Source organism: Aeromonas sp. sif2416, from assembly GCF_019218665.1.
Classification (GTDB): Bacteria; Pseudomonadota; Gammaproteobacteria; order Enterobacterales; family Aeromonadaceae; genus Aeromonas; species Aeromonas encheleia.
In genome coordinates, this window is sequence record NZ_JAHUXC010000007.1 from 171442 (window position 1) to 216850 (window position 45409).

42 protein-coding genes and 1 pseudogene (1 of these 43 cut by a window edge) are annotated in these 45409 nt (G+C 56.8%); 7 read left to right on the forward strand and 36 right to left on the reverse strand.

Annotation, left to right across the window (positions count from 1 at the left end; translation table 11 throughout):
* Positions 1-205 carry the 5' portion of a fructose-6-phosphate aldolase gene (gene fsa / locus KW821_RS14625; protein ID WP_218291955.1) on the reverse strand. 446 nt of this gene lie to the left of the window's left edge, so 205 of the gene's 651 nt are visible here — the first part of the coding sequence; it begins with the start codon at positions 203-205; its stop codon lies beyond the left edge, outside the window.
* A 127-nt stretch (positions 206-332) separates the two neighbouring features.
* Here fsa and KW821_RS14630 point away from each other — a divergent pair, with 127 nt between their 5' ends.
* From KW821_RS14630 to KW821_RS14650, 5 genes are all read left to right on the forward strand, one after another.
* Positions 333-1217 (forward strand): glycyl-radical enzyme activating protein, encoded by an 885-nt coding sequence (locus tag KW821_RS14630; protein ID WP_218291956.1) that lies wholly within the window; start codon positions 333-335, stop codon positions 1215-1217.
* A gap of 4 nt (positions 1218-1221) precedes the next feature.
* Positions 1222-3684, forward strand: coding sequence for a formate C-acetyltransferase/glycerol dehydratase family glycyl radical enzyme (locus tag KW821_RS14635; protein WP_218291957.1), 2463 nt, complete (start codon positions 1222-1224; stop codon positions 3682-3684).
* A 389-nt stretch (positions 3685-4073) separates the two neighbouring features.
* Positions 4074-4820: a DNA-binding transcriptional regulator YciT gene (locus tag KW821_RS14640; protein ID WP_218291958.1), complete on the forward strand. Its 747-nt coding sequence runs from the start codon at positions 4074-4076 to the stop codon at positions 4818-4820.
* 118 nt (positions 4821-4938) lie between these two features.
* Positions 4939-5832, forward strand: coding sequence for an EamA family transporter (locus tag KW821_RS14645; protein ID WP_218291959.1), 894 nt, complete (start codon positions 4939-4941; stop codon positions 5830-5832).
* 114 nt (positions 5833-5946) lie between these two features.
* Entirely contained in the window at positions 5947-7797 is a 1851-nt protein-coding gene (locus tag KW821_RS14650; RefSeq protein WP_218291960.1) for an extracellular solute-binding protein, read from the forward strand.
* A 69-nt stretch (positions 7798-7866) separates the two neighbouring features.
* Here the strand turns inward: KW821_RS14650 and KW821_RS14655 are convergent, their stop codons facing one another.
* On the reverse strand, positions 7867-8259 hold the full coding sequence (locus KW821_RS14655) for a DUF2750 domain-containing protein (protein WP_042654911.1): 393 nt from the start codon (positions 8257-8259) through the stop codon (positions 7867-7869).
* Between the two features lie 91 nt (positions 8260-8350).
* On the reverse strand, positions 8351-8908 hold the full coding sequence (locus KW821_RS14660; protein WP_218291961.1) for a hypothetical protein: 558 nt from the start codon (positions 8906-8908) through the stop codon (positions 8351-8353).
* 244 nt (positions 8909-9152) lie between these two features.
* Here KW821_RS14660 and KW821_RS14665 point away from each other — a divergent pair, with 244 nt between their 5' ends.
* Complete coding sequence (locus KW821_RS14665) at positions 9153-9401, forward strand: TIGR02647 family protein (RefSeq protein ID WP_042654913.1); 249 nt, start codon at positions 9153-9155, stop codon at positions 9399-9401.
* On the opposite strand, the gene KW821_RS14670 is transcribed toward KW821_RS14665, so the two are convergent.
* From KW821_RS14670 to KW821_RS14700, 7 genes are all read right to left on the reverse strand, one after another.
* Entirely contained in the window at positions 9388-9693 is a 306-nt protein-coding gene (locus tag KW821_RS14670; protein ID WP_218291962.1) for a hypothetical protein, read from the reverse strand. The two genes, KW821_RS14665 and KW821_RS14670, sit on opposite strands and share 14 nt — an antisense overlap.
* Positions 9694-9788: 95 nt before the next feature.
* Positions 9789-9998 carry a cold-shock protein gene (locus KW821_RS14675; protein ID WP_005331438.1) on the reverse strand — a complete coding sequence of 70 codons (210 nt, stop codon included), beginning with the start codon at positions 9996-9998 and terminating at the stop codon, positions 9789-9791.
* A 206-nt stretch (positions 9999-10204) separates the two neighbouring features.
* Positions 10205-11305, reverse strand: a complete 1101-nt coding sequence (locus KW821_RS14680) for a dihydrolipoamide acetyltransferase family protein (RefSeq protein WP_218291963.1) — start codon at positions 11303-11305, stop codon at positions 10205-10207.
* Positions 11302-12285, reverse strand: a complete 984-nt coding sequence (locus KW821_RS14685; RefSeq protein WP_218291964.1) for an alpha-ketoacid dehydrogenase subunit beta — start codon at positions 12283-12285, stop codon at positions 11302-11304. The genes KW821_RS14680 and KW821_RS14685 overlap by 4 nt, the downstream gene beginning before the upstream one ends.
* Positions 12278-13375, reverse strand: coding sequence for a pyruvate dehydrogenase (acetyl-transferring) E1 component subunit alpha (pdhA, locus tag KW821_RS14690; protein WP_218291965.1), 1098 nt, complete (start codon positions 13373-13375; stop codon positions 12278-12280). The genes KW821_RS14685 and pdhA overlap by 8 nt, the downstream gene beginning before the upstream one ends.
* Before the next feature lie 271 nt (positions 13376-13646).
* On the reverse strand, positions 13647-14660 hold the full coding sequence (gene astE, locus KW821_RS14695) for a succinylglutamate desuccinylase (RefSeq protein ID WP_218291966.1): 1014 nt from the start codon (positions 14658-14660) through the stop codon (positions 13647-13649).
* A 275-nt stretch (positions 14661-14935) separates the two neighbouring features.
* Positions 14936-15145 (reverse strand): DUF1127 domain-containing protein, encoded by a 210-nt coding sequence (locus KW821_RS14700; protein ID WP_042654918.1) that lies wholly within the window; start codon positions 15143-15145, stop codon positions 14936-14938.
* A gap of 523 nt (positions 15146-15668) precedes the next feature.
* On the opposite strand from KW821_RS14700, the gene KW821_RS14705 reads away from it, so the two are divergent.
* Entirely contained in the window at positions 15669-16562 is an 894-nt protein-coding gene (locus tag KW821_RS14705) for a DNA replication terminus site-binding protein (RefSeq protein ID WP_218291967.1), read from the forward strand.
* 132 nt (positions 16563-16694) lie between these two features.
* On the opposite strand, the gene KW821_RS14710 is transcribed toward KW821_RS14705, so the two are convergent.
* From KW821_RS14710 to rfbB, 26 genes and pseudogenes are all read right to left on the reverse strand, one after another.
* Positions 16695-20537 (reverse strand): DEAD/DEAH box helicase, encoded by a 3843-nt coding sequence (locus tag KW821_RS14710; RefSeq protein WP_218291968.1) that lies wholly within the window; start codon positions 20535-20537, stop codon positions 16695-16697.
* A 220-nt stretch (positions 20538-20757) separates the two neighbouring features.
* Positions 20758-21411, reverse strand: a complete 654-nt coding sequence (locus KW821_RS14715) for a YceH family protein (RefSeq protein ID WP_218291969.1) — start codon at positions 21409-21411, stop codon at positions 20758-20760.
* Positions 21412-21707: 296 nt separating this feature from the next.
* The gene (locus KW821_RS14720; protein WP_218291970.1) at positions 21708-22160 is read right to left on the reverse strand and encodes a glycine zipper 2TM domain-containing protein; all 453 of its coding nucleotides are present in this window, start codon (positions 22158-22160) and stop codon (positions 21708-21710) included.
* A gap of 179 nt (positions 22161-22339) precedes the next feature.
* On the reverse strand, positions 22340-24058 hold the full coding sequence (locus KW821_RS14725) for a PglL family O-oligosaccharyltransferase (RefSeq protein WP_256353486.1): 1719 nt from the start codon (positions 24056-24058) through the stop codon (positions 22340-22342).
* 97 nt (positions 24059-24155) lie between these two features.
* Complete coding sequence (locus KW821_RS14730) at positions 24156-25226, reverse strand: LPS O-antigen chain length determinant protein WzzB (RefSeq protein ID WP_218291971.1); 1071 nt, start codon at positions 25224-25226, stop codon at positions 24156-24158.
* Between the two features lie 8 nt (positions 25227-25234).
* Positions 25235-25777 (reverse strand): dTDP-4-dehydrorhamnose 3,5-epimerase, encoded by a 543-nt coding sequence (gene rfbC, locus KW821_RS14735; protein ID WP_218291972.1) that lies wholly within the window; start codon positions 25775-25777, stop codon positions 25235-25237.
* Between the two features lie 52 nt (positions 25778-25829).
* Positions 25830-26735, reverse strand: a complete 906-nt coding sequence (gene rfbA, locus KW821_RS14740; protein WP_218291973.1) for a glucose-1-phosphate thymidylyltransferase RfbA — start codon at positions 26733-26735, stop codon at positions 25830-25832.
* Between the two features lie 39 nt (positions 26736-26774).
* Positions 26775-27692 carry a dTDP-4-dehydrorhamnose reductase gene (gene rfbD, locus KW821_RS14745; RefSeq protein WP_218291974.1) on the reverse strand — a complete coding sequence of 306 codons (918 nt, stop codon included), beginning with the start codon at positions 27690-27692 and terminating at the stop codon, positions 26775-26777.
* A gap of 6 nt (positions 27693-27698) precedes the next feature.
* On the reverse strand, positions 27699-28976 hold the full coding sequence (locus KW821_RS14750) for a sugar transferase (RefSeq protein ID WP_256353487.1): 1278 nt from the start codon (positions 28974-28976) through the stop codon (positions 27699-27701).
* A complete protein-coding gene (locus KW821_RS14755; protein WP_218291975.1) occupies positions 28969-29745 on the reverse strand; it encodes a glycosyltransferase family 2 protein in 777 nt (258 codons plus the stop codon). Before KW821_RS14755 ends, KW821_RS14750 begins: the two co-directional genes overlap by 8 nt.
* 3 nt (positions 29746-29748) lie before the next feature.
* The gene (locus KW821_RS14760; RefSeq protein ID WP_218291976.1) at positions 29749-31014 is read right to left on the reverse strand and encodes an NAD(P)/FAD-dependent oxidoreductase; all 1266 of its coding nucleotides are present in this window, start codon (positions 31012-31014) and stop codon (positions 29749-29751) included.
* The gene (locus KW821_RS14765) at positions 31011-31799 is read right to left on the reverse strand and encodes a glycosyltransferase (protein ID WP_218291977.1); all 789 of its coding nucleotides are present in this window, start codon (positions 31797-31799) and stop codon (positions 31011-31013) included. Before KW821_RS14765 ends, KW821_RS14760 begins: the two co-directional genes overlap by 4 nt.
* A 1-nt stretch (position 31800) precedes the next feature.
* Positions 31801-32826, reverse strand: coding sequence for a hypothetical protein (locus KW821_RS14770; protein ID WP_218291978.1), 1026 nt, complete (start codon positions 32824-32826; stop codon positions 31801-31803).
* A 115-nt stretch (positions 32827-32941) separates the two neighbouring features.
* On the reverse strand, positions 32942-34105 hold the full coding sequence (locus KW821_RS14775; protein ID WP_218291979.1) for an oligosaccharide flippase family protein: 1164 nt from the start codon (positions 34103-34105) through the stop codon (positions 32942-32944).
* A gap of 51 nt (positions 34106-34156) precedes the next feature.
* Positions 34157-35200 carry an alpha-2,8-polysialyltransferase family protein gene (locus KW821_RS14780; protein WP_218291980.1) on the reverse strand — a complete coding sequence of 348 codons (1044 nt, stop codon included), beginning with the start codon at positions 35198-35200 and terminating at the stop codon, positions 34157-34159.
* Positions 35201-35202: 2 nt separating this feature from the next.
* Positions 35203-35892, reverse strand: a complete 690-nt coding sequence (locus KW821_RS14785; protein WP_218291981.1) for a cytidylyltransferase domain-containing protein — start codon at positions 35890-35892, stop codon at positions 35203-35205.
* Positions 35892-36944: a nucleotidyltransferase family protein gene (locus tag KW821_RS14790; protein ID WP_218291982.1), complete on the reverse strand. Its 1053-nt coding sequence runs from the start codon at positions 36942-36944 to the stop codon at positions 35892-35894. Before KW821_RS14790 ends, KW821_RS14785 begins: the two co-directional genes overlap by 1 nt.
* 12 nt (positions 36945-36956) lie before the next feature.
* The gene (locus KW821_RS14795) at positions 36957-37613 is read right to left on the reverse strand and encodes an acetyltransferase (RefSeq protein WP_371317612.1); all 657 of its coding nucleotides are present in this window, start codon (positions 37611-37613) and stop codon (positions 36957-36959) included.
* Entirely contained in the window at positions 37594-38667 is a 1074-nt protein-coding gene (gene neuB / locus KW821_RS14800; RefSeq protein WP_218291984.1) for an N-acetylneuraminate synthase, read from the reverse strand. Before neuB ends, KW821_RS14795 begins: the two co-directional genes overlap by 20 nt.
* Positions 38664-39341, reverse strand: coding sequence for a PIG-L deacetylase family protein (locus KW821_RS14805; RefSeq protein ID WP_218291985.1), 678 nt, complete (start codon positions 39339-39341; stop codon positions 38664-38666). Before KW821_RS14805 ends, neuB begins: the two co-directional genes overlap by 4 nt.
* Positions 39328-40482, reverse strand: a complete 1155-nt coding sequence (gene neuC, locus KW821_RS14810; protein WP_218291986.1) for a UDP-N-acetylglucosamine 2-epimerase — start codon at positions 40480-40482, stop codon at positions 39328-39330. Before neuC ends, KW821_RS14805 begins: the two co-directional genes overlap by 14 nt.
* Positions 40482-41306 carry a GNAT family N-acetyltransferase gene (locus KW821_RS14815; RefSeq protein WP_218291987.1) on the reverse strand — a complete coding sequence of 275 codons (825 nt, stop codon included), beginning with the start codon at positions 41304-41306 and terminating at the stop codon, positions 40482-40484. Before KW821_RS14815 ends, neuC begins: the two co-directional genes overlap by 1 nt.
* A 23-nt stretch (positions 41307-41329) precedes the next feature.
* The gene (locus KW821_RS14820) at positions 41330-41737 is read right to left on the reverse strand and encodes a MaoC family dehydratase (RefSeq protein WP_218291988.1); all 408 of its coding nucleotides are present in this window, start codon (positions 41735-41737) and stop codon (positions 41330-41332) included.
* Positions 41738-41771: 34 nt separating this feature from the next.
* Positions 41772-42914 (reverse strand): LegC family aminotransferase, encoded by a 1143-nt coding sequence (locus KW821_RS14825; RefSeq protein WP_218291989.1) that lies wholly within the window; start codon positions 42912-42914, stop codon positions 41772-41774.
* A gap of 9 nt (positions 42915-42923) precedes the next feature.
* Entirely contained in the window at positions 42924-44117 is a 1194-nt protein-coding gene (locus tag KW821_RS14830; protein ID WP_218291990.1) for a UDP-N-acetylglucosamine 4,6-dehydratase, read from the reverse strand.
* A gap of 83 nt (positions 44118-44200) precedes the next feature.
* Positions 44201-45205: pseudogene (gene rfbB / locus KW821_RS14835) on the reverse strand (dTDP-glucose 4,6-dehydratase); the annotation flags it as partial.
* Positions 45206-45409: the final 204 nt, after the last annotated feature.

Consider the following 45409-nt stretch of genomic DNA (forward strand, 5'->3'; position numbering starts at 1 on the left):
CCATCTCGGTCTCGCTCTTGGCCATCACCTGGGCAAACAGCCGCGCCTTGGGCCCCAGCACCTCGCGCAAGGCCGGCAGCAACTCTCTTAACGGCAAGCCCCCGGCGGCGGTGATGGACGGGTTGGTGGTGACGCCGGCCAGCGGCAGTATCCTGGACCAGCGACGCACCGCCGCCACATCGGCGGTATCGAGATAAAGCTCCATATCTGACTCCTCTACAGGCTGTTCAAACTGTCACCATTCTAGCGAAGTTGCGCCCTTCATTTAGTTGATCAAAATCAAAACAACTTACGAATGAATGTTGTTATTACACCAATCAAAAGGAGGTGGTATGATTTTCGGCCTGCAACGTTACTCGACCCACGATGGTCCCGGCATCCGAACCCTGGTATTCCTCAAGGGCTGTTCCCTGGCCTGTCGCTGGTGCCAGAACCCGGAGAGCCGCTCCCCCACACCGGATCTGCTGTTCGATCCAAGGCTCTGCCTCGCGGGGTGCGATCTCTGCCAGCGCGCCTGCCCGTCGGCCATCCGCCGCCAGGACGAGGCCCTCTGCATCGATCGCCGCCGGCTCGGCAGGGACGAGCTGGCATCCTTGCGGACATGCTGCCCGAGCGAGGCGCTCAGGGTGTGCGGCCAGGAACAGAGCCTGGATGATCTGATGAGCGACATACTGCGAGACCGCCCCTTCTTCGAGCGCAGCGGCGGTGGCGTGACGCTGTCCGGGGGCGAACCCTTCATGCAACCCGAACTCGCTCGCGATCTCTTGCGAGCCTGCAAGGCAGAGGGGCTGCACACCGCGGTGGAGAGCTGCTTGCATGTGCCCTGGCGGCAGATTGAACCTAGCCTCCCCCATCTCGATCTGGTGCTGGCCGATCTCAAACACCTCGACCAGGCGCGCTTCTTCGAATGGACCCGCGGCAAGGTGGCGCTGGTGCTGGACAACCTCAGGCGCCTCGCCAAGCGCGGCATCCCGCTGCAGATCCGGGTGCCCCTCATTCCGGGCTTCAATGCCGACAGCGACAGCATCGCGGCCATAGTCGACACCGCCGCCAGCCTGGCGACCGTCCGGGAGATCCACTTCCTGCCCATGGGCAAATATGCCCTGCTGGACCAGCCCTACCTGGCGCCGGACAAGCCCCTCGATGACCCCGATCTGCTCCACTTTGCCCACGCCTACGCCCAACGTCAGGGGCTGACCCCTGTCACCCGAGGATAAGATCATGACCCAGCTCGACCTGAATACCCTCAGCCCCCGGATCCGCGCCCACAAGGAGAGCCTGATCCACATAGTCCAGCCGCCGGTCTGCACCGAGCGCGCCCGCCACTACACGCAAGCCTATCAGGCGCACCTGGCCCGGCCGCTGCCGGTGCGCCGCGCCCTGGCCCGGCCGCTGCCGGTGCGCCGCGCCCTGGCACTGGCTCACCACCTCAAGGAGCGCAGCATCTGGATCAAGCACGACGAGCTGATCGTCGGTAACCAGGCGAGTCAGGTGCGCGGCGCCCCGCTCTTCCCCGAGTACACGGTGGGCTGGATTGAGAAGGAGATAGACGAGCTGGCGGACAGGCCCGGCGCCGGCTTTGCGGTGAGCGAGGCCGACAAGGCGACCATTCACGCCCTCACCCCCTTCTGGCGCGGCCAGACGGTGCAGGATCGCTGCCTCGGCATCTTCACCGACGAGCAGAAGGCGCTGCTGGAGAGCGGCATCATCAAGGCCGAGGGCAACATGACCTCGGGGGATGCCCACCTCGCGGTCAACTTCGAGGAGTTGCTCGCCAAGGGGCTGGCCGGGGTCAAGGCGCGGGTGGCCGAGCGGCGCACCCGGCTCGATCTCGCCGACTGGGCGGATCTGCGGCGCGAGCAGTTCCTGCAGGCGGTGGCCATCACGCTCGATGCGGTGAGCGATCAGATAGAGCGCTACGCCACCCTGGCCCGCGAGATGGCCGGGAGTGAATCCCGTACAGAGCGTCGCAACGAGTTGCTGGCCATGGCCGCCAACTGCGAGCGCATCGCCCACCAGCCGCCGGAAACCTTCTGGCAGGCGCTGCAGCTCTGCTACTTCATCCAGCTCATCTTGCAGATCGAGTCCAACGGCCACTCCGTCTCCTTCGGCCGGATGGATCAGTACCTCTATCCCTGGTATCGCCGCGAGGTTGAGCTGTCAGAGACCCTGCCCCGCGAGCGTGCCATCGAGCTGCTGCAAGGGTGCTGGCTGAAATTGCTGGAGGTGAACAAGATCCGCTCCGGCACCCACTCCAAGGCCTCCGCCGGCAGCCCGCTCTACCAGAACGTCACCATAGGCGGCCAGAACTGGCGCGATGGCCAGGCCCATGACGCGGTCAACGGTCTGTCCTATGCCATCCTCGAGTCCTGCGGCCAGCTGCGCTCGACCCAGCCCAACCTCTCGGTGCGCTACCATGCCGGCATGAGCGAGGCGTTCCTCGACGCCTGCATCCAGGTGATCCGCTGCGGCTTCGGCATGCCGGCCTTCAACAACGACGAGGTTGTCATCCCCGAGTTCATCAAGCTCGGAGTGAGCGTGGAGGATGCCCACCACTACGCCGCCATCGGCTGCATCGAGACAGCGGTGCCCGGCAAGTGGGGCTATCGCTGCACCGGCATGAGCTTCATCAACTTCGCCCGCATCCTGCTGGCGGCGCTGGATGGCGGCCGCGATGCCACCACCGGCAAGGTGTTCCTGCCCCAGGCCCAGGCGCTGCGCCAAGGCAACTTCGGCTCCTTCGAGGAGGTGATGGCCCGCTGGGACGAGCAGGTACGCTACTTCACCCGCAAGTCCATCGAGATCGACTGCGTGGTGGACAGCGTGCTGGAGGAGCAGGCCCACGACATCCTCTGCAGCACGCTAGTGGATGACTGCATCGAGCGCGGCAAGACCATCAAGCAGGGCGGCGCCGTCTATGACTGGGTCTCAGGCCTGCAGGTGGGGATAGCGAACCTCGGCAACAGCCTGGCGGCGGTGAAGAAGCTGGTGTTCGAGCAGGGCATCGTCAATCAGGCGGTGCTGGCCGAGGCACTGGAACAGGACTTCGCCGGACTGGCGGGGGAGCAGTTGCGTCAGCGCCTCACCCATGCGGCCCCCAAGTACGGCAACGATCTGGACGAGGTGGATCTGCTGCTGGTGCGCGCCTACCAGAGCTACATCGATGAGCTCAAGGGGCTGCACAACACCCGCTTCGGCCGGGGTCCCATCGGCGGCACCTACTACGCCGGCACCTCCTCCATCTCCGCCAACGTGCCCTTCGGGGCGGCCACCCAGGCCACCCCGGATGGCCGCCATGCCCGCACCCCGCTGGCGGAAGGGGCCAGCCCGGCCTCGGGTTCGGATCGCCTGGGCCCCACCGCCGTGTTCAATTCGCTGGGCAAGCTGCCTACCGCCGCCATCCTCGGCGGGGTGCTGCTCAACCAGAAGCTGAGCCCGGCGAGCCTGGAGAACGAGCGGGACAAGGCCAAGCTGATGAGCCTGCTGCGCACCTTCTTCGAGGTACACAAGGGCTGGCACGTGCAGTACAACATCGTCTCGCGCGAGACCCTGCTGGCGGCCAAGGCCGACCCTGATCAGTATCGGGATCTGGTGGTGCGGGTGGCGGGCTACTCCGCCTTCTTCACGGCGCTCTCCCCGGATGCGCAAGATGACATCATCGCCCGTACCGAACACAGCCTCTGACGGATGTGCCGAAGGCAACTGAGGGTGGCGACGATCTACCCGATCTTCTTCACCGCGCTCTCCCCGGATGCGCAAGATGACATCATCGCCCGCACCGAGCACAGCCTCTGACGGATGTGCCGAAGGCAACTGAGGGTGGCGACGATCTACCCGATCTTCTTCGCCGCGCTCTCCCCGGATGCGCAGGATGACATCATAGCCCGCACCGAACACAGCCTCTGACGGGCATGGCAGGTGCAAGCGGCGACCTGCCACTCGCGCGCCGGCGCCATCTTATCGCCGGATGCGCGAGGTGATATCATCGCCGCGCCGAGCAGCATCGCTGATCGGCGACCCTCATGGCGGCACTGGCCGCCATGCTTCTCCATCGTTCGAATCGAGCCATCACCATGAACCTACGCCGCCAACAGATCCTCACTCTGGTCCATCAGGCTCGCAAGATGAGCGTGAGCGAGCTGGCTGAACAGACCGGCGTGTCAGAGGTCACGGTGCGCAACGACCTCACCGCACTGGAGAAGCAGGGGCTGCTCAAGCGGGTGCACGGCTCGGCCATGGCGCTGGACAGCGATGATCCCGATGCCCGCATGAACATCAACTACCTGCTCAAGGAGCGCCTCGCCGAGCGGGCCGCCCAGCTGGTGGACGATGGCGAGACGGTGTTTATCGAGGGGGGCAGCGCCAACGCCCTGCTGGCCCGCCATCTGGCCCTGAACAAGCGGGTCACCATCATCACCATCAGCAGCTTCATCGCCCACCTGCTCAAGGACACCCAGACCCCGGTGGTGCTGCTTGGCGGCCTCTACCAGCAGCAGAGCGAGAGCGTGGTGGGGCCGCTCACCCGGCTCTGTATCGAGCAGGTGCACTTCTCCAAGGCCTTCATCGGGGTCGATGGTTTTCATCCCGAGGTGGGCTTCACCGGCCGCGACATGATGCGGGCCGACGTGGTCAACAGTGTGCTGGCCAAGGGGGTGACCAACGTGGTCATCACCGACAGCAGCAAGTTTGGCGCCATCCATCCCAGCCAGCTCGGCCGACCCGGTCAGATCGGCGTGCTGGTCACCGACGATGCCCTGTCCGCCCCCATGCGTGACGCCCTCAAGGCTCGTGGCGTGACGCTGCACTTCGTCGCCGCCTGATTGCCCTGATTGCACCGTGCCAACTTGACGCCGGTCACCCCTTAGAGGTTATGCTCGAGTCTCTGTCGACTCGCCGGCCCGTCCGGCGAGCGCCTCCCTGATCCAACAAGGAAGAGTCATGCAAACCAAGGACAAGTGTCTGGCCGCCCTGGTCATCCTCTGCTGGGGGCTCAACTTCGTGGTGATCAAGTGGGGGCTGGATGGCATACCGCCGCTGCTGCTGGGGGCCCTGCGCTTCATCGGGGTGGTCTTCCCCGCCATCCTGCTGGTGCCCAGGCCCGCCATGCCCTGGCGCTGGCTGCTGGCCTACGGCGGCGCCATCAGCCTGGGGCAGTTCGCCTTCCTGTTCAGCGCCATGAAGTTCGGCATGCCGGCGGGCATGGCCTCCCTGGTGCTGCAATCCCAGGTGCTGTTCACCCTGCTGTTCGCCATGATCTGGCTGGGGGAGCGCTGGCAGACCCACCACTGGGTCGCCCTGCCCCTGGCGGGGGGCGGCCTCTATCTGATCGCCGCCAACGGCGAGGGCAACCTGACCCTGCTCGGCTTCGTCTTGACCCTGTGCGCCTCCGCCTGCTGGGGTCTTGGCAACGTCATCAACCGCCAGATAGGCCTGCGCTACCAGACCTCCCTGCCGAGCCTCATCGCCTGGGGTGGCCTGGTGCCCATCTTGCCGTTCCTCGCCCTCTCCTGGTTGTTCGAGGGGCAGGAGCGCATCGTCGACAGCCTGCAGCACTTCAGCTGGCAGGGGTTGCTGTGCGTGCTCTACCTGTCGCTGGTCGCCACCTGGCTCGGCTACGGCCTCTGGGGCCGCCTGCTGATGCGCTACCCGGTGGCCCAGGTCGCGCCGCTCTCCCTGCTGGTGCCCTGCGTCGGCATGGTGGCCGCCGCCATCCTGCTCGATGAACATCCCACCCCCTTGCAATGGCTGGGCTCAGGGCTGGTGCTGCTCGGCTTCGTGGTGCACCTGCTGGGGGGACGACTGCGGCTGTTCAAGGCACAGCCCAACCACTGAGTCGTCACGCCGCCCATTGACCAATGCGGGGAAAGTTCCCATTCTGAGACAGGCCCTCACGGGCCTGATATCGTTTGATCCCGGCAGGACGCCGAACCTCAGGAGAGCAAGGACATGCTGCACAGTTCATCATCGGCTAGCCACCCGTTACCGCGCGTGCTCCGCACCACGGCGATGGCCCTCACCCTCTGCTGGAGCGCCACCGGCTGGAGTGCCAGCCTGCCAACGGATCTCGCGTGGGAGAGCAACGACACCGATCCTGTCTACGCCGATCCGGCCGCCCGGCGTGGTGGCACCTTCCACGACTTCATGATCAGCTTCCCCCTCACCTTGCGTAAATTTGGGCCGGATTCCAACGGTAGCTTCGCCGGTTACATCAGGGAGACCACCCTGCCCCTGCTCGCCACCCATCCCCTCACCGGCAAGCCCATGCCCATGCTGGCCAACCAGTGGGCGTTCGGTGCCGATCACAAGACGCTCTACTTCAGGATCAACCCCAAGGCTCGCTGGTCCGACGGCCAGCCGGTCAGCGCCGACGACTGGCTGTTCACCCTCAAGATGATGCGCAGCAAGGAGATCAACGATCCCTGGTACAACAACTACTACTCGACCCAGATAGTGGAGGTCACCAAGTTCGACGACAAGACCTTCTCCATCACCAGCGGCAGCGAGAAGAGCCGCGAGGATCTGCTCGACTCGCTCCCCTTCGCCCCCGAGCCGAGCCACGCCATCGCGCTCACCGCCAACTGGGTCAAGGAATATAACTGGAAGGTGCTGCCGGTCACTGGCGCCTATCGGATCGACCAGGTGAAGAAGGGCAAGTCCGTCAGCTTCGTGCGGGTCAAGGATTGGTGGGGCAACGACGAGCGTTACTTCCAGCACCGCTTCAACCCGGACAGGATAGAGATCAAGGTGCTGCGGGATCAGAACATCGCCTGGCAGCACTTCCTGCGCGGCGAGCTGGACAGCTTCCCGCTGACCATTCCCAGCTGGTGGCACGACAAGAGCAAGACCGCCGAATTCGAGAAGGGTTACATCGAGAGGCGCTGGTTCTATACCCGGACACCGCAATCGCCCACCGGGCTCTACCTCAACACCGCCGATCCGCTGCTCAAGGATCTCGATGTGCGGCTCGGCATCCAGCATGCGCTGGCCATCGACAAGATGATCGCGACCCTGCTGCGCGGTGACTATCAGCGCCTCAACAGCTATGGCTCTGGCCAGGGCGCTTTCACCAACACGGATCTCAAGGCACGCCCCTTCGATCCCAAGCTCGCCCGGGAGTACTTCGCCAAGGCGGGCTTCACCAGCACGGGGCCGGATGGCATCCTGCAAAACGCCAAGGGGCAGCCGCTGAGCCTCAGCATCACCTACACCACGGCGGAGCATGCCCAGCGCCTGACCCTGCTGCGGGAGGAGGCGAAGAAGGCGGGTCTCAATCTGGAGCTGAACCTGATGGATGCCTCCGCCGGCTTCAAGTCCATGCTGGAGAAGAAACACCAGAGCGCCTGGATGGCCTGGAGCGGCAGCCGCTACCCCGCCTATTGGGAGTTCTTCCACAAGATCAATGCCAACAAGCCCCAGACCAACAACATCATGAACATCGACGACGATGCCATCTCGGCCCTGGTGGAGCAGTATGACAAAGCATTCGACTTCGCCAGGAAGGCCGAGCTGTCGCGCCAGATCCAGCAGCGGCTCTATGAGCTTGCCAGTTTCGTACCCGCCTATCAGGTGCCCTACACCCGGGCCGGCGCCTGGCGCTGGGTGCGCCTGCCCAAGATCCCGGCGACGCCCCAGAGCGATGTGCTCTACTGGCCGCTCGATGGTGCCAACTCGGGTTACAGCTTCGGCGGCCTGTTCTGGCTTGACGAGAAGCTGAAGGCAGAGACGCTGACCGCCATCAAGAGCGGGCAGCGCTTCCCCCCCGTCACCCTGATCGATACCCGCTATCGGCAGCCTTGAGCCTGGCTGCAAACAAAAAGACCCCGCACAGGAGGGGTCTTTTCATGGTGACAGCACCAGCAGCGAGGCTTAGCCGCGCTTGGCCTGTTTCTGAGCGATGGCGTCGGCCACGTCGGCCGGCTCCAGCACTATGCCTTCCTGATCCGGGGTCGGGAACACGGCGACGCAGAGTTCGTCCTGCTCCATGCCATCGACCCAGCGCTCCAGCCACACCTTGAGGGTGATGGATTGCGGCTTGCAGTCGGCCCACTCGCCTTCGGCCCACGCCTTGGCGTATTCCGGGTGCGGCCAGACCGGGATGCAGTCTTCATCTTCGGTGGTCAGCATCATGACGCCGTGTTCGTCGGTCAGGACATACAGCTCTTCGTGCTCGACCAGCTTGCTGATGAAGTGATCGAAGCGGTAGTCGGCGTTCAGTTGCAGCGCTGCATTGCGCTCGGTGTCGCTAAGTTCATAGCTCATCGGTCAAGTCTCTCATTCAATAAAGGGCGACATGTTCACATCTTGCCGACGGCTTGTCCAGCATGAGCATGCGGTCGACCGGCTGGATGGCTCAACCCAGGGCCGGGGTGATCAGGGTGATCTCCGGGGTTTCGGTGAAACGCTGGCGCAGCCAGTAGGCAGACTCCACCTCCACGAAGCAGAGCTGGGAGCGGCCGGCCTGCACGCCCTGCATGATCTGCTCGAAACGAGCCTGCTGCTGCTGCTCCCAGGCGTCCGCCAGCTTGGTGCCATGGGCTTCATCCACCACCCCACGGCGCAGCTCGAACAGGTTATCGGTGATCGGGCTGTTGATCTTGGCCGGGCTGTGCCAGTACATCAGCAGGTTGTCCAGCATCTCTTCATCGTAACTCGCCAGCCCATCGAGCTCGGGGGTATCGCCCGCATCGCCGGCCGCGAAGTCACACCACCCCGCCGCCAGCGGCGCCAGCAGCTGGGCACTCTTGGCTTTGGCATGCTGACGCAGGGCCGTCACGTCTCCCCCCTTGATGGCCGGCAGCCAGAGATCGCCCTGATGCTCATCGAGCAGGGGCAGCAGCAAGGAGGAGGCATAGACCGGAAAGCGGGGACCTAGGGAGTGCAGCAGAGAGACCAGAGTGACTGTGATCATGAGAGACGCCTTGAGCTGGAAGACCGGTGTTCAACCTGGCCAGAAAGACAAAAGTGGGACTATCCTACCATGTTTGGCGACCCGAGGCCTGAGCCATCACGCCTGCCAGACGCGGGCCTGCGGCCAAAAAAGCAGCGTTCGCACCGCACCGGTCCGGACAAAGCCCAATAGTTTGAGCCAGCGCCCACTAAAGTAAAACCGGGAATGCTAGTTTGCATACATCTTTAGCGTAAGGAGTGCATCCATGAGTGGGATCGACCAGGTTTCTGACGATTTTGTGAATGAGCTGAAAATACTGGCATGCTTTGATCCGGCCAACATGAGTCTGGGGATCAAGTTACGCAGCGACATGTCTGACGAGCTGTGCCTGGCGGCGGAGCGTCTGCATCAGCAAGGCCTGATCAGCGCAACCGATGGCGGCTATCTGACTCCTTTCGGCATGACCATGCTCGAGCACCTCCAACACCTGCTGGTGGCACTCAAACCGAGTTGACCTCCTGCGGCGCCCAGAGCGAGAAGTTGAGCAACTTCCAATGCTCCCCTTGCCGCAGCAGACAAGCAAACAGCAAAGGACCTTCGGGTCCTTTTATCTTGCCGTCGATCAACCACTCCCCCGCCCGTTTCGGCACCGGCTGCGCCCTGATCTCCTCGGGCAGCTCTGCCTTGCCCAGACGTACCTGCACGAATTGCTGGCACACGGTCACCGCCTCGCTTGCCACAGGATCCGGCACGGGGGACTTGGCAAGAATGGATAGCGTCACAGCGAACAAGAGTGATGAGAGCATGATGATCGTCAGAGGCAGATGTGGTGTATGAATATGCCATAAAACAAAAAGCCGTGGCACCAGAGGTACCACGGCTTTCTTAAATTCTGTAAAAATTACAGAGCAGTTACGTTCTCAGCCTGCGGGCCTTTCTGACCTTGGGTCACGGAGAACTGTACGCGCTGACCTTCAGCCAGGGTACGGAAGCCGTTACCGCTGATAGCGCTGAAGTGAACGAAAACGTCCGGGCCGTTTTCTTGCTGGATGAAGCCAAAACCTTTGGTTTCGTTGAAAAACTTAACGGTACCGGTGATCATGTTAGACATATCTTTAACCTGTATTCAAAATAATTACTTAATGCTTTTCAGCGGGTAAAGCTCAAAAATGGGATTAACTTATGAACAACAGGGAAAGATGCAAAACATCATACTCATTGACATAACTAACGCCCTTTCAAGCTGGTTTAGATTATACGTGCCTTTGTTGATTACGCAACCAAATTTGCACCCTGCCAGGGGCAGGGTGCAATCGCTTACGCATCCGCCGCTTCCAGTGCCTGAACCAGGACTTTGAGGAAGCGCGCCGCCTCGCCGCCGGTGCAGCCGCGGTGGTCGAAAGTCATCGACAGTGGCAGTGCCCGAACCGGCCGTGCCTCCCCGTGGATGAAGACCACTTTTTCAAACAACTTGCCCGCCCCTATGATGGCCACCTGTGGCGGCGTGACTATGGGACTGGCGTAGCGACCCGCGATGGCGCCGAAGTTGGTGAGGGTAATGGTCGCCCCTTGCAACATCTCCCGCGGCACGGCTCGCGCCTTCACGTCGGCGATCATCCGGTCCAGCCCCTGGCGGATATCCGCCCTCTCCCGCTCGGCCACGTTCTCCATCACCGGCACATAGAGCCCGTGTTTGGAGTCAACCGCGATGGCCACGTTGACCTCCCTGAACAGCCGTCTCGACAGGGTATCCCCGTCAAACCAGGCATTCATGGAGGGCTCGGCGCGACAGGCCACACCGATGGCCTTGATGAGGCGCACTGTGACGTCCTCATCGGCCCGCCAGTGGCGCAAGTCCACCTCGTCGGTGATGCTGACCGGCACCACCGTCTGGTGGGAGAGCTCCATCGCCTTGGCCATGGCCCGGCGCGAACCCTTGAGGAACTCGTTGCCGCTGCTCTGCAGCGCTTCGAAGGCGGTCTGCACATCCTGCTCGGTCACCATGCCGGCATGGCCGCTGCCCTTGAGCCTGTCGATGTCCAGCCCCAGCTTCTGCGCCAGCAGGCGCACCGCCGGCATGGCCTGCACCAGGGAGCCTCCGGGCGCCATGGTCCCCACCACGAAGTGATCCTCGATGTGTTGCTGATGGGCGCTGACCTTGCCCACCACGGTGCCATCGTCTTCGCCCCCTTCAAACTCCACCAGCGGCGCGCCGATATGGAGTATGTCCCCCTCCTGGCCGCAGAGTCGGGCGATCACCCCCGCCACCGGCGAGGGCACATCCACCAGCGCCTTGGCGGTCTCCACCGACAGCAGCACCTGATCGACACTCACGGTATCGCCGGCACTCACCTTCCATTCGACGATCTCGGCCTCGGCCAATCCTTCGCCCAGATCCGGTAATTTGAAAAATTTCATGACCATTTCTCCATCAGCTGGTGAGCCGCATCCGCAATATCCTGCTCGGTGATGAGGTAATACTCTTCGTTGCGATAGTAGGGCACGGCGGCATCCACCCCGGTGAGCCGCTTGGGCGGCGCCTTGAGGCTGGTAAGCGCCTCCTCGGTGACCCGCGCCACTATCTCGGCACCGACCCCGAAACTGCCGCACGCCTCGTGCACCACCAGCAGGCGGCCAGTCTTGCGCACCGAGGCCAGAATGCTCTCCATGTCCAGCGGCTTGATGGTGGCGAGATCCAGCACCTCGCACTGGATGTCCTGCTCCGCCAACAGGGCGGCGGCCCGCATCACCTCCTGGATACAGGCGCCCCAGGCAACTATGGTGAGATCCCGTCCTGGCCTCAGGGTGAAGCAGACATCCAGCGGCAGGCCGACGCCGTCATCTACCACGTCCGACTTCATGGAGCGATAGATGCGATCCGGCTCGAAGAACATCACCGGATCCGGGTCGCGGATGGCCGAGAGCAGCAAGCCATATGCCCGTCTCGGGCTGGAGGGGATGACCACCCGCAGGCCCGGAATATGGGCGAACAGCGCCTCGACGCTCTCGCTGTGGTGCTCAGGCGAGTGAATGCCGGCGCCATAGGGCGAGCGGTAGACGATGGGACAAGAGAGTCGGCCACGGGTGCGGTTGCGCATCCGGGCCGCCTGGCAGATGATCTGCTCCATGCCGGGGAAGATGAAGCCCTGGAACTGGAACTCGGCCACCGGCTTGAGCCCCTGGGTCGCCATGCCGACCGCCACCCCGGCGATCAGCCCCTCCGCCAGCGGGGTGTCGATCACCCGCTTGAAACCGAACTTGTCGCGCAGGCCCACGGTGGCGCGAAACACCCCGCCGTTGACCCCCACATCCTCACCCAGCACCACCACGTCGGGGTCGCGCTCCATCTCATGGTGCAACGCCAGATTGATCGCTTCGAGCAGTGTGATGTCACTCATGATGTGTCTCCCCGCCGTGCAGCTGCATGCCCTTGGCGATGATGCGCTGGCGCTGCGCCCGATAATCCTTGGGCAGCTCGGCAAACTGGTAATCGAGCACGGTTTCCGGCGCCTGCCGTATCGTGCTCTCGTAAGCGGCGACGGCTCGCTCGACCTCCCGGCTGGCCTCCGTCAGCAGCGCCTGCTCCTGATGCTCGTCCCACCAGCCCTGCCCGGCCATGAACTGGCGCAGCCGCTTGACCGGCTCCTTGGCCCAGGCGGCTTCCACCTCGGCGGCATCGCGGTAGCGGGTCGCATCATCGGCGGTGGTGTGATCCCCGAGCCGGTAGCTGATGGCCTCGATCAGGGTCGGCCCCTTGCCGGCACGCGCCCGCTCGACGGCGGCGCGGGTCGCCTCATAGACAGCCACCACGTCGTTGCCGTCGACCTGAATACTGCGCACCCCGGCCCCTATCCCTTTCTGGGCCAGAGTGGGGGCGCTCGACTGCAACTTGCGCGGTACCGAGATGGCCCACTGGTTGTTGTTGATGACCATCACCATGGGCAGATGCCAGACGCCGGCGCAATTGAGCCCCTCCAGGAAGTCCCCCTTGGAGGTGCCGCCGTCGCCTATGGTGACCACGGCGACGCGGGGCTGATTGCGCAGCTTGAAGGCAGCCGCGATGCCGGCGGCGTGGGTGATCTGGGTGGCGATGGGAACGCAGATGGGCAAGTCTTCCGACAGCTCGCCATCGGCCTTGTAGAAAACGCTGCCCCGTTCATCCCCACCCCAATACTGCAGGTTCTGCTCCATGGGCACGCCCCGCACATAGAGGGTGGGCATGTCCCGGTAGTAGGGCACATAGACATCCTGAGGCTGCATGGCGAGACCGACCCCAATCCCGACCGCCTCTGCCCCCAGGTGGGAGGGAAAGGTGCCGAGCTTGCCGGTTCGCTGCAGTGCAATCGCTTTCTTGTCATAGCTGCGCACCATCACCATGTTGCGGTAGAAGGTGTGCAGGGTCGCCTTGTCCAGCCAGGTCGGTAGTGTCTCGACCGGGCGCCCTTCCTCATCGAGGTAGCGAAGGAAAGGGATGTCGACATGGGTCATAACTGGCTCCTTGCCGTTGTCAACGTCACCACCATGAGGTGACACCTGAAATGTAAACAACATGTTAAGCAAAGGGCAATGGGATTTAACCAGGTAAGACCAGTAGAAACTTCTTTAATTTCAGAAAGAAGATAAGATTTTCGGCGAGCGGAAACGAAGAAGGGAGCCCTTTCGGGCTCCCTGTCAGGGTGAGTTCGGGATCACTGCCATAATCCGATAGCCGCCACCAGCCGCCAGGGGCGCAGGTTCGGCGTGCAGAGGTAGGCTCAGATCACTCCCACAGGCGGGTCGGCACCACCAGCAGCATGGTGCGCTGACCGATGGCCACGCTGGCATTGGGGAACACCACCGCCTCCCGCGGTTTCTCTACCCTGTATTGCAGATCGCCGTCTTCTGCCAGCACAAACCCCTGGGGAAACTCGGTGAAATTGTCCACATCGCTGGCGAACAGGAAACGAAACTGCGCCGAGCGCTTGTTGATCACCCGATCGATGGCAAAAATCGTGAAGTCATCTGCCCGCCAGGGCTCGAGCACCACTTCTTCTTGGGTCACCAGCTCCTGCAATGCCTGCCGCGCCTCGATGAAGCGGGTCATGTCGTTCTCCCCAAACGGGCGCACCTTGCCGAGCTCCACCGTGAAGGCATGGGCACCATGCTGGTGCGAGCTGTAATAGCTGAAGGTGGTGGTCGGGCCGCTGGAGAGCAGTATGGTACGCACCCCGCAGGCGCCGAGGAACTGCACCTGCTCCTTGCAGTGCGGCCGCTCGTGGGGGAAGGGGTAGACCGCAAACTTCTCGTGACGCGAGCCGCGGATGGCGGTGTGCAGATCGTAGTGATAGCGGGGCCTGGCGGGATCGGCGAAGAAGCGGCTCACATGTTGCTCCAGCTCCATGGCGCGGATCCGCTCCCTGTTGCAAAGTCCCTCCCCCTTGCTGTGGGCGCCGGAGAAGAGCCGGTTCATGTTCTCCTCCACCTCCCGCAGCCCCAGGTTCATGGCCGCCGGGTTGCCAAACAGGAACAGCACCCGGTGGCGAGCCCTGAGCTCCCCGCTGAGCAGCCGGCTCAGCAGCTGGTTGCAGATCTCGATGGGGGCTGTCTCGTTACCGTGGATGCCGCAGGAGAGCACTATGTCCTTGCGTCCCCCCGACCCATTGGCGGGCTCCAGGCAGAGCACGCCGGTGTCCCACACGCTCACCCGGGTGCCATCCGGCAGATCGAATGCAAAGGGATAAAGCTGCCATTCGTGGCGGCGGGTCAGGGCCAAAAAGTCATGCTGGGGAATCATCCGTCTCACCCTCTTGTCTGGAATGCTATGGCCGGATTATACCCAAGGCGGGCAGGCTTAAAATCGATTTTTAAACAAATTCAAACAGTAAGGATACAAAGATGGCGATAGCTGGTGACAAGTCGAATTGCACGGGGAACAGATGAGGGAGATTTCAGGACTGAGGCTGCAAGGGGAAAAACGCGTCATGGGGCTGGGTGGCAAGGCGCCACATCGGCAAGCGGGATGCCAGAATACGGGATCAGCAGAAAAACGAGGCATCCATGCCCGGCTGATCAACCACGCCAGAACGGCTTGGTGGTCTCTTGATAGCGGTCGGCTTCGTTCAGGCCGATGTCCTTGAGCAGATAGGCGGGCAGCTCGGAGAGCTGGCGACGGCTGCGGCTGCGTTCCAGCCAGGTCACTACGGTCGTTTTCACGCGAGCAGCCAGATTCGATTGGCTGGAATGCTGATAACCGGCTTCGGTATACGTCATGTTGGCCATGATATGGCTCCTCTCTCTAGTTCTGCGCAAGGCTCGGATTTGATGCGCAAAGCTTAGTCAGGCGGAGGGGGTGGCTCAATTGACGAATTTTGATACAACACATGAGTAAAACTAATGGTTGATATGGCCAACCACCAAGGCATAACCGATTGATTCTAAATGATTAAATTGTGGTCTCATTTCCCTGCATGACCGGGCAGCATATTCTCCTGCATGCGCTACTTCTAACTATGCAGTTTCCAGCAGTAGCTATGCAGACCAGGTATTTCGGGGCGGATGCTGTCACGGGGCATTCACATCCAGTTGTTAATCAAGAGATCTTTTATTGATCCTTATTTAACAACCAGATACAAAATATACACCCTCAAATGGCTACCATTTTCAGGCCGCACCGAATCCTCATAACAGGAGACACTTGGCGCGCTTTCGGCATGCTGGTATGGTTATTTATACAGTAGTTTAGCCATGCATCCCGTCGGCCTCATTGCGAGGGCCGGATCGGATGCGATCACAGGATAAGCCGATGGACACCTTTACCCCGACCGCCGCCTTGCGTCAACAGATGGAGGCCCTCGAAGCGGCGCTGGCCCGCCTGGCTCAGCAGTTGAGTCGACTCCCGCTGCAAGAGGGCCATGTCTATCCCCTCCCCGCCGTGCCGCAGGGGGAGGAGCACGATCCCATCGCCCAAATAGAGGTCGGTTATCTGGGGGGCGACGCGGCGCTGGCCGCCGCGATCGCCGCCTATCAGGATCACAGCGCCCGCCCCGGCTGCTCAACCAAGGCGACCCACCGGCTGCCCGGCTGGCTGCGCTTCCCCGCCGCCAGCGCCAGCCTGCTGCGCCCGCTGCTCGATGAGATCAACGCCCACAAGCTCGCCTTCAAGGCCCTGGTGCAGCAGGCGGGGGGACGGGACGAGAAGTTCGAGCTGGTACACCAGGCGTTGCCCGGGGTCATCACCCTGCAGGTCTACCGCAAGCTGACCCTGCTGGAGGGGGAGCTGCACTCGCTGGGGTTCACCTGGGCCGACAAGCAGAGCATCAGTCGCCTCAGCTGCGAGCAGGTGCTCGAGATGCTGGAGCGCAGCCGCCGCTATATCCCGGCGCTCTCCAACAACGAGGAGTGGAGCAAGATGGTGGATCAGGAGGTGTATGACATTCGCCGTCTGCCCGCCGATGCCGAGCTGCGGATCCGGCGGCCGGTCAAGACCCACCCCATGATCAACCTGCTCTGGCAGGACAGGGAGCCGCGCAAGCAGCAGCTCAAGGCGAGCCTGCCGCTGCTGCTCTGCTCGGACACCCCGCCCAGCGTCACCCACCTCGGCCACTACCCGCCCAAGCTGCGCCAGGCGCGGCGGGATCGCAAGATAGGCGGCGAGGCCATCATAGAGCGGCTACACCTCTATCGCTATCAGGGCTAGCCGCTCCCTCAGCCAGACATATTGCAGAGATGCCCTGACGCTGGAAATGAGCGCCCTGAAGCACTGAAAAAAGACGAGGGGGATGATCACCAAGACCATCCCCCTCTCGCACACAGGCAACCACCGCCGTCATCAGCTCATCAGCAGGGCGCGCAGGCTCTCCACATCCAGGCCACGGACCTCGGACTGACCGCTGAGCAGGCCATCGGCCAGCGCCCGTTTCTCGTCGTGCAGCGCCACTATCTTCTCCTCCACCGTCTGCTCGCACACCAGCCGATACACGGTCACCGGCTGGGTCTGCCCCATCCGGTGGGCCCGATCGCTCGCCTGATCCTCCACCGCCGGGTTCCACCAGGGATCCAGGTGCAGCACGGTATCGGCCTGGGTCAGGTTCAGACCGGTGCCACCGGCCTTGAGGCTGATGAGGAACAGCGGGACAGGTTCGTGACGGAACCGCAGGATGGACTCCTGGCGGGACTTGGCGGAGCAGCCGCCGTCCAGATAGCAGTAGTCCCACTGCTTCTGCTCGATGCGGGCCCGCAGCAGGCTCAGCAGATCGACGAACTGGCTGAACACCAGCACCCGATGACCGCCGTCGATGGCCTCCTCGAGCAGCCCCATGGCCTCGTCCAGCTTGCTGCTGGTCTGACTCCACTCCGGCATCACCAGCTTGGGGGAACAGCAGAGCCGGCGCAACCGGGTCAGGCCGCTCAGCACGTGCATCAGGGCACGGCCATCGGCGCTCTGCACCTGCTGCACCACCTCGCGCCGGGTCGCCTCGTAGAGCTGGCGCTCCTCGGGGGAGAGGCTGATGTGATGGATGATCTCGGTCTTGTCCGGCAGCTCGGTCAGCACCTGCTGCTTGAGGCGGCGCAGGATGAAGGGGCTGATCACCGCCCGCAGCAACGCCATGTGCTGGGGATCCTTCACCGCCTTGCCGAAGCGACGCTTGAACTCGCCGAGGCTACCGAGCAGACCCGGGTTGATGAAGGTGAACAGACTCCACAGTTCCCCCAGGTGGTTCTCGATGGGGGTGCCGGAGAGGGCCAGACGAAAATCTCCCTCGAGCTGGAACAGCAGCTTGGCGCGCTGGGTGCCGGCATTCTTGATCTGCTGGGCCTCGTCCAGCACCATGCTCGCCCAGCGGCGGGACTTGAGTGCCTGCGCCAGGCTGCCGAGCATGCCGTAGTTGACTAGGATGATCTGGCCGGCCCTGGCATCGCGGATCAGCCCTTCCCGCTCGGAGGGCTGCTCGAACACCACCACCTCCAGCTCGGGGGCGAAGCGGGCCACCTCCTCCTGCCAGTTGGTGACCACTGACTTGGGCACCACCACCAGCGCCGGGCCGAGATGCTGGCGCATGCGCAGCACGACCAGCGCCTGCAGCGTCTTGCCAAGGCCCATATCATCGGCCAGACAGGCACCGAAGCCATGATGGGCCAGGGTCGCCATCCAGCGCACCCCGTCCTTCTGATAGTCCCGCAGCGCCGTCAACAGCTCGGGGGCACAGTCCACCTCCTGCTGCCACTCCTGCTGCAACGACTGCCAGGCATCATCCCCTGCGGTGGTCACCGCCGACAGCAGGCGGGCCAGCGGATAGGCCAGCTTGTTGTTGATGCGCTGATCGGCGTCCAGCATGGCACCCAGCATGGTGAGTCGCTCCACCAGCTTGTCGCTCAGCATCAGGCTGGTCTTCTCGTCGAGCTGGACGGTGCGCTGACCCGGGGTCAGCTGGCGCAGGATGAGGCGCAGGTCGAGGATCTGGTGCTCGTCCAGCGCCAGGGCCCCTTCAATCTGGAACCAGTCCTGACGCCGCTCGATGCGCAGGCTGAGGGCCGCCTCGTCGAGGCTCTTGAGGCGAGCGCTGTCCTGATGCCAGTGAATGACCACTCCGGCCTCCACCAGCTCGGGCAGCGAGTTGACCAGGGTCAGCGCCTGCTCACCTTCCAGCTTCCATTCGTTGCCTGGCAGCCCGATGGGCAGCTGGTTGCGCAGCAGTTGGGCCTCGCCCTTCTCGGCGGCGAGATCCCGCTGCCAGTAGTGATAATCCCTGACTCCCTGCCGCACTATGGCCTCCCCCTTGCCGAGCGGCAACGGTGGCAACTCCCCCTGCCGGGTCACCAGCTGAACCACCAGCTGGCCATCCTGCCAATCCAGCTGGACCGAGGGCACCCCGGGCCAGGGGGCGAGTTCGGCATTGCCCTGCAGCCCCGCCACCTGGCTGTGCCACGGCAGCTCGGGGATAGCGTCCAGGGTGCGTTGCAGCTCCGCCAGTCCGGCCTCGGGCAACAGGGGGATGGACTCCAGCGCTGGCAATCTGTCCAGCAGCGCCTGCGGGGTCAGGATGAGCTGCCACAGGTCCTGCGCCAGGGGCACTATGTGCGCCCCGCGCGCCGCGGCAAGCGGGCTCAGCACGGCGCTCATGCCCTGCTCGGTGGCCACTATCTGCAGCAAGGGGGCACTGATGGCCAGTTGCAGCTTCTGCCCCTTGGCGTTGAACAGGCGGGGGTGATCGGCGAGCGGTGCCCAGGCCTCCCGCGGCAGCTTGCTCATCACCCGTGGCAGGGTGCGCACCAGCGCCCAGTCCGCCTCGTCGAGCAGGGCGGCATACTGGGTGGAGAGCAGGGCCGGATCGACCCGGCGGCCGGCGGTCCACTCCCCCTTGGTGCTCTGCTTCTGGATCTTGCACTCCAGCTCGGGGCCATCGGCATGGAGCAGCCACACCAACCGCTCTTGCGCCTTGCGCACGCCGCTGGAGCGCCCCAGCCCCTGCAGCCAGTTCAGCCAGCTGGCCGAGGCGGGCGTCTTGTCTTCGTCATCCTGCTCATTGCTCACATCTACCTCAGCGGCGGCGCGCAGCCGCTGCAACGGGGCGTGCTGCGCCCCCATGCCCAGCAAGAGTCGCAGCAGATCCTGACAGAAGGCCATCAGGCGGTGACGCGGGCTCGCCTCCAGCACATGGGAGAGATCCCACTTGTGCAGGATGGCCACCTGGGGGCTCTGCTCGCCGTGCCGCGCGAGGGCGCAGAGATCGAGCCAGAGATAGCCCCAATGGAGCTCCTCCAGCGGCAGTTGCAGGGTATCGAACAGACCGACCGACTGGCCGTGGCGATCACCGGCCCACTGGCCCAGCAGATCGCTCAGCAGCGGGAAATGATTGCCCAGACTGCGCTGCCACTTCTTGCGCTGCTCGCTGGCGAGCACGGGATCGGCCTGTTGCAGCCAGCCCAGCCAGAGCAGGGCGCTGAACAGCCGGGGCCAGGGCTCTTGCGCCGCCGGCGCCTGCCACTGCCCCAGCGCGCTGAGCAGCCGCTCGGCCAGGGGTTGCTCTCCCCCCCGCTCGGCCAGCTGCTGCAGAGCCGGCCAGTAAGTGGTTACCTCGCCGTCCGGCGCGCCACAGAGCCAGCTCCACTCCGCAGCCAGCGTCCCGACCCGGCCCGCCAGCGCAGGGGCACAGGCCGCCGTGACGCGCGCCAGCGGCCAACCGTCCTCGGGCTCGGCGTCGAGCAGGGTCTGCAGGGCGAAATGCTCGAGCAGCAGCCCTTGCCACTCGGGGCTTGAGCCCGGCAGCAGGCGGTGAGCATCGGGCAAGTCCAGCAGGCTCAAGAGCTCCGCGCTCTGGTAATAGGCCGGGATCTGACCCGCCTCCCCCAGGCAGAGTTCACGCACCAGGGCCTGCGCCAGCTCCTGGCCGGTGACCGAGGGGACCCGGGTCCAGTCCGGCATGGGGCATTCCCCCGCCCGTACCGCCAGGATCAGGGCCAGAGTTCCTTCCGCCGTCAGGCTCCACTGCTGCTCCCCGCGCAGCCGCACTAGCCCTTGCTGCTGCAGCTGGTTCAGCCGATCAGCCAGCGCCAGCCCGGGGGAGTGCTGCGCGTGCAGCGTCTCCTGCAAATAGCGGGTACTGGCGGCGCGCTGCAGTTGCAGCTCGCTGAGCAGGGCATGGCAATCCGAAGAGAGGGTGAAGGCTGACATCAGAACTCGCGGGCAGGTGCAAAGGCGGAATTTTAACGGGAAAGCGGCGGCGGCTCGACCCTTAACCGCGAATTAGTACAAAAAAAAGCGCGGGGCGCATAAAACGAGGGGATGAAACGGGCAGAGCTCACCGCCATGACGAGGTGAAGAAGAGCGGGAATGCCCACCAAAGCGCCATAAAAAAAGGCGCCTGAGCGCCTCTTTGCAATGACGGGATGATTCAGCCTTCCAGCTGGGCCAGCCGCGCCTCCAGGGCCTGTAACTGGGCCTTGAGGCTTTCTACTTCCTCTTCCAACACACTCAGTCGATCGGCGGCGGGAGAGGCAGAGTGACTGGCGGGGACGGCCTCGGCCAGCGCCTGCAGATCGATCTCGCCGCTGAACAGGTGGGCGTAACGGGATTCCCGCTTGCCCGGCTCACGCGGCAGTTTGACCACATAGGGCCCCTGCTCGCTGAGATCGGCCAGCACGGCATCCACCTGGGTCACATCATCGAAGCTGCACAGGCGGTTGGTGCGCGAGCGCAGCTCTCCCGGGGTCTGCGGGCCACGCAACAGCAGCTCGCAGAGGATGCCGAGCGCTTGCGCCGAGAATTTCAGCTCGCCGAATTCGGTATTGCAGAAGCGGTGTTGATAACGGGGCACCCGAGCATTGAAGCCGGCGGTGTTGACCACCAGCCGACGGCGGATCAGTTCATCCACCACGGCGCGGATATCCAGCTCTGAAAGCTCCAGCACGGGTTCGCGGTTGCTCTTCTGATTGCAGGCATTGACCAGCGCGTTGAGAGAGAGGGGGTATTGATCCGGCGTGCAGATCTCTTTCTCTATCAGGCAGCCGATCACGCGCGCCTCGAGTGGGCCTAGTACTAACTCCATTTCAACCTCCCTTGCCAAACGTTAAGGGCCTCATCTTAACCAAGGCGCCCTCGTCGTCCAGCAGAGAAACCTGTTTTTGCGAGCCGGTGAAAACCTTGATGAAACATCGCACAATCCAGAAGGCGGCACCCGGTGAACTGCCAGCCTCTTTCGAGGCTTGGTATTGGTTTGATCAGAGTCGCACATCAACCGTACTGAACCCGAGTGGTGCCATAGCCCGCAGCCGTGCCCTCCTCTCCCCGGTTTATGCTCGCCATGGGACACGGCCTGGATGCCATGACCGAGCAAAGCCCGCCTTAGACCGACTTGTCGACCTGGGTGTCCGTCCCCGTGGTCAAGATGCGCACCTTGTCGCCCTTGTTGAAGATGAGATTGGGATCGTTCTCCTGCACGACGTTGAGCAGTTTTCCTGCCTGAGTCTTGATCTGCAGCTCGACCGTCTGCTTGCCCTGGGTGGTGCCCTGCTCGCTCTGGCGACGGCGTGAGGCCTCGGCCCCCGCGACCGCCCCCACTGTGGTGGCGACGGTCTGGCCGGAGCCACCGCCGAATTGACTGCCGACGGCGGCCCCCAGGGCGGCGGCCCCTATGGTACGCAGCGGTCGGGCGCCCTGATGAGTGGCGGTATTCGCCTGGGTGATGATGCGGCTCTCCTGCACTGTCCCGTATTCCACCTGGCTACTGGAGCCGGCCATGCCGGGTGAACTGATCAGGATGAGCAGGCTGGCGGCGATAGATGCTATTTTCTTCACGATGTCGACTCCGATGACAAAGGCGCCCCGGCGTTGGGCACCTGGCTTGCGGATGGCTGCTAATTGCTGCCATTTTTTCAAGAGACTACACCGCCAATCCTGACTGTGAGCTTGCCCGAAACGAAAATGGCGACGGCCTTGTCCTTGTCATCAAACCAGAATAAATCCTTGGCACAACATCAACTTGACGGCTTGCGCTCCAGAGTCGCCGCGACCGACTTGGCCGCCGAGCCGGTGAGCAAGGGCTCACCCGGATAGAGCATCAGTGCCTGAGTACGCAGGCGCTTCGCCTCCTCCTGCCGCCCCAGCGCATCGAGGGCTAGCACCATGTTGGCGTAGATGTTGGCTCTGGGGGTGTGGCGCACGAACTCCTGCCCCCAGTCGAGATACGCCTCCAATTCCTCCTGATTGTGGGCCTGCAGGCCGACCATCAGGCGCACCGCATTCACGTCAAACTCCACCCGGGTCAGCCAGGCCATGGGGTTGACGATGTCCAGCAACAGGGTCGGCTGCTTGTAGCCGCCACGCTCATACTTGGTCACCACCCAGGCGGTATGAATGGCCGTGAGCATGAAGGGCACCACGACCAGTGGAATACCGATGGCCAGGAAGCGCAGCAACAGCCAGGGGCGATAGACATATTCCCGCCAGTTGGCGTGGCCAAAGGCCTGCGCCCCCTCCTCCACTTCCGCATCCAGCACATAGATGAGCAGCAACAGGGCCCACCACAGGGCGATGGCGTGGTAGAGGGGATACTCGGTCTGGGTGTGCAGCAGGATGGGCGTGATCAGGGCCAGCAGCGACAGGCCCTGTGGCCAGCCGGTCTTGGTCAATCGCCACAGCAGGGTACCGGCCATCAGCAGCATGCCGAGCATGGAGGCAAGCCCCCCTTCCACCGCCCAGTAGAGAAACTCGTTGTGGGGGTGATCCAGGTTGTATTCGATCTGCACCATGGCGGGATTCTGCGCCTTGTCGGCCATGTAGTGCTGCAGGAAGACGGGCTCGAAACTGCCATAACCCCAGCCGGTCCAGGGCGCCTCGGCGATCAACTTGGCGGCATAGGGCCAGTAGATGGAGCGCATGCCACCGGACTGATACATCTCCAGCCCCCGCTTGGCCCCCGCCATCCCGTATTGGGATGCCAACCCCAAGGCGATGCCCAGCCCAACCAGCCCCAGTACCCGGCCTAGCTGCCGCTGGCGATAGAGCTGCGGCGCGAGCAGGAGCAAGGCCAACAGCCCGCCGAGCTGCCCCACCCGCGACTGCAGCACCACCAACAGCAGGCTGGCGGCCAGGATCACGCCATAACGCAGCCCCTTAAGCCAGCCGTTGGCCTGCCCTCGCAGCTCCAGCCAGATGGCAAGGGATAACCCGGTCGCCATGAAGCTGGCCATCACATTGGGTTGCTGGAAGATGCCGTAAGGGCGATTGGTCTGGGTGTCATAGCCGAGCCAGTTGCCCGGCGTCAGCAGGTAGTACTGCACCAAGCCAAGCAGCGCCTCTATGGCCACAGCCCCCAGCAGCAGATAGAGCAGCCGGTCACGCGCCTCGCGAGCCAGTTGCCACTGGTAGAGGCAGAACAGAAACAGCAGACCGGCAAACAGCCCTAACAGCCGGGGAATGGCATAGTCTTTGAATTCGAAACCGGGATAGGCCATGGGCAGCAACAGCAAGCATCCACCGAGCCATAGCCAGGCCTGCAATGGCGAGAACACCAGCCTCTGTTGCAGCGTCACCTGCCACAACCCCAGGCCTATGACGAGGCTGGCAAAGATCCAGCCCCAGGCATTGAATGGCAAATAGAGCCCGGCTCCTCCCGGGTTGTGCATGAAGAAATGCATGCCCAGCAGCCAATAGAGCACACTGACCATGCCAAAGGCCTTAATTGTTACCTTCATCTTCCCTGACCCCCACGCACTCAGATTCATAGCACCATCACCAGCATCCCAAGAAGCAAAAAGGGGGCTGAGCCCCCTTTGATTCACTTAGCAACGATTACGCCTGTTCTGGCCTGCGAAAGGCATGGCGAACCAAGACAATACCGACCCCCAGCATGCCACCGAGCAAGGTGGCCAGCACCACAATCAGGGGACGCTTGGGCTTGTCCCGGCTCAGAGGCTCGTCGGGTGTATCTAAGTAGGAGAACGGCCGGAAGCTTATTCCTTCCAGAGATACGCCTTTCAAACGCGCTATCTGCACTTGCAGAGACTGCAACTTGGGTTGGTAGAGCTCAAGGTCGATAGATTTAAGTAAAGACAACTTCTCTTCTAGCCCCTTGGAGCCAAGCGAGATGGAGAGACGCTCCTGAGTGTCGTAGTTTTCCAGTGGCGCGGCGACACCTGCCGCCTTGGCCACTCTGTTGGCCAAGGCCAACTCGGAAATCTCCTGTTGCAGCGCGCGCTTGGTATCATCCTGCATTATCACATAACGGGTGCTCATATCCTCAAGCTGCAGATCACGCTGCTCACCGAGCCGATGGACCAACTGCTGTTGTTGCAATTTAACGATATAGTCGACATATCCCTCCAGCATCGCCAGCGAGCTCTCGGCGGTGGGAGCGGCAAAGGTGAGCGCAACTCCCGGCGCCTCTCCCTTCTTGTCCACGGGCTGAGCCGTCACCAGCTTGCCCCAGGTGCGCAACCAGAGCCGTTGTGCCTTATCATCCAATCCCAGCTTTTCTGCCTGCTCGGCAAACAAGGGGCTGACCTTCAGGTAGGTCCGACGGTTCTCGTAGGCGTTGAATTCCTGAATAAACTCCTGATAGAGGCTCTTGCCCTCAGGAAATCCCGCGAACCCCAGCGCCGCTGCCTGCATCGCCACTTTTTGCATCGGCATCAGATCTTCTGGTTTGGGCTCTGCAATCACTGCAGTGGCAGACCACTGCTGGGGCGCTGTCAGCGCGTAGACCACACCGATCAAGGCAAACACGCCAGCAACCAGCAGGATCAATATTTTCTGGCGCCACAGCACAAGGACCAGCTCGCGCAGATCAATCTCATCACCCGTTGAGGCCTGCCAACCCTGCGGCAATTTATTATCTGAATTATCGAATACCTGTTTGTTCATACGAAGCTCTAAAGATGAGGTTTTTTCCAAAAAGGGGCGTTACGGTCTTTGTCAGACAAAATTAATGGCACATTTTCGATCAAGGGCCACGCAATAGCTAGCATAGGATCTGACCAGTTGAGAGAACCTTCGAGCTGAGGTGCATAATAGTCAGTACATTTGTACAACACATGGGCCCATTCGCTCTGCACATAAAAACCATGAGCAAACCCTGGGGGAATCCACAGCGATGTGGCCTCCTCTGCCGAGAGTTGCAACCCAACCCATTGGCCGCAAGTTGGGCTGCCAGCTCGAATATCGACCGCCACATCGAAGATAGTGCCAGTAATTACCTGAACCAACTTGCCCTGCGGCCTATCCCTCTGAAAGTGCAGACCACGGAGCACTCCCTGCCGAGAGCGACTCAGGTTGTCCTGAACGAAGCAAACATCACCACATCGCTGCGTCAAGGCCTGATGGCGAAACAGCTCCATGAAACCACCGCGATCATCCTCATGATACTGATGGCGGATACAAAGCACATCTGGAATATTCAATGGAATAAATTGCATATGTCTTGTCTTAGAAGAGGATGTTGTATGTACCGCCCCATCCATAGCGTATTCAATCCCAACTGGGCGGGCTTTTGCCAAAGGGGATTTGCAACAAGCGCAACAAATAACTGCCATACCCGCTTTTGGCAAGGGGCAGTGCCAACTGCCTAAGTTGCTCATCGGAAATCCAGCCACGACGCCAGGCTATCTCCTCAGGGGCCGCCACCTTGAGCCCCTGCCGCTTTTCCAGGGTCTGAATGAAACTGCTGGCCTCTTGCAGACTATCGTGGGTGCCAGTGTCGAGCCAAGCCGAGCCGCGGCCCATAAAGCAGATCTCCAGGCTCTTCTCCTTGAGGTAACTCAGATTAAGATCCGTGATCTCCAGCTCCCCCCGCCCCGAGGGGCGCAGGGTTTGGGCGATCTTGCTTGCCTGACCATCATAAAAATAGATGCCTGTCACCGCGTACTGACTCGGAGGGGAGGCAGGCTTCTCAACGATCGCATGCACCTGCCCATCATCATCAAATCCCAGTACGCCGTACCGCTCTGGATCCTGCACATGATAGGCAAATAGGGTCGCACCTTCAGTTTTCTCACAAGCCCGCTGCAGTTGGCGAGGCAGCTCGGTACCATAGAAAATGTTGTCACCCAGAATAAGGCAACAGGGGCTGCCAGACAGGAAAGACTCGCCAATCAGCAGGGCTTGCGCCAATCCCTTGGGCTCTTCCTGCACGGCATAACTGACATTCATGCCCCACTGACGTCCATCCCCCAACAACATCTTAAAACGAGGCAGATCCAGCGGTGTGCTGATGATCAGGATCTCACGGATGCCCGCCTGCATAAGGGTTGACAGGGGGTAATAGATCATGGGTTTGTCATAGACAGGCAAGAGCTGCTTGCTGATGGCCAGGGTCGCCGGATAGAGACGAGTGGCAGATCCGCCGGCCAGAATGATGCCTTTACGTGTCTTCATGGCACACCTTGAGTTAACGGGTGAAATAGAGTGACGGTGTTATGGGAAGAGACATGTATCCAGCGCAGCAGGAGCGGAGCTTTGACTCGTCAACCAGATGATCAGTTCCTCCCGCCAAGGAGACGAGGTGATGCCAAACACCGTTGAAAACAAGCGACAATCGAGCCGGGAATTCAAGGGACGGCGTGCCTGCTGTGGCCACTGCTCGGAGAGAATGGGATGAACTGTGACCGACTGCGCCAGCAGCCCTAGCCGATGCGCCTCCTCGACCAAGGCCAAGGCAAAACCGTGCCAGCTGGTCTCCCCCTGATTGCTTAAATGGTAGAGCCCAGCCTTGGTGGGCGAGTGCAACACTTGCGACAACGCCATCAAGCTCATCTTTGCCAACCAGCCAACCTGGGTCGGAGCCCCCCACTGATCGGCGACGACACGCAGAGGCAGTCCCTCCTTAGCACGGTGGAGAACAGTACGAGCAAAATGCGCCCCCCCCCCACCATAGAGCCAGCTGGTGCGAAGAATCAGATGATGGGGGCATAGCTCCCGAATCACCTGCTCACCGGCATATTTGCTGGCACCATAGACATTGAGGGGCCTTGGCTGATCCACCTCGGTCCAGGGTCTGGTCCCACTACCATCGAACACATAATCAGTGGAAAAGTGCACCAGTAAAGCACCCAGAGCTTGCGTCTCCCGGGCCAGCTCCATCACGGCCCTATGATTAACACGATCTGCGAGATCGGGTTCAGACTCGGCATGATCGACCGCCGTATAGGCCGCCCCATTGATGATCACATCGGGATTGTGATGGCGCAGAGCGAGCACCAAGGTGCGTGGTTTTGTGATATCGCACTCATCTCGCCCCAGAGCAATCACCTCCCAATAGGGGTACTCACGCCACAGGACGGAAAGAAGAGCTTGGCCCAACTGACCACCTGCTCCCAACAGCAAGATACGCATTCGGGATCACCGTGCCCCGAAGCCGGTCAAGATGGTACGAATGGTTTTGAACACGATGAGCACATCGAGCCAGAGCGAGAAGTGCTTGATGTAGTAAAAATCATGCTCAATCTTGATGCGAGTATCATCGGCATCGGCAGCATAGCCGTGCACGACCTGCGCCCAACCGCTGATCCCCGGTCGCACTATGTGTCGGTACATGTAAAAGGGGATCTCCCGCTCGAACTGATCGACGAAGGTACGCTGTTCCGGCCTTGGCCCGATCAGGCTCATGTCCCCCTTGAGGACATTGAAGAACTGGGGCAGCTCATCGATGCGTAGTTTGCGGATCACCTTGCCCACCCGGGTGACGCGCATGTCACCGTCCTGAGCGAACTGGGCACCGTGCTGCTCGGAGTTCTGGCACATACTGCGAAACTTATAGATCCGAAAATCCTGATTGCCCTTCCCCACTCGGTTTTGCAAGAACATCACCGGGCCCGGGCTCTCCAGCTTGATCAACACAGCTGTCACCAGCATTAGCGGCGAGAACAACGGAATCGCAATCACAGCAGCCAATATATCCATGCCTCGTTTGATAAAGGCATATACAGGAGACGGCAGCAAGGAGCCAAGCTGGTTCTCATGGAGGTGATCGATCTTCACTCGACCGGTAAGCGTCTCGCTAATCTGCTTGATGTGATACACGGGAATATGGGCCAAGGCGCAGCGAGCCAAGAAACGTTCCCACTCTCCAGCCAGGTTTTCATCCCGTAGATCGGCTACCACGGCGTCATAACGAACGGCCCCCAGGTCTGGTTTGTCCAGCAGACGCCACTGCACGCTGTGGTGGCAGGTCAGAGGCTGATAGTCGCCAAATGGGAGCAATGCATACTTAGGCATTCGGTAGCGACGGCCGATAAAATAGGCAAGCCAACAACACAGCAGAGCCACCACATATGACTCAAATAGTACCTGCCTACTGTAAGGCAAGCGCAAAAAGAAGAGAATTCCAACCTGCAAGCCGTACAGAGTCGTAACAGTCGGGATCATATAAGCGACCGGACTGGCTCCGGGGTAACGTAGGAAGCGATGGAGCACAATCCCAGTCAGCAGGAAAGCAATAAATGCCCCCGCCAAGGTATTGACTCTTACCGCATCAAGAGAATCCCAGAACTCCCACCCCCAACGTTCAATGGCAGGCAAGCACACAGCTAACAAGGCGCCAAAGAAAAATAGCGAAATAGGGTTGAAAATAATCAGCTCATACCAGCGAGAATGCCTACGTTCAGGACTTTTAGTCAAAACGCACTCCTTTGATCTTGTTATTAATGAGCATAGAGATGGCTGTAAATGCATAGTGCAGCCAATAGTAAAGTGCTGGTAACAAAGGCAGCTTGAGAATTTTTCTGTAGATATGCCACTGCCATGATGCTGCCTTCAATTTATTGGAGGAGAGCGACCCCTCTGTACGTCGATAATAGGCCAGTGATTGCTTGACACAGTATCCGCGCTTGGCATTGGCCATGATCTCGAGCCACATGACATAATCTTCATGCCCTATTCGCTGCTGGGTGAAAGAGCCAAGCTTGTATCGGTTATAAGCACCAGTCAGGTTGCCGATGTTGTTGCTCTTGAGCATGTCACGATAGGTAAAATTTTCTTTTCTCTGACATTTTCCAACGATGTTAGCAATCTCGCCAGAGAAAATGAAGTAATCGGAACAAACAACATCATAGCCATTGAGAAGGTAATGACGTTGGGTTTCAAGCTTCTGCGGATGCCAGATGTCATCACTATCCAGAAAAGCAACATACTCCCCGTCGGCCATGGCGATCCCCTGGTTGCGTGCTGCTGCAACACCGCCATTCAGAGGCATTTGATGGTAGACCAGTCGCCTTTCCTGACGAGCATAGGTCTCGACAACCTCCCGAGTGTTGTCACTTGATGCATCATCGATGACATACAAAGTCCATGAAGGACAGGTCTGCGCCAATACAGATTCAATGCTCTGCCCTATGGTTGCCGACGCATTGAACGCCGGCATTATGATGGAAAAATGATCAGGTTTCATAGTTCAGGCGATATTTTTGGCGACCGAAATGGCATCTAGCATGGAGTCTTCGATGGAACAGTATTTCCAATCCCCGTAGCGACCAATGGAGTAGATCCCCATATGCTCGAGTTTGCCTTTCACCTCATCCTTCATGGCCGAAAGCTCACTGTTGACATGTACATAAGCGGGATCCATAACAATGTGGCACGACGAGAGCAAGAGGTGGTCGTCAATAATGCCTGCATCCTTGAGCCCTTCCAGGGTTGCCGCAAGCTGTTCATCTACATTGATATCACCGTTCGGTCCATAACCAATCTCGACGTACAGACTCAGCCGCTCGTCATCCAGAATATTGTTGTAAAAACCGACCCGGTAGAAATTGTATTTTTTCTCGGGGAAATAGGCCCAATGCACCTCGTTGTAAGATGAGGCCTTGTCAAACCCGAGGTTGAAGACCAACACCTTGTTCCAAGAGAGACGATCCACAAAATGCTGATAATCGATGTCATCAATACTGGAGAGAAAACGGTTCAAAGGCATCGAGTTGATGAGATAGTCATAGGAGATGCGACGATGAGTCGTCACAGCCATCTTTGCCTTGGCATCGATCGATATCACTTGCTCACGCAGGAACACCTTTTCGGCTGGCAAATCCTGGGCTAGTGCATCAACAAATACCTTGGCTCCTTGCTTGGGGTAAAGGAAGGTGGAGTTGTAACTCCCCTGATACTGCTGCTTGAAATTGCGAATGATCTGCTCAAGATTGGCATAGGGGAAGAAACGCCCCATGGCATCAGTATCTAGAGAGTTCAGATCGCAAGCGTAGAGTTTCTCATTGTATGGCTTGAGGAATTTTTCCGTGATGGATTTGCCAAACTTGCCATACAGCATGTCGAGGAAGGAGGCATAGGTTTCTTTCTCCTCACGGAAATAGAGATCGTAGAAACACTCGATAAATTCTTCTTTTTCCAGCTGATGAATGTTTGTCTGGAATGGAAAGTCTACCACGCTCTCTTTGTAGAAAATCTTGGTGACCTTATCCTTCAGCACAAAAGCATCATCGGGAATTTTACTCTTGAAAAAGGATTTCACTTCTTCATTGGCAAAATGGAAAAAGTGTCCAGCATAATCCCAGATGAACCCATCTTGATAAATGGTTCGGCAGAAACCACCCAGCTCGTTTTCTTTTTCCAAGAGGATAAAGTCATCATCTTTCACCAGATTGGCAAACATCAGCCCGGAGACACCACCACCGACAACCAGATACTTGCAGTGATTATCGCTCATTTCATATCCTCTTTGATAAATTTGATGGAGCCTTGGAACATGGTCATCAGAAACTTGATAAAACTATAACGGTTGGAATATTCACCATATTTCTTTAGAGAAAACACCAGATTGAAGAACATGCCTTTCAACCCGAACAGCCTGACGAATGCCGCGCCCTTGGAAGTAACTAGATGATCATTGAAATCAGTGCCTGAGCTCTCGGCTGGATGGATAACGATAGGGATCGGCAGGTAAAGCAGCTTGAGCCCTTTATCCATTGCATCTTTCAAGAAGATGATCTCGTCGTGCACACGATATTTGCTACCCAGGCCAAAATTGGTATCCATTGACAGACCAGCCTCTAGTATGGCGTCACGGCGAAACGCGATTTCGATTGAGGCACAGCGCAGAATGGAGCGCCAATTGTGCCACTGGGACTGCTGGGGGTAACCCGCATTGAACGGATTGCCTTCCGGGGTGACTATCTGGAACGTGATGATATCTGCATCCGGGTGCTGCTCGAATGCATTCAATAATATCTTTTCCATCCCGTCGACATAACCAACATCATCATCTGCAATCAAGCAGATATCACCCGTCGCATTTTTCAATGCCATATTTCGGCTATTGGATGAACCACGTTCTTGGCAAGAAATCATGGTGACGTTATTTTCAATATCAATTTTATCTGCGTCACATTGATTAACTAACAGCACCGTTGCGTTTGTGTTTTTATAGTTCCAATCGATGTCCAATATCGAATTTTTGTGCATTGTTGCCATTAGTATTTGAATAGATCTCATTTCAACCCCTCGAGTTCTCACCACTCATTTTAATCATACCATTTTCATTTAAAAATAATTTAGGTATCGCAATGACAAATATCGCAAATAAATACGCATCCCATGACTGGAAGAAAAAAATTATATCTGTCCCTGCTCTAATTAGAAAACAAAGTAAAAATGACAACAATATAACATCTCTCCTTTTTAATAAGGATACAACACTAAACACAATAATTGAAATAACAATAAAAGAGTAGAGCCCTAAATTCGCATACATTTTAATAAAACTATTATGTGGATTATCTGAACCATTTGCTAAAAATCTGCAAGAGTTACTATCAAAAGCATCCAGACCTAGAAAAAAAGAATCAAATCCAAATTCTGAATAATAACAACTTATAACATTAAGTCGACCACTATCGCCAAGCCCACCTACGGACAACCGCCTCAGTGTTCCTAGACTATCGAGCGCATAGCTATAAATTTCATTGCCGTGCAAGAAGAATACATAGGAAAGGGATACTAGTACTAACGCAGCCAAAATCAAACCAACGGTAACGTTTCTAATCCATAACTGGTACATCCACCCAAATATAACGACTGTAAAAGATAATATTGCGGAACGGCTATCACTAAACAGAACAACTAGAAATGTTAATAAAAACAGAACTGCATTTATTTTTTCATTCTTGCATGATATATACACAGTAAAGAGTGAAAATATTGCCAAAACAGATATGTAATTCCTACTGGAAAAACTGAAAAGATCAGTATTTAAATCCAAACCAAGTAACATTGCTCGCCCACAATAGGCTATCACTCCTATACAAAATATCAATGCAGGAATAATCAACCTATCTCTATATAGAACAATGAGAAAACCAAACATTGGCATTAATAATGAAAAAGCTATATCGCCAACCTTGTATTTTTCACTAACAATTGTCGTAAAGGTAGAAAAGACAACCATTAACATTAAATAAAAAATGGAATAGAAATTAATATATCTATAAACATAGATACATGATATCAACCCGATAAACATATTACAGAACTGGAATAATATATTTCCATCCTTGACATACATAAATTGAGATAGAAAGAACAAGGAAATTAAGAGTGAAATAATGAAGCCATTTATTCTCTCTAACGAATACAAGCTATTGTTCATTTTTTATTTTCACAAAAAAATACGTCAACGACAACATCATTGAAGCAGATGATGAAATCATAAGTCCAAATGGAACATTATATATTGATAACTCCATCTCGCTTATAACATACAATACAATTAAATGCGTAAGAGATGACAGTGTTGTAATATACAGGACAATTTTGGTATCACTATTAAAAAAAGCAAAATTAATGGATAATATAGAGATAAATATCATAGGGTATGATATGTAATATAAGCTTGATATTTTTTCAGATGTGGCATAGGAACTTGAAAAAAACGAATCTAGCATAAAAGGTGTTGAGATAAATAGGAAAGATATAAACACTAAGAATCCCATAATTAACGTTACAGAAACGTTAATATAAGAACGATAGCTGCGCATAGATAAATATCTCATCATAAAAGGCATTACAGCCTGATTTAATGACAACATAAATATATTCGCAACCATTGCAAATTGGTAACCTACTCCAAACAGAGCCAATTGCGAGATCCCAAAAAACTTTGCCACAAAAAACTTATCTGCCCCAAATCGTACAAAGTTAATCAAACCATTAGGCAAGAGTGGCAAGGTAAATGCCCACAGAGTCTTGATGTCCCCGGTCTGCCCTGACGATGCAGGAAACTGACGCCAGAGCGAATAGCAGGAAAAAGCCCCCAGAAAGACCACAGGTACCAGCAGTGCTGCCAAACGCCAGGTGAGCCCGGGGCTCAGTATCTCGAAGGCACCTATGGTCAGCAGGGAGCTGACAGCTACGTTGAGAAACAGCAACATCGATGCTCTGATCGTTTTCAGCTCGAAACGATACAGGATGGCTCTTATCTGAATAAGGCACATCCCCAGGGCATAGAGCGGCGCAAATACAAACCGCAGATCGTCGGCAACGGCCAACATGACGAGGTTGCTCGCGACAAACACACCTGCCACGCTCAACAACCCCAGACGAAGCATACCGGCAAACACGCTGCGCTCAAGCTTGTGGAAATGAGCCGAACACCAGCCATCAACACCAAACATGATCAGCAGCACCAAAAGGGCCACGTAGGTATTGAATAACTCGAGCAGCCCGAACTCAGCGGTATCGAGACGATGCGTCAGATAGGGCAGCAATAAAAAAGGAATGGCCTTGTTGATCGCATCAAACACGATGAACACGAACGAGTGACCAAGCATATGCCGTAATGAAGATGACATGGATTAGGGCACCACGATTGAGTTTACGAGTCCCAGCCAATGTGAGGCATGCCTCGCATTGAAATACTCTATAGGAACTACCTGCAGATGTTGCTCGGCCACCCACATCTCGTTGGTGGCAAGCGCGGTGGAGCAGAGGGCAGCGCAACAGACAAAGCGGTGGCCGGTGATAGAGGACCAAAGCTCTATCGGGAACGCGGTCGGCAGTTGTTCCACATCACGCCCAAGGCTGTAGGGTGCCTCTTTCGGATGGTGCTTCAGATATACCCGATAACCCCGTACCTGAAACTGGTCGACCAAGCGAGTGTAGATAGCCAGCTTGTCGGCCTCACTGCACAAGCCGACCAGATCGATGGGCTGCGTCAGAATAAGGCATCCCTTGGGTTCATCGAGGCCAATATAACGGTTAAGACCAAAGATGGTTGAAAGACGCAGACGCTGATCATCATCGATGCATGAGAGCAGATTGGCCAGCTTCAGGGGAACCGACTTGCTACGGATGACCTCGGGCAACGCCTCGGGATGCTCTGCCTCCACGCACCCGATCCAGGGCTCGTCACCCCACACCTGCGCACGCCACGGCAGTCCGAAACAGGCCCGGATCACGGCTTTCCTAACTGACAGGGATTGTGAAACGTAATTGGACAAGCCATCTTCCCGCAGCACCATGGTGGCACACAAGCCACGCAACACCTTGGCCAGAAAGGGGCCGGAGTGGTAGATGTAGCCAACGTCGAAGCGCTGACTCGTCAGAAAAGCCGGAATCCACTGCCAAGGTGTGCGAGGGCGCCCTTGTACTGTGATATTTCTGCGCACAATATCGGGCACCCAAGCCGGCAGAGTCGCAAACGACATGATTTGTGCCTGCTCCCGAATAAAATGGAAACAGATATTCGGGTAGGCGCGAATAAGGCGGTAACGGATCTGTATGTCGATATACTGGTAATCAATGGGGCAAACAATGGTGGTAGTGCGACCCGTTTTAAGCGCATCACAGATAGCCATCAGCAATTGCCGATAGGTGATGCAAAGATGAATTGCTTTCATTGTCAGGCACCGTGTCCTATCGCTTCCGCCAGCCGAAAGTCAAACTCATCATCAATGTCGATCGAGCTTGCCTTATCCATCAGATAGGCATAGGAACCTTCACAATATATACCAGAAAGCTCCCCAACATGCTTGCGATCAAATAGGTAGATAGCCCCGTTGATCCGATAAAAGGGTTCAAGATCCTGACTGCGTCTGTTCGCTGCCGGAATGATGAAGCCGTTCAGACTATTGTTGGCAGGCAAACGATTGCAATACTGCACAGGGTGATCCAATTCGCAAACCGACACCACAGAGGTAGCTTGCTTATCCCGATAGAGCTCCACAGCTTCTTTGATATGCTGTGCCGTGCGCAGCGGAGACGTAGGCTGCAAGAGGGCTACCATATCAACCTGTTCATGGTGAGTTTCCACCCACCGTACCACATGGGATATCACATCGTTGGTGGTGGCCGTATCGCTGGCTAGCTCAGCCGGACGCAAACCCGGAAACGTCACACCGGCATCTTGCATCGCAGCGTCCGCGATGGACTGACTATCGGTACTGACGATCACCATATCAAAGACTCCGCTACCGATCGCCGCTTGCGTTGTCCAATTTATTAGCGGCTTGCCAGCCAAAGGCTTGATGTTCTTGCCTGGCAGGCGCTTGCTGCCTCCCCGAGCCGGAATAATCGCAATATTGAGGGACATTACACCAACCCCTTGATATCAAGCTGCGCCTTGTGGAAATCGTCCATACGGCCAATATCAAGCCAATACTCATGGATGGGGAACATCAAAACATCTTCCTGTCTGGCTATTTGCTGTTCCAGCAGGGTCGGCATATCGATGCGCTCCTGGCTTGGCACATTCATAAACAGGCCGGGACTGACAACATAGATGCCCGCATTGACAAAATAGCGCTGGATGGGCTTTTCCTGCATTTCGAGGATGCGATGGCCATCACCACTGATCACCCCATAGGGGATCTGATAGTCATATTCACGAACACACATGGTGGCCACTGGCTGGTATTTGGTATGAAACTCGAGCAGGCGATTGAAATCTACCGTGGTCAATACGTCACCATTGATCATGATGAGTGGTAGAGCAGGTATGTCGGCAGGCAGTAGACCCAGTGCGCCACCCGTGCCTAGCGGCGTCTCTTCATGCACGTAACGGATATTGGCACCCCAGGCAGAACCGTCACCAAAATAACCGGTGATCTGCTCAGGCATATAATGGGTAGAAATATAGATATTCTTGAATCCCGCATTGAGGAACTGATTGAGCAGGGTTTCCAGGATGGGCTTGTCGCCCACCTTCAGCATTGGCTTGGGGCAGCTGTCGGTGAGGGGGCGCAGCCGGGTGCCAAAGCCGCCAGCCATGATAAAGACGGGATTGTCATAAGCCGGGACCTGCGCCGCCTGCTCCCAGGTTTCCAGCCCGATCAACTTGCCTGCTTCATTGACCACCGGCAGGGAAAGAATGCTGCGCTCACGCATGGTCTCCAGCAACTGTGCACGGGACAGTTTGGCCGAGACTGTAATGGGGGTCCGATTCATCACGGCCGTGACGCTCTGCGTCAGGGCCACGTTGTTCAAGATGGCGCGACGAACGTCCCCATCTGTCACGACGCCCAGCAGATGTTGCTCCTGATCCACGACCAGACAGACCCGCAGCGCCTCTTCATTGATCACTGCCAAGGCATCGCGCACCGAATGTTCGGGCGACAGCACCACTTTTTCCCAATTCTTGCTCATCCAATCCATCCTTTACTGCTTGATAGGCATCACGCTGCCCCGGGCAACGTATGCAATCTGCTTTGCTCCCAGCGGCCGCGTCAGCGTAGCACCGGCGCCGACCACGGCATGGGCACCAATCGATATTCCCTGGATCACGGCAGCGCCCGTGCCGATATGGACCCCCTCCCCCGTCACCACACCACCGGATAGCACCGCGCCCGGGGCGATATGGTTGTCGCCGCCAATTTGGCAGTCATGGTCCACTATGGCGCCGGTATTGATGATGCTGTTTGGCCCAATCCGGGTACCGGCCTGAAGGATGGCACCCGCCATGATCTGAGCACCCTCTGCCAACACCGCATGGTCGGAAACGATGGCCCGTCCGCTGACTACTTGGGCAAAGCGATAACCCAGAGCTCGATAACGGGCGAACAGGTCGGATCTCAGTGAACTGCCAGGCAAAGAGCCGATACCGTTGACCAGCTGCACCTCATCCGGGGTGTGAGTCAAGATGCGCTCTTCATCGTGCCAGAGGGGGATATCGGTCAGGGCCGCCCGTGCAACACCCGCGGCCGGAGCCACCAGGGCCATGGGAGACCGACCCTGACTGCGCAGGATATCGACCAGCACGGAGGCGTGCCCTCCAGCCCCCAGTACGATGAGCGGCTTATTCACGGATAGGCTCACCCGCCTGATAGGCGCGTCTGGTCGGCTGCCCGAGGAGTTGCCAGTAGGCATAGGGACTCATTCCATCACCAGGGCGTTTGATGGCGAGGTTTTCTGCACTCAGGGGAGTGCCCTGCTCGATATCGCAGGCAGCCACCAGGCTCTTGCGGGCGATCTCTTTGTTTTTGATTTCGCTCGGACGTGGCCCCTTGATGCCATCGCCGAGAGCCAGCTCCACATCGCGGATCCCCCGCACCATGGCCGCCAGCTCATCGGGCTCGAGGGATGCCTTGTGATCCGGCCCCTCCATGTTTCGATCCAGCGTGAAGTGCTTCTCGATGAGACAGGCGCCCCGGGCAACCGCGGCAACGGGAATGGTGATACCTTGGCTGTGATCCGAATAGCCAACCGGCAGCCGGAACGCATGAGATAGGGTGTCCATGGCCTTGAGGTTGATATCCACCATGGGTGCCGGATATTCGGTGGTGCAATGGAGCAGAGTGACCTTGTTGGCCAGTGCAGCCTGACCGGCCTCACTGGCATAGGCGGCCATAAAAGCAGCCTCGCCCGGTTGCGCATCATGAGGCGCGGTCAGGCCAAAGGCGATCACCCCGAGGGCAGCTTCCACTTCGGCCAAGGTGGCCATGCCAGTGGAGACGATCAACTCGCAACCGGTACGGGCATGGGCCAGTACGAAGGGGGCATTGGTTAGCTCTCCCGAAGGGATCTTCAGAGTCTGTAATTTGAGTTGATTCACCAAGAAATCGAGGCTCTCGGTATCGAAGGCGGTGGACAGAAACTCGATGCCAAGGGACTCGCAATGGGCGATCAGGCGAAGATGGGCATCGAACGAGAGCTCGAGGCGGGAGAGCATGGCAAACTGGCTCTCTTCCCTGCCGGTATTAGCGGTCTGATAGGCAGCCTGCTTGGCTTGGCGGGTCACCAGATTGGCAGCCTTGAAGGTCTGAAACTTGACGACATCGACGCCGGCCTGGTGGGCGGCATCGATCAGTGCCACAGCGAGTGCTTCGTCGCCATTATGGTTGACGCCGGCCTCAGCAATAATGAGTGTCATATTATTTCCTTGATCAACATAAAGGCTTCAGCGGCCTCGGCATTACATTGGGCCCCACGAAGATATGCAAGAGAAGTTAATGCTTTCCGGCTACGTGGGAAAGGAAACTCACCAATCTCTGATTCGAAAACCTCTAATATTGAAATCTTTCTATCAAGATAATCCTGGATATCAATGAAAACATTAGCTTTGAACCCCCCATCTTCCGGCTTCATGCCGAAATCAGTTTCTGAGAGTGTTTCGTAAGCAAGTACTTTTTTGACAAATGGAGTTCGAAATGATTTCACCGCTGACATGACAGAGTCAAATACAACTTCATGATCACTGTGAGCATCATTTCGGTATGGAGCGAAAACCACCTCAGGTCTTATTTCGTTTACCACTGCAGAAATACTAGCGACAATACTTCCTTTTGACAAAGTATCTAATCCAGCAGGAGGATAGTTCAGTTCGTGGATACCATTAAAATCATAAAGATTAGCAACAGTATCAATTTCTTTCTTTCGTGATTCAATTCGCGCCTTGCTGAATCCAGAATGTTCACTCATTCCCGTAACAAGAAGCCAATGGACCTTATAACCTTGAGCTCGAAATCTGAGGATCGTTCCTCCACAGCCTAATGTTTCATCGTCTGCATGAGGTGCAACCACTAATATTGACTTAGCTTCCGACATGCAAGGGGTCCTCATATTTTCGTTGCATTCCTAAAAAATCAATGCTCTTAATTAGCTCTACTGCTCGATCAGATGCATGTCCATCACCATATGGATTTGACAAATGTTCAATCCTATCTAGAAAGTCCGAGCATTTAACATCGCTTAGTGCTTTTTTGATGTGCTCAACATTAGCATCGACAAAGATAACATTCTCCGCACTAAGTCGTCCTCGTTGCCGCATACCAACATTAATGCAAGGAATCGGTACGCTTGCCGCTTCAAGGAGGCCTGCTGATGAATTACCTATAATCAAGCTACACGCTTTGAATAACTGCACAAAGGAATCCCTAGGCAAATTACCATAGAGAGTGACGTTATCATTACCAATATATTCCTCCAGTGTGCGTCTAATCTTATAATTCCCATGATCACTATTTGGTAACCCTGCAAAAACGTGATAATCATCCTCAATCAAGGCATCCATCATACCCACGATGATTTGATCTGCTATCGCAATTTCATCTTCAACTGGATGGAATATAAGGAGTGCAGATTTCTTTTTTAGATTAGTCCCGGATACATGCTGAAGTATATCGGTGCGAGTAGGAATTTCTTGGAATTTGTCTAACGCGACACTACCGATATTATATATCCTATGCTGAGGCTCACCAATTTTCTTCAATCTAGATACATGCTCATCCACACTGACAAAGTGACATGTTGACAACTTTGACACGGCATGACGAATAGGATTATCTATATGCCCATCACTTGCATGATCTCCACCAAAAAAATGTACTGTCGGAATACCAAGATAACCACCAAGTAATGCACCAATCATCACATCTTCTCTATCCCCAGCATAGATAATCAAATCTGGAGAGAATGACTTAACGACATCTATTGATGATATAAGTAATACTGATGCACTTTTTATCCGCGCGGAGCCAGAATCAGAATCGATTAGACTGTCAATTTCACAAAGAATTTTGAATCCATCTTTTTTAATTTCTTCGACTGTCATTCCAAAGGAAGGTGAGTTATGGCACCCTCCGACTAACAGCCTGAGGTCTATCTCTGGGTCATTATCTAACTTTCTATAGACATAACTCATCAGATCATATTCAGAACGGATCGAGGTCAGTGCAAGTATCTTCATTAAAATACGTCCGACATACACATTTGGACAAAGAAGGAGGGTGGCTCCTGCATGTTAAATGTTCTGAAACCAAAACGATATGGGAAAAGAGTTTCACTTTCACCGTTAACTTCATCTGTAACAACTTGTGGCGAGATGATATTTATCGGCTTATTAGAAACTATGTTACTCAATGTATCTACATCCGAATAATACATCAAATCAAAAACACCATCTATCTCTTTAAAACCGACACCATTATTAATGGTCCAAGTTTGTCCTGGCTTATTACAACGCCATACTCTAATATCATCGTGATTCATATCCAGATGATATGATTCCTCTGTTACACACTTCTTTATTAACTTACACTGATGATGCCAATCCTTTGGAGTAACTTGTATGACTTGATATTGTTCAAGTATCGTCCAACCCAAACGCTTTCTAAATCCTGCAGTAGAGTTATCATTTGGAAAACCATAGACCACACTAGGTACTGCAGTTGCCTCTATCCGGCTATAAACTCGCTCAGCCAAAAGTTGAAAAAGCCCAAAACGACGATATGGTGCAGAAACCATCGTTGTCATAGACAGATATCCATTGAGCGTTTTACTTGAGTTATTCAGTGATTGTGGAATTACTGCATAATGACCGACGACAGAGCCATCAACAATAGCTAAGGATACCAATGGCTGGCCACATGGGTTATTTAGGTATGCCCATTCCCATAACGTATCGGACAAGGCTTTATCAAAACATTCAAGAAACAGTGACTGTATTTGCGGCAAGAATTTTACAAGTGTGTCCGCATCTTTTATATCAACAAATTCAATTTGATCGTTCATAAGTGCAATTCCTTGTCAGTATGTTACTCTGGAATATATATCTCAGCCATTCCTGTAATAACTTTTGAAACACCAACTTTACAATATGTATTGAAATGCACACGTCGACGGGGAAGATCTACCTCTATGACCTCAATATATGCTGTGACTGTATCACCAATATATACGGGCTTTCTGAATTTTATGCTTTGAGACACATACACACATCCAGGACCGGGCAATCGCATACCAAATAAAGCAGAAAAAAAGCTGGTACTAAACATTCCATGCGCAATTCGCTTTCCAAAGCGAGACTTCTCCGCATATACATCATCCATATGTACTGGATTGCGGTCTCCTGATATATTGGCAAAATTCTTGACATCTGCTTCTGATATTGTTTGGGAGTATGACTCTACCATGCCAACTTTGATATCTTCCAACTTATACATGCACAGAATCCTTTAAATTTAGCTCAACACAAAATTATATTTCTGTCGGAGAACTAGGCAGATTGATAAGGTGTGTCTCAAGCCACTCGGCGTTAGTCATATCACTGCATAAAGCATTAGTAAACATGGGCAGGCGATGCATCAGCTTCCATACAGGCCGGGTCATGACGCCGGCCTTGTTCAGCTCGGCCAGCAACGTATCCCGCTGGGTTTGATCTTCACAGACAATCGCATTAAGCCAGTAATTGGAGCGCCCATAGGAAGGCTCGGTCACAAACTGGCATGCCTGATCCTTGAAGAACTCGGCATAGTGCATGGCAAGCGCCCGCTTCTGTGCCAGGAACTGAGGCAAGGCTTCCATCTGGGCACACCCCAGAGCCGCATTCAGGTTAGGCATGCGGTAGTTAAAGCCGGGCTCATCGTGATAGAACTCGAATGGGTGAGGCACCTTGGCCGTGGTGGTGATGTGCTTGGTGCGAGCACCCTGCTCTGCATCCTGGCACAACACCATGCCGCCGCCGCCAGTGGTGATGATTTTGTTGCCGTTGAAGCTCAGGGCCGAGAATGAGCTCAGAGTCCCGGTATGCCGCCCCTTGTAATAGGAGCCCAGGCTCTCGGCGGCATCTTCTACCAACGCAATACCCCATGCATGACAGACCACTTGCAGCTCATCAAGCTCCACCGGATGACCGAAGGTATGCATGGGGACGACGGCTCTCAGGGTTCGACCACTCACCTTGTGGATACACCCGGTCTCGGTGCGCTGGGCATGCTCTTCCAGCCAGCTCGCCAAGGCTATGGGACACAATCCCAGACTCTGACGGGAGACATCGACGAACACGGGTTCGGCCCCCATGTGGTGCAAGGCATTACAGGTGGCCACGAAGGTCAGAGGCTGGGTGATCACCAAATCGCCAGCCTGCACACCAGCCATGTACAGGGCGATGTGCAGCGCCGCCGTCCCATTCATGGTGGCAACCGCCCGGGCTGAGCCGGTAAAAGCAGCTATCTGTTGCTCAAACTGCTCAACATAGGCGCCAACACTGGAGACAAAGGTGCTTTCCAAGGTGTCGAGAACATATTGCCGTTCATTGCCGGCAAAGGTCGGTGCATGGAGAGGGATGAAGTCATCGGTCTTGTAGGTATCACGAATAAAACGAATCAATTGAGTATGCACACCGACTCCTTACATCTTGCCGTCGAGATATTTGCCCGTTTCTTTATGACCAAAGTCAGGGAGCATGGCAAAAAACAACTCCACTATCTCTTTCTTGTTCCAGGCACGTTTATTTTTCATGGCAGCAATGGTCTGCTCAAAATGATTGAGCAAGTCATTCTGGTAGGCGGGTTCATTCTTGATGATGCCCAGGTTTTCGAACCTATCCATATCCAGCATTTCTTTATCGGTGAAGAACTCTTCGAAGTCTTTCTCACCCGTGGTGTCGCTCTCGGTAAAGAGGCAAGGCCACATGCCTTGCTCCGGCAGGCTCGCCATCCTGGTCCGAGCCTCATCCTCGTCCTTGCATAGATAAGGCTTGTAACCATGCTGCTCCAGATATTTCACCGCGATCTCGGCGAAGGTAATAAGGTGCAAGGCTTCGCTGAGTTTGGGGAAGAAGATGTCCCGATTTTCACCAAAAATGCAGGACATCAGGCACAGCTCCCCGGACTCTTGCGGCGTCACAAAATAACGCTTGATGTCGCTGGGGGCGACAATGGGCTGATGCTTTTGCAGCCGTTGATTGAAGCCGTGCAGAAGAGAACCATCCGAGAACGCAACGTTGGCGAAGCGCGCGGTGGAAATGGCTATCTGCTCGCTGCGACGCATCAGGAACATCTCCATGATGCGCTTGGACGCGCCCATCATGTTGACCGGGTTGGCCGCCTTGTCCGTCGAGACACAGAAGTACTTCTTCACCCCCATGTCGATGGACTGCTGGATGGTCTTGTCCGTGTTGAACACGTTGACGTCGATCATGCGCATCAGAGTGAAAGGGTCTTTTTCACTGCGCACGTGCTTCAATGCGGAGAGATTAAGTACATAGTCGTAAGCGCCATCGGCTTTGATAAAGGCATCATATTCAATGGAGCCAATATCCAGCGCAAAGGTCTGGAAATCGCCATCGATATACCCGAACGAGCTGCGAATATCTCGCACCAGTTCGACCATATTGTTCTCGCTGATATCCACCACATGTAGTTTACGTGGGTTTCTCTTGAAAATTTCCTTGGTTACAGCCTGACCAATGGAGCCGGCACCACCAAGCACAAGAAATCGGGATTGGCTGACGATATCAGACAATTCCCGCTCATTTTTACCGATGTCATCAACAAATAGGTCTTTATTCCGACCAATGAGACTCAAAATATTATTTTTCATATGAAAATACCAATCTTAAATTCAGTCCGTACAGGACACGCGAATATGTCAGCAATGAAGTCAATCAATTATGTTATTTTGGTCAGACACCAGGTTATCGTCTTGTATATTCCGGATTCAAAACTTTGCTGCGGCAGCCATTTCAGCTCCGAGGCTATCTTGTTGGCATCGATGGCATAGCGGCGATCATGACCGGGACGATCCGCCACATAAGTGATTTGATCGTGGTAGGAGCTGGCCTTGGGCACCAGTTCGTCGAGGAGATCGCAGATGGTCTGCACCACCTCCAGATTTCGTTTCTCGTTGTGACCGCCGATATTGTAGGTCTCCCCGACCTTCCCTTCTGTCAGTACCAGACAGAGGGCGCAGGCATGGTCCTCGACGTAGAGCCAGTCACGGATCTGATCGCCCTTGCCATAGAGGGGGATCGACTTGCCGACTAAGGCATTGCTGATTGTCTGCGGGATCAGCTTCTCCGCATGTTGCCAAGGTCCGTAATTGTTGGAGCAGTTGGTCACCAGAACTGGTAGCCCATAGGTTCGGTGCCAGGCGCGCACCAGATGGTCGCTCGATGCCTTGGCGGCTGAATACGGACTGCTGGGGGCGTAAGGCGTCATCTCGCTAAAGAGCGGCAGAGCCTCACCTTTGCTCACATCATCCGGATGAGGCAGATCGCCATACACCTCATCGGTGGAGATATGGTGGAAACGAAACGCCTCTTTGCGCAGATCAGGAAGTCCGTTCCAGTAAGCACGGGCCGCTTCCAGTAACACATAGGTGCCGACGATGTTGGTCTCGATAAAATCGGCAGGGGCAGTGATAGAACGATCGACGTGGCTCTCGGCCGCCAGGTGCATCACGGCATCGGGTTGATGCGCGGCAAACACCCGGTCCAGCTCGGCGCGGTTGCAGATATCCACCTGCTCGAAGGCATAACGCTCACTAGTAGATACCTCTGCCAGAGACTCCAGATTGCTCGCATAGGTGAGTTTATCTAGGTTGACGACGGAATTTGGAGTATGAGCAATGATATGACGCACAACGGCAGAGCCGATAAAGCCAGCGCCTCCAGTAACAAGAATTTTCATATGGACAGAGGTTCTTGCAAGAAAAGTGAATGGCATAGGAAATAGGGAAAAAAAGGCCGGGTGAGAAACTGATAGCTGAGCCTGTAAATAATTCTGTGTAACTGCCCACTCCATTACAGGTGACCGTTCAGGCGATCACCGAATTCGATAATAAAGCGATTTAGGGCAAGCTTCCAATTCTGGATCGGCATAGTCCATTTCTTG

Bases quoted from the DNA above. Each gene is read 5' to 3' on its own strand.
- rfbD (WP_218291974.1), bottom strand. From the start codon at position 27,692: ATGCGTATCTTGCTGTTGGGAGCAGGTGGTCAGTTGGGCCAAGCTCTT.
- KW821_RS14670 (WP_218291962.1), bottom strand. From the start codon at position 9,693: ATGCTCTCATCACTCTTGTTCGCTGTGACGCTATCCATTCTTGCCAAG.
- KW821_RS14655 (WP_042654911.1), bottom strand. From the start codon at position 8,259: ATGAGCTATGAACTTAGCGACACCGAGCGCAATGCAGCGCTGCAACTG.
- KW821_RS14755 (WP_218291975.1), bottom strand. From the start codon at position 29,745: ATGAAACCTGATCATTTTTCCATCATAATGCCGGCGTTCAATGCGTCG.
- pdhA (WP_218291965.1), bottom strand. From the start codon at position 13,375: ATGACCCATGTCGACATCCCTTTCCTTCGCTACCTCGATGAGGAAGGG.
- KW821_RS14770 (WP_218291978.1), bottom strand. From the start codon at position 32,826: ATGTTTATCGGGTTGATATCATGTATCTATGTTTATAGATATATTAAT.
- KW821_RS14685 (WP_218291964.1), bottom strand. From the start codon at position 12,285: ATGAGTGACATCACACTGCTCGAAGCGATCAATCTGGCGTTGCACCAT.
- KW821_RS14790 (WP_218291982.1), bottom strand. From the start codon at position 36,944: ATGAGCAAGAATTGGGAAAAAGTGGTGCTGTCGCCCGAACATTCGGTG.
- KW821_RS14715 (WP_218291969.1), bottom strand. From the start codon at position 21,411: ATGGAGTTAGTACTAGGCCCACTCGAGGCGCGCGTGATCGGCTGCCTG.
- KW821_RS14785 (WP_218291981.1), bottom strand. From the start codon at position 35,892: ATGTCCCTCAATATTGCGATTATTCCGGCTCGGGGAGGCAGCAAGCGC.
- neuC (WP_218291986.1), bottom strand. From the start codon at position 40,482: ATGAAGATACTTGCACTGACCTCGATCCGTTCTGAATATGATCTGATG.
- KW821_RS14805 (WP_218291985.1), bottom strand. From the start codon at position 39,341: ATGTCGGAAGCTAAGTCAATATTAGTGGTTGCACCTCATGCAGACGAT.
- KW821_RS14640 (WP_218291958.1), top strand. From the start codon at position 4,074: ATGAACCTACGCCGCCAACAGATCCTCACTCTGGTCCATCAGGCTCGC.
- KW821_RS14660 (WP_218291961.1), bottom strand. From the start codon at position 8,908: ATGATCACAGTCACTCTGGTCTCTCTGCTGCACTCCCTAGGTCCCCGC.
- KW821_RS14630 (WP_218291956.1), top strand. From the start codon at position 333: ATGATTTTCGGCCTGCAACGTTACTCGACCCACGATGGTCCCGGCATC.
- KW821_RS14830 (WP_218291990.1), bottom strand. From the start codon at position 44,117: ATGAAAAATAATATTTTGAGTCTCATTGGTCGGAATAAAGACCTATTT.
- KW821_RS14635 (WP_218291957.1), top strand. From the start codon at position 1,222: ATGACCCAGCTCGACCTGAATACCCTCAGCCCCCGGATCCGCGCCCAC.
- KW821_RS14780 (WP_218291980.1), bottom strand. From the start codon at position 35,200: ATGAAAGCAATTCATCTTTGCATCACCTATCGGCAATTGCTGATGGCT.
- rfbA (WP_218291973.1), bottom strand. From the start codon at position 26,735: ATGAAGACACGTAAAGGCATCATTCTGGCCGGCGGATCTGCCACTCGT.
- KW821_RS14730 (WP_218291971.1), bottom strand. From the start codon at position 25,226: ATGAACAAACAGGTATTCGATAATTCAGATAATAAATTGCCGCAGGGT.
- KW821_RS14705 (WP_218291967.1), top strand. From the start codon at position 15,669: ATGGACACCTTTACCCCGACCGCCGCCTTGCGTCAACAGATGGAGGCC.
- KW821_RS14760 (WP_218291976.1), bottom strand. From the start codon at position 31,014: ATGAGCGATAATCACTGCAAGTATCTGGTTGTCGGTGGTGGTGTCTCC.
- KW821_RS14815 (WP_218291987.1), bottom strand. From the start codon at position 41,306: ATGAACGATCAAATTGAATTTGTTGATATAAAAGATGCGGACACACTT.
- KW821_RS14680 (WP_218291963.1), bottom strand. From the start codon at position 11,305: ATGAAATTTTTCAAATTACCGGATCTGGGCGAAGGATTGGCCGAGGCC.
- KW821_RS14700 (WP_042654918.1), bottom strand. From the start codon at position 15,145: ATGGCCAACATGACGTATACCGAAGCCGGTTATCAGCATTCCAGCCAA.
- astE (WP_218291966.1), bottom strand. From the start codon at position 14,660: ATGATTCCCCAGCATGACTTTTTGGCCCTGACCCGCCGCCACGAATGG.
- KW821_RS14675 (WP_005331438.1), bottom strand. From the start codon at position 9,998: ATGTCTAACATGATCACCGGTACCGTTAAGTTTTTCAACGAAACCAAA.
- KW821_RS14820 (WP_218291988.1), bottom strand. From the start codon at position 41,737: ATGTATAAGTTGGAAGATATCAAAGTTGGCATGGTAGAGTCATACTCC.
- rfbC (WP_218291972.1), bottom strand. From the start codon at position 25,777: ATGCAATTTATTCCATTGAATATTCCAGATGTGCTTTGTATCCGCCAT.
- KW821_RS14650 (WP_218291960.1), top strand. From the start codon at position 5,947: ATGCTGCACAGTTCATCATCGGCTAGCCACCCGTTACCGCGCGTGCTC.
- KW821_RS14765 (WP_218291977.1), bottom strand. From the start codon at position 31,799: ATGAGATCTATTCAAATACTAATGGCAACAATGCACAAAAATTCGATA.
- neuB (WP_218291984.1), bottom strand. From the start codon at position 38,667: ATGACACTCATTATTGCTGAGGCCGGCGTCAACCATAATGGCGACGAA.
- KW821_RS14725 (WP_256353486.1), bottom strand. From the start codon at position 24,058: ATGAAGGTAACAATTAAGGCCTTTGGCATGGTCAGTGTGCTCTATTGG.
- KW821_RS14710 (WP_218291968.1), bottom strand. From the start codon at position 20,537: ATGTCAGCCTTCACCCTCTCTTCGGATTGCCATGCCCTGCTCAGCGAG.
- KW821_RS14665 (WP_042654913.1), top strand. From the start codon at position 9,153: ATGAGTGGGATCGACCAGGTTTCTGACGATTTTGTGAATGAGCTGAAA.
- KW821_RS14645 (WP_218291959.1), top strand. From the start codon at position 4,939: ATGCAAACCAAGGACAAGTGTCTGGCCGCCCTGGTCATCCTCTGCTGG.